Here is a 56,299-nt window from a genome sequence, read left to right as displayed (position 1 = left end):
CCCAAAACGCTCACATCCATCGACAGCACATTGCCACCCTGCGCGCTGATCACCTCGGCGATATAGTGCAGCTCCTCATCCTTGGTGTCATAGGTTCCCGCGACCAGTATCGTTTTCATGTCATCCCTCACAACTGCATCCATGCGGTCTTGAGATCTACGAATTTGTCGAGCGCGTGCAGGGACTTGTCATGACCGTTGCCCGACTGACCGACACCTCCCAGAGGCACGGTATTGTCCGCCCCGCCATAGGTGTTCACATGCACGACACCTGCGTGGATGCCCGCGACCATGCGGTGCGCGCGGCTGAGGTCCGAGGTCCAGACACCCGAGGCCAGCCCAAAATCGGTGGCGTTGGCAAGGCGCAGCGCCTCGTCCTCGGTCTCGAACCGGGTGACTGACAGAACCGGGCCAAAAACCTCGCGCTGGAACAGCACCGCGTCCGGCTGCACATGGGTCACGATGGTGGGCGCCATGTAAGTGCCGCCCGTGTCACCCAATATGCGTTGCCCCCCGGTGATGATCTGACCGCCCTCGGCCTGCGCCATATCCAAGAATGACAGGTTGCGGGTCAGTTGTGCCTCGGAATTGACCGCACCGATCTGGCTGTTCAGGTCCAGCGGGTCACCCACGCGCAGCGCCTCGGCTTCGGCCTTTACCATCGCGACGAATTCATCGTGAACAGAGGCCTCGACCAGCAGGCGCGACCCCGCCACGCAGACCTGTCCGGAATTGCGGAAGATGCCTTGCGCCGAGACCTTCGCCGCCTTGGCCAGATCGGGCGCGTCCGCAAAGACGATGTTGGGGGATTTGCCGCCCAGTTCCAGATAGACCCGTTTCAGGTTCGATTGCGCCGATGCCTCCATCAGCCGCCGCCCGGTCTCACCAGAGCCGGTGAAACTCAGCACATCGACGCCCATTGACCGCGATAGCGCCGCGCCGGTTTCGGCCCCGTTGCCGGTCACGACGTTCAGCACCCCGTCGGGCAGGCCGCAATCTGCGCAAATCTCGGCCAGTCGCAACAGCGATAGCGAGGCGGTCTCAGCAGGTTTCAACACCACCGAATTGCCCATCGCCAGCGCGGGCGCCAGCTTCCATGCGCCAATCATCAACGGAAAATTCCATGGCACGATGGCTGCCACGACCCCGACCGGAACCCGGTGGACCAACCCCAAAACATCCGGCGCGGTGGGCGCGACTTCGCCCGCCACCTTGTCCAGCGCCTCGGCATAGTACCGGAACGTGCCCGCAGCCGAGCCGGGTTCCGCCTTGAACGCCATGTTGAATTCGGTGCCATTGTCGCGCACGCCGAGCACGGTCAATTCCAGCGCCTCAGCCTCGATCCGATCGGCGATCCGGTGCAGTACCTTCTTGCGGGCGGCAGGCGCCATGCCCGACCAGCGCCCATCCGCGAACGCCGCGCGGGCGGAGGTCACCGCGCGCTCGACATCCGATGCCGATGCACCGGAGAGCGTTGTCAGAACAGATCCGTCAATCGGCGAAGTAACTTCGAGTGGCGCGCCCGTACCTTCTTGCCATGATCCTTCAAGAAAGAGTTTCTGCGGCGCCACATCAGCCCGCCGAAGCGTGTCGATGCTGTTTTGGTCTGCCATTCGGCCTCCTTCAGTTCCTTGCGGTCCTTCAGCACACGCAGCATATGGACCAGCAGAACGATGATGATGAGTAGAAACAGGATGAACGCGACGGGGCGGTCGATGAAATCCAGCGGTTCCTTGACCCGTGCCATGCCGGCGCGCAGCTTGACCTCCATGATTCCGCCCAGAACCATGCCGAGGATGATCGGTACCGCAGGCAGGGACAGTCGCTTTAGCACATAGCCGACCACGCCAAAGATCGCGGCGAGGATGCAGTCGATCACCGAATTGCGCAGGGAATAGACCCCCACGAAGCTGAGCGTCAGGATGCAGACGCCCAGGAAACGGTTCGGGATGCGCACGACCTGGATCAGCGATTTGGTCGCCACCAGCAGGAAGGCCAGCACCAGCACATTCAGGATCAAAAGCGCCAAATACAGCGCCACCACGAAATCCATCTGGTTCTGGAACAGCCCCGGCCCCGGCACCACGTTATGCACGTAAAAGACGCTCAGCATCATCGCGGTCAGCGCCTCGCCCGGAATGCCCAGCGCCAGCAATGGCACCATGGCAGCAGCGGGCACGGCGTTGTTGGCGGTTTCTGCCGCGATCAGCCCCTCCGACGAACCATTGCCGAAATCCTGTGGGCGTTTCGAGGTTTTCTGCGCATAGGTGTAGGACATGAACTGCGCGGTGAACTCACCCACGCCGGGGATCATGCCCATGAGCACGCCGAAACTGGCCGAGACACTGGCGACGCGCGGATGCCGCGCCAGTTCGCGCAGGCCTTGAAACATACCGCCCCTGAGCTTGGTGAGGTGGATTTTCTCGTCATCCGAAGTGAGCAGAACAAAGGCTTGAGACAGCGCGAAGAGGCCCAGCACCACCACGATCAGGTTGATGCCGCCCGACAGGAATGTCTGGTCAAAGGTATAACGCGAGGTGTATTTGACCGGCTCAAGCCCGATGGTCTGGAGAAAGATGCCGAAACAGGCCAACGCACCGGCGATCAGCGACTGGCCGCGATGGGCGACCACGACCAGCAGGATGCCCAGAAGTGCAGCAAGGAAAATCTCGCGCGAGCCGAACATGGGCGCGATTTTCGCCAGCACCGGCGCGAACAGGATCAGGCAGAGCACCGAGAAAATGCCGCCGAAGAAGGACGCTGAATAGGCCAGCGACAGGGCGCGGCGCGGTTCTCCGCGCGCGGTCATCGGATAGCCGTCATAGGTGGTCAGCGCGTTGACCGCCGTGCCCGGCGTGTTAATCAGGATGGCAGGAATCGAGCCGCCATACATTGAGCTGCCATAAATTCCCAACAGCACGGTCAGCCCGACGATCGGGTCCATGGAAAAGGTGGCAGGTAGCAGGATTGCGATGGCCACGGCTGGCCCGACGCCGGGAATGGCCCCGATCAACACGCCGCCCACCGACCCTGCCAACAGGGCCAGCGCCACGTCCCAGCGCATCAGGATCTCAATTGCGGATAGGATAAGGTCCATCAGAGATACAGGATAAAGAAGCTGCGCAATGCGCCGGGAAGGTATTCATAGATCGCACCGCCGGGGATTTTGACGCCCAGAAGCGACTTGAACAGGATCACAACGGCAAAGGCAAAAGCGACGCTGATCCACATCATCTGCTTGTCGCGATAGCCCATGCGCCAGGCCAGCGCGGGCACAAAGGCCAGCGTGACCGGCAGATAGCCCAAGATCGGCACCAGCAGCACATAACCCATGAACCAGGCTGTGAATTCCAGCACGGTCAGCCACTTGCGCGCTTCCCACCAGTCATAACGGGTGTTGCGCCACCACGGCAGACGATAGAGGTGCAGGCCCGCAAGACCGACCATTCCCAAGAGACCGACGGCAGGCCAGAACCGGGGTTGCGCGAAAAACTTCGACTTTTCCACCCATTGGGTCTGCGTTGTGATCTGACTGATCAGCAAGACCGACAGGCCGACAAATCCCAGGGCAAAGATCAACTGACCGCGCCGGGGGCCGACGAAACGGCGTTCACGTTCGGATGTCATGAGAGAATGCGCCCCTGCTTGAGGGGCGGGCCAAAGCGACCCGCCCGATAGGGTTACTGGAGGATCTCGCCGATCCGGCCCATAGTATCGATATCATTGGAAATGCGCGTGGTGCTTTCATCGGCACCTTGCCAATAGACCAGAGCACCGGTTTCCGCGGCAACCTTCTGGGCACGCTCGCTGGTGACCGTTTCCTTGGCCACTTCGATGATCTTATCGCGCACGTCCTGCGGCGTGTCCTTGGTCACGAAAAGCCCATTCCAGAGCGCGATATTCAGCCCCTCGTCCAGCTCTCCGATCGCGGGCGCGTCGGGCACCAACGGGATACGTTCGTCTGTGATCGCGGTCAGGACCTTGACGCTATCCAGACAGGGCAGGATCAGTTGCAGCGTCGTGTTAATCACATCGGCGTCGCCAGAGGCCAGCGTGTTGCAATCCAGTGCGTCAAAGGCCGCGTCCGAGCCCCATTCGAAACCTGCATTCTTGGCAAAAGCCTTGGTGACCTGCGTCGGCGTCAGAACATCTCCGAAATGGCCCAGCGCCACATCGTTCTCCTTGGCGTAGGCGGCCAGTTCCTCCATCGAGGAATAGGGCGCGTCGCCGCTGGTGGCAATCACGAACGGATATGTCAGGAAAATGCCCAGCGGATCGAATTTCTCGGGCGTGAGCGGCGCGATGTCGATCTGGTGACCCATCACCGGCACGCCGATCACGAAGGACCCAATGGTGTAGCCGTCGGCGGGTGCGGTCGCAACCTCGATGGCACCGGGGAACGGACCACCGCCGCCGCCAGGCTTGTTCACCACCGCAGCGGCGACGCCATATTTTTCCTGAAAATCCTCGGCGATCATGCGAGTCAGCACGTCCTCCAGATCACCCGGAGGCCACGGAACGATGAAATTGACCGGCTTTTCCGGGTACTCGGCCAGCGCCGCCCCTGCTGTCAGGGCGAGGGTCGCCACCGCGCCTGCGATCTTGGTCTTGAAAGTCATAGTTACCTCCGGGTCCTGTTGAGACATTGTCGGTTCATTATTCGAACCATTGGTTTGAAATTAGATTGACAGGCCACCCCCTCCTCTGTCAACACTTTCTACAACGGCGCGGGTTGAACACCCTTGCCAAAGAATGGAACCGGATCGTCAAAGGGTAAATCCCGGAAATGGGCACAGTCTCTAAGGCACTGTCACTGCTGAGTTTATTTGATCATGTTCGATTGGAAATCGGCCTGAGTGACATCACGCGCCTGTCCGGGATGAACAAAGCGACCGTCTTTCGGCTGATGAGCGAATTGCAGGCTCAGGGATTCGTCGAACAGATCGGCAATGACCGCGCCTACCGTCTGGGACCCGAAGTTCTGCGCCTCGCCGCCCTGCGCGAGGCAACCGTGCCGTTGCTGTCAGTGTCGCAGGATATCTTGCGGCAACTTTGCGAAAGCACGGGCGAGACCGCGCATATGTCGATCGTGCAGGGCCACCAGCTAAACACGCTCACCCATGCATACAGCCCACAGCACGGCACCCGCGTCACCATGGAGGACGCAGAGGTCCTGTCCTTTCACGGCACCGGATCCGGGCTGGCGTTCTTGAGCTTTGCCGAGGATAGTTTTGTGGAGGGGATCCTCGCAGAGCCGCTTGCGGTGCACACGCCCCAAACGCAGACTGACCCAAAAAAACTGAGGGCCGCACTGGCGCAGGCGCGCGTCTTGGGCATTGCTGAATCCATTGGCGGGTTTGAGGCAGATGTGCATTCCCACGCCGCCCCGATTTTTGGCCCCGACCAGCGACCCATCGGTGCGCTCGCCGTGGCCGCGCCGATGTCGCGCATGACCACCCAGTTGAAAACCAGAATACGTCGCGAACTGAAAGCCGCCGCGCTTGATCTGACCCAACGGATCGGAGGGTTCTGCCCGCCCGAGTACCCACAGCATCAAGCCGCTTGAACCCCCGGGAGGCCCCCAAATGAAAGACAGCAACTTCCTCAAGGAAATGAACGCCCGCTCAGTCTGGCATCCGATGGCGCATCCGGCCGATTGTCAGGCCAACCCGCCCACCATCGTCACCGGCGCCTCGGGCGTGCGGATCAAGGATATTGACGGGCATGAGGTCGTGGATGCGGTTGGCGGGTTGTGGAACGTCAATCTCGGGTTCTCCTGCGACCCGATCAAAGCCGCGATAACCGCGCAAATGGAGCGTCTGCCCTACTACTCGATCTTCCGCGGCACGACCAATGAAACGGTGATCCAGCTCGCCGAGGAACTGCGCGCTTTCTTTGAACCCGACGGGCTGAGCCGCGCCTTCTATACCTCGGGTGGCTCCGACAGCGTGGAAACCGCTTTGCGGCTGGCGCGGCAATACCACCGGGTCCGGGGCGAGGCCGGTCGCACCAAGTTCCTGAGCCTGAAAAAGGGCTATCACGGCACTCATTTCGGCGGTGCCTCAGTGAATGGAAACGCAAATTTCCGCTCCGCCTATGAGCCCCTTCTGGCCGGGTGCCACCACATTCCCGCCCCCTACACCTATCGCAACCCTTTCGACGAGACCGACCCCGAGCGGCTGGCACAACTGTGCCTCTCTATGCTGGAGGACGAGATTGCCATGCAGGGCGCGGGCAGTATCGCCGCTTTCATCATGGAGCCGATTCTGGGCGCGGGCGGGGTCATCCCGCCGCATGAAAGCTTCATGCCGGGCGTGCGCGAGATTTGTACACGGCACGGCATCCTGCTGATCGCGGATGAGGTCATCACCGCCTTCGGCCGTACCGGCAGTTGGAGCGGGTCCCGCCATTGGGGCGTGCAGCCTGACCTGATGTGCACCGCCAAGGCGATCACCAATGGCTACTTCCCCTTTGGTGCGGTGATGATCGCCGAGCATGTGGCGCAGGTCTTTGAACAGGACGAGACCGGCATTGCGAATATCGGGCACGGCTACACCTATTCCGGCCACCCGGTTGGGGCCGCCGCAGCGCTGGCCTGCCTGGAAGAGACGATCCGTCTGGACGTGCCGACCAATGCGGCGGCGCGCGGGGCGCAGCTCTTCAAGGGCTTGCAGGCGCTACAGGGGAAGTACGAGTTGATCGGCGATGTGCGCGGTGGGCATGGATTGATGTGCGCGCTGGAGCTGGTCTCGGACCGCGCGACCAAAACACCCATCGACAAGGCAACCATCGGCAAAATCCAGGAGGGTGCCTATCAGGCGGGTGCGATGGTGCGCATGTCGGGCGCGAACCTGATCATGTCACCGCCGCTGGTGCTAACCGAGGCGGATGTGGACACAATCCTGACCGCGCTGGATGCGGGATTTGCAAGCGTGTCCTGACGCGTAAAGCGTTTCCAGAAACGACAGGGGCGCCTAACGCCGTCTGAAATCGTAGATTTCGACGTGTTCGGCGGCTTTTGTTATCTTTTTTCTGGGACGCGCCTAGACAAAATAGACATAGAAATCCCGCAAAGCGTCGCCCTCAAGATCGCGGGTTTTGCGGACTTCTTTCTGTTTCATGTAGACGTGATTGGCGATCAGCTCCGGCCCCACCGCCTGCGCCAGCGCAGTATCCTGTTCCAGATCAGCCACAGCCCCCCTCAAATCGATGGCGGTGCCTTCTTTAGCATCCGTGTGGTCAAACCCGTCACCGGTCTCCATCGGCGGCAATTGATGGCCGTTCTCCGCCCCCAGCCGTGCCGCATGCAGCACCGCGGCCACGGCGGTGTAGGGGTTGGCCGAGGCATCCGCCATCCGGTGTTCCAGCCGTGCCTTCGCCCCGCCTTCGGAACTGATCCGCGTGGTCACGTTGCGATGATCGCCGCCCCAGTTCTGCCAGAAGCCTGAAAGCGAGCCGGGTTGCAGCCGCAGATAGGAATTGGCGGTCGGCGCGATCAGCCCCGCCAGCCCCTTGTGATGATGCAACAACCCGCTCAGGCAGCCGCGCGCCAGATCGTTCATGTGATCCGGCCCACCGCGCGGCCCGGAGGACAGTGCGTTGCCACCCGCTTCGTCGGTGAAGGAGAAGTTGATATGCATCCCCGATCCACCGCCCTCGGCAATCGGTTTCGGCATGAAGGTCAGAACGATCCCGTATTCCAGTGCAATCTCGCGCGCCATCAGGCGGAAGAGCACGATATCGTCCACCGCCTTGACCGCATCGTCAAAGGTCAGCGTGTATTCGAACTGTGGGCTGTCAAACTCGGCGGTGATCATGTCGAGCGAAAAGCCCATATCATCCGCCATCGCCCAGATCCGGTCGTTGAACCGCAGCGGGTCGGAATAGGGCCCGGTGCCATAGACCACCCCACCCGGCGCATCATACGGCCCCAGCCGTCCGGAATCATCGGCCTGCAGCGCAAAAGCCTCCAACTCGATCCCGACCTTGGGGGTCAGCCCCTTGGCCTGCCACGCCGCGACCGATCGTTTGAGCGCCCCGCGCGGGCAGAGCGGCAGCAGGTCACCCTCGTCATCATAAAGATCGCCCAGAACGATCTTTGTATCGGCGTGCCAACTGTCGCGGATATCGTCATGCAGCCATTTCAGTTCCATATCCGGCAGGCCCGCCTTGACTTTCGACCCAGGTGCATCCAGCAGGTCCTTGTCGTAATGCGTCCCGAAGACCGACAGGCAGAACCGCGTGCTGCTATCGGCAATCTTGGAATTGGGCAGGTATTTGCCCCGCATGATGCTCAGATGATCGCAGAACAGCGCGCGCAATCGGGTCTTCATGGTCCGGTTTCCTCCCTCTCGGTCCACGCACAGCTTAGGCCAGAGTGACCGTCACCGGCAGTTCCTTTATGCCGCCCACAAAATTTGAGCGCAGAAATCTGTGCGGCCCGGCCGGTTCGATGGCGCTGATACGCTTTGCCAGTTCCTGAAACAGCACCCGCACTTCAAGCCGCGCCAGCCACATACCCAGGCAGACATGCGGGCCGCCCTGACCGAAGCTCAGATGCCCCTTCGGGTTGCGGGTCAGATCGACGCGGAACGGATCATCGAACACTGACCCATCGCGATTGGCTGAGATCCACCAGTACAGCACCTTGTCGCCCTCGCGGATCGTCTTGCCGTGCATTTCGACATCCTGGGTGGCCGTGCGGCGGAAATAGAGCGCAGGCGTGGCCCAGCGGACAATCTCATCCGGCGCGGTGTCCCAGATATCGCCACCGGCCTGCATCTGGGCCAGCAACTCCGGCTGGTGACACATGGCCTGAATGCCGCCCGCGATGGAATAGCGCGTGGTGTCATTGCCCGCTGCCACCACGAGGCAGAAGAAATTGCGGAACTCGGTATCGGAGATGACCGAACCGTCCTTGGCTGGTTGCAGAATCATGTGCAGCACGCCCGACGTGTCGCCGGATTTGTCTTTCGAGGCCATCAACTCCTTTGCATAGGCATAAAGTTCGGCCCCGGCGGGCGAGTTGAAAGGCATCATGCGGAACTCATCGGTTTCCAGCTTGTCCATCACATGGGCCGTGAAATCGGGGTCGGTATTGGCGATCAGCGCATCACCCTTTTCCACCAGCCAGGGTAGGTCTTCGTCCGGTAGGCCAACGATCCGGCCCAACATCCGCATCGGCAATTGGCGGGCGATCTCCTTGGTGGCATCGAATGTTTCCCGCTGCAGCACGTCATCAAGGATCTCGACACAGATCTGGCGGATTTCCTCTTCGTACTGCGCCATCGTGGTGCGCGAAAACGCCTTGAGCAGCTTCATGCGGCTCTTGCTGTGTTCGGGCGGGTCGGTTTCCTGAAAAGTGCGGCGGGCGAGGTATTCCTCGTAGCTCTGATCTTCCATCCGTATGCCGCGCGCCGAGGAAAACACCGCAGCGTTCTTGTTCATTTCACAGATATCGGCATGCCGGGTCACCGACCAGAAATCCTGCCCGTCGGCATATTCGGTCCAGTGCAGGGGATCGTCCCGCCGCAACCGTGCGAAGGTGTTGTGCGGGGGGCCGTTCACAAAGGCGTCGTGGCTGGTCAGATCGGCATATCCGTCATCACCTGGTGTCCAGACTGTCATCACCCTCTTCCAAAATCTGTTAACATGTGTATATTATTGAATGCTATAAATATGTAAATGAAAAACTTGGCTGGCAAATCATGCATTTGGCAATTCTGATGACCAACACCGATGAAAGCGCCTTTGCGCAGCTTCATCCGAAGGATGGTGAAAAATTTACCGCTCTCATCCATCTTGTCCGGCCGGATTGGACCACCGAAGTGTTTGCCGTGAAGGACGGTATCTTCCCTGACGACCTGTCAGGATTCGATGGCGCGATGATCACCGGCAGCCCTTCCTCGGTCCTGAACGATGCGGGTTGGACACGGCGCCTTCTGGACCTGATCCGCGCGATGAATGAGCAAGAGATGCCGATCTTTGGCGCATGCTACGGTCATCAGGCCATCGCCATGGCGCTTGGCGGGGCGCTGGGCGACAATCCGGTGGGCTGGGTGCATGGCCTCACCACCAACGAGATCATTGCAAAGGAAAGCTGGATGGGCCACCTGCCCGACCGCATTCACCTCTATGCCAGCCACAAGGAACAGGTGACCAAGTTGCCCGAAGGCGCGCGTAATCTCGCGATCTCGGCGCAATGCCGGACGGCGGGTTTTGCGATCGGAAACCATATCTTTACCACTCAGCACCACCCCGAGATGGAACCGGGTTTCGTGACCGCCCTGACCGAGGAGATGGCCCCGGTACTGGGTGACGCGATATTGGCGCAGGCGCGATCCTCCCTGACCCGCGCAGCGGACCAGCAAGACTATGCGGAGAGCGTCGCGCAGTTTTTCGAACAAGCTCGCGCTGGTTGTTCCTGATCAAGCCCGTTCGAAGGGCTTTGCCCGCGCTCAGCCCAGAGCGGCCAGCAAGTCCATCACCGTGACCTGATCGAATTGCACATGGCCCGTCATGCGCTCTTCGGCCTCATCGCGCTTATGATCCAGGATCAGCGTGGCGATCTCGCGATGCTCTCGTGCTGACGTTCCGATAGAGCCGGGATAGCGGTAGCGCGCACGATAATAGGCCAGCAATTTACGCGCATGGGTCTTGACCAGTTCGACCAGATAGGGGTTGCCTGCGCCCAACGCGACCAGTTCGTGAAAGCGCAGGTTCAGGCGGTAGTAGCCATAGGGGTCGTCGTCGCCCTTGTTGCGCGCATGGGTTTCGCAGGCGGAAACCACCGCCTCCAGTTCCGCCGCCTGAGCTGCCGACATGCGCCGTGCCGCCAGGCCCGCCGCCTGCCCTTCCAGCCTTGCATGCACTTCGAGAATGGCCAGAAACTCCTCAAGCGTGGGCTTGAACAACACTGCGCCCTTGCGCGGCAGGCGGCGAATCAGACCCACGGTTTCCAGCTGGATGAATGCCTCACGCACTGGCGTTCGTGATACGTCGTGGCGCGCCATCAGCGCCGCCTCTTCCAGAACATCACCGGGATCGAGCCGCCCGGCATCGATATCCGCCAGCACCGCGTTCAGCACCTGTTCGGTTTGGCCCGCCATTCGTCCCCGCGTCTTCTGCCACGCCAGCCTAGGCGGATGAGAGGATTTCCGCAATCCGCCAACTCAGGGCTGGACCGCGCGGCAAGCCCTTGATTAGGTTGGCCGGAGGCAGGGTTTCGCAGGCACCCATCGCAGCGGTTCATTCCAATGAACTCCGGGAGACCAGCAATGTGTGATATATGCGTGATGGACGCAGTAAAGGACCGGATGCTCTCGCGCCGTTCCTTCTTCAAGGGCGGTGCGGCGGTAGCGGCGGGCGCGGCTTTGGCAACGGGTGCCACAACACCGTCGCTGGCCATGGGGCATGAAACCGTCGTCGACATGACCCATATCTACGACGCGGATTTCCCGACTTACTTCGGCGCACCGGGCATTTCGACCGAGCAACCGTTCAAGTTCGCCGATAATGGCTTCAACCTGTTCAACTTGACCGTCAATGAACATACCGGCACCCATATCGACGCACCGCTGCACTTTTCAGCCGATGGACAGGCGGTGGATGAAATCCCGGTCGAAAATCTTGTTGCGCCGCTCTGCGTCGTCGATATCGCCGCGCGGGCAGCCGAGGATGCCGACGCGCAGGTTACGCCCGATGATCTGAAGGCCTGGATCGACGCGAATGGCCCGATCCCGCCGGGGGCTTGCATCGCGATGCATTCGGGCTGGGCCGGAAAGACCGGCGGCGAGGGCTACCGCAATGTGGATGGTGAGAAAAAGATGCACTTCCCCGGCTTCCATGTGGAAGCAGCACAGATGCTGGTTGAGGATGGCAATGCCGGAGCGATAGCGGTCGACACGCTGTCTCTGGATCACGGGCCGTCGGCGGATTTTGCCACGCACTACGCCTGGCTGCCCACTAACCGCTATGGAATCGAGAATCTCGCCGGGCTGGAAAACGTCCCCGCCAGCGGTGCCACGCTAATCGTGGGCGCGCCCACCCATCGAGGCGGCTCGGGCGGACCCGCGCGGATCCTGGCGCTGGTCTGAGATGGCAACCGTCACTCTGCTCTCGGATGAAGAGGTCAGCGCTGATGCGCTGGCCGTCTTCGACGATATCCGTGCTACGCGCGGGACCGAATACATCAACAACTTCTGGCGCGCCTTAGCCCATGACCCGGTCATGCTGCGTGCCACATGGGACCGTCTGAAACATGTGATGGCCCCCGGCATGCTGGACCCTTTGGTAAAGGAAATGATCTATGTCGCGGTTTCAACGGCTAACGGCTGCGAATACTGCGTGCATTCACACACCGCAGCCGCCAGCGCCAAAGGCATGAGCCCCCAGATGCACACTGAATTGCTGGCAGTTATTGGCATGGCCGCACAAACCAACGCGCTTGCAACCGCGTTGCAGGTTCCGGTCGATCCTGCCTTCGATCCAAACTCCTGAGAGGGGCTCACGCCGCGAGACTTGCACTTGCTGCAAGGCGGGCATTCCGGAACGGTCCTTTTCCCCTTTGCAGTTGCAGCATAAATCTGCAGCAACTGCAAAAGAGGAGTCTGCGTCGACATGGCTCAGTCCGTTACACATTCGAATGGCCTCGTGCTCGCCAGCAAGGCAGTCGCCGAGTTTTTCAGCGGCATCTTCGAAGCCCTTATCCGGATCGGCGAAGCGAATTCGCGCGTGCGCCGGATCGAGGCGCTTTTTGCGATGAGCGACGCTGAACTCAAGGCGCGCGGCATCCGCCGGGAAAACATCATCCGCGAAGTGATGAACGATTTCATCTGAAGCGCTCAGACGATCGCTTCCGCGGCCTTCACATAGGCCGTCTCGGTCAGGGCGAAATCCTCTTCCGTAAGTGCAAGTGACGGATAGGTCTTGCCTGCTGACTTGAACACACCGTTCTGCAGCAGCACGGCGTTGAAACGTGCTGCCATCGTTGTGTCTGAGTGGAAGACATCGCGATAATCCCGCACATCTGCGCTGGTGAACACGATCTCGAACAGAGTGGGGTCACCCACGATCCTGTAGGAGACACCCTGCGCGTCCAGCGCCGCGGAGGCCATCTGCATCAGGCGCTCACCATTTTCGCGCAGCCGGTCATATTGCCCGTCGCGGCGTAGGATCTCCATCGTCTTGAGGCCTGCAACCGCCGCAACCGGGTTGCCCGAGAGCGTTCCAAGCTGCATCAGCCATTTGTCCTCTCCGACGGAGGATTTGTCGAAATGTGCCATGATATCGGCCCGGCCCGCGATGGCCGCCAGCGGAAAGCCCCCGCCAATCACCTTGCCCAGCGTGGCAAGATCAGGCGTGACGCCATAGAGCTCCTGCGCACCGCCATAAGAGAAGCGGAACCCGGTGACCACCTCGTCATAGATCAGCACGATGCCATGCCGGTCGGCCTCGTCGCGCAGCAGTTGCAGGAATCCCGGTTCCGGCGGGATGATCCGCTGCAAGGGTTCCACGATGATCGCGGCCACCTGATCGCCATGTTCGGCCAACAGCGAGCGGATGTAATCGGGATCGTTGAACGGCGCGATCAGCATCTCGGAGCGCACGCTGTCGGGGATGCCGGCACTGTCGGGCACCGCTTGCGGAAAATTCACCAGTTTCGACGGTGCGAGGCTCATCTGCGCCTCGGCGCACATCCCGTGATAGCCACCTTCGAACTTGATGATCTTGTCCCGGCCCGTGAAGGCGCGGGCCAGCCGGATCGCATACATATCCGCCTCACCGCCGGAGGAAACATAGCGCAGTTGCTCAGCGCAGGGCACGGCATTGCAGATCTCTTCAGCCAGTTCGACGGCGCGGGCGTTATTTGCGAAAAAGGTCATGCCCCTGGGCAGTTGTTCGGCCACCGCCTCCAGCACCTCGGAGTGACCATGGCCCAGCAGCATCGGGCCGGAACCGATCAGATAGTCCACATATTCGCGCCCGTCTTCGTCCCAGACCCGGCTGCCCTTGCCGTCTCGGATAAAGACCGACGGGTCGAAATTTCCAAGACCCCCGCCCGGCAGCACGGATTTCGCGCGGTCGATCCAGTCGGCCTGGCTGAGGATATTGAGCATGATGACCTCCTAATCCAGCATCATATCGGGCGGGCCCAGCGCGTCGCGATCCGGGGCCACGCCCAGGCCAACGCCCGTGGGCGGCGCGATCCGGCCATTGTGGCGGACAGGCCCGGCAGGGGCCAGCCGTGGCGAGACATAGCCCGACAGATCACAGACATTTAGCACACGGTCGGGCGCACTCGCAGCGCCCAGATGCAGCAGGGCAGCGGTGGTGATATCAGAGCCCCAAGTGTCTTCGATGCACATGCGCGCGCCCAGATGTTTACACAGGTCGCGCGCCCGCCGCGTTGCAGAGAGCCCGCCGAATTTCGAGAGTTTAAGTGCGGCGACATCCATGCAGCCTTTGGCATGTCCCTCCAGCAGGCTGGCGGTGTCATAGGCACTTTCGTCCAGCTTCATCGGCAGGCCCGTCGCCGTGCGCACCCGAGCGCAATCGTCGATGGTGGCGCAGGGTTGTTCCAGCATCACATCGAGGTCGCGCACGACGCGCCCGACGCGAGTAGCCTCAAGCGAGGTGGCCCCGCAATTCCAGTCGCCATAGACCAGCGGCCCCGGCCCGACCGCCTCGCGCACCATGCGCAGCCTAGCGACATCGGCCTGCCAGTCGGCTTCGGCGCCCAACTTTACCTGGAACTGGGTGATCCCCTGATCCAGTGCGTCAAGCGCGATCCGGGCCATCTCTTCCGGGGCGGTGCAGGTGATCGAATGATAGAGTGGCATCGTCTCGGCCTGCCGCCCGCCCAGTAATGCATGAAGCGGTAAACCCGCCGCCTGCCCGGTCAGATCCCAGAGCGCGATATCAAGGGCGGATTTGGCATAGTCATGCCCCTGCAAGCGACGCTCCAGCCGGGCCATGACGGCCTCGGGTCCAACCGGGTCCGCCCCCAGAAGGACCGGGGCCAGTTCTTGCACCACGGGTGCGACACCCCTGGCGTAGGCGGGCAGGTAATGTGGGATCGGACAGACTTCGCCCCAGCCGGTCAGGCCAATGTCGGTATCAAGGGCCAGCACAACGGTTTCGACGGTAGCACAGCTTTTTCCTGCCGCCATGGTGTAGGTCACATGCGCGGTGAGCGGCACGTGCCAGAGCGATATGCCGGTGATCTTCATTTTCTGCGCCGGCAGGGTTTGCGCCGCGCTGCGCGCGCACGCCGATCAGGGGGGCCAGCCGCACTCTTGGCCTGCGGGCAAATGAAACGGCGGATCATTGCGGGGCCTCGTAAGTTGCGACTGCGGGACCGAGGGCGCTTTCGTCCGGGGTGACGCCGAGGCCCGGGGTTTCGGACAGGTGCAGGTGACCGTCGATGTTGCGCGGGCCGCGCCCGCCAGCGATGTCGGTGGTGATCATGTCCTGACAGGCCCAGACCGCGTGGCAGGCGTGGTCGGGGACGGTGGCGGCGAGATGTAGCGCCTCGGTATCAGCCAACACGCTGCCACCGGTGGCCATCACGAACATGTCGATGCCATGGACCAGGGCGATATCACGCATTCGGGCGGCCTTGGTCAGTCCGCCGACGCGGTTGAGCTTGATGCCAAAAACCTCGGCCAGCCCGTCGCGGGCAATGCGAGCGGCATCCTGCAGGGTTACGAGGCTTTCGTCGACGCTGACCGGGGCGGAATGCAGCGGGCGCAGCGCGGCGATGTCATCAAGCGTCTCGCAGGGCTGTTCGAACATCACGCGCAGGTCTTGCGTCGCCTGCATGACGCGCAGGGCCTGTTGCCGGGTCCAGCCGCGGTTCACATCATAGAGGATGATCTCATTTGGTCCGCGTTGTGCCTCGACATCACGGATGCGGGCAATGTCGCGCTCCACATTGCCGCCTATTTTCACCGAATGGGCGACATAGCCACGCTGGCGGTAGCGATCGATGACCGCGCGGGTCTCTTCGATGGTCTTTGCCCCGACCGAAGACGCTATGGCGCGCGGAGTCCGGGACCCGCCACCCATCAGATCAGCGATCGGCAGCCCCGCCGCCTGCCCAGCAATGTCCCAACAGGCCATGTCGATGGGAGACTTGGCATAGAGATGACCCGGCAGCGCCTGATCCATTGCGCGTTCGACATCAAGCAGCTTGCGCGGGTCGAGGCCGAGGACAAAGCGGGCCATGGTTTCGATCCCGGCGCGGATGCCGGGGCCGTGCGCGGGCACATAGGTGTGACCCCAGGGCGTACCCTCGCCCCAGCCGACCAGCCCGGCATCGGTTTCGATCCTGACCAGCGTCGCGTCGAGGCACTCGAATTTCAACCGCCCGCCGGACAGCCAATAGGGATGCTCCAGCGGCAGATCGACCTGATAAACCGTGATCCGGGTGATCTTCATTTCAACTCGACCTCGACAAAAGACATCCGACTGTCGCCTGCGTTGATGACATTGTGCTCGACGCCCTCCTCGCGGCGATAGGCGGTGCCGGCAGGAACGGTGACCTCGGTCGAGCCACCATCGGGCAGGTCGAGCCGCATGTGGCAGTCAGTAATGGCGGTGATGACGTAATCCATCACGTGGCGATGCCAGCCGGTTTCGGCACCGGGGGCGAAGTCGAACCGGGTCACCCGCACCCGCGCGTCGTCGATCATCAGGGTCGCATTTGCCTGTTCCGTCATTGGGTAAACTCCTCCACCGGGTCGCCAAGGCTTTCGAAATCCGGCACCACACCAAGGCCCGGCGCGTCGGGCGCATAGAGCTTACCCTGCCGCGCCACAGCCCCGCCCACGCCGGTGGACCGGGTATTGTAGTTCATCAGATCAGTGGTGTTTTGCAGGTAGTCGGGCGGCGTCGTTGCCGCGAAATGGGACAGTGCCGCCGTGGCAATCTCGCCGCCCCAGCTATCCTCGGCCACAACAGGGATGCGGTTTTCGACCAGAAAGTCGCGCACCCGGCGCGCCTTGCTGAGCCCGCCAAGGTTGGAAATTTTTAGACAGACCAATTCCGCTGCGCGATCGGCCACGATGCGCTGCGCCATATGCATGCCGGTGACGCATTCATCCAGCTTCATCGGCAGATCGATCCGGGCGCGCAGCTGCAGGCATTCCTCGTAGCTGCGGCAGGGCTGTTCAATGATGTAATCCAGATCGCGCGTTGCCCGCGCCACACGCAGCGCATCATCGACGCGCCAGCCCTGGTTGGCGTCGGCCATGGCGGTTTCACCCGGTTGCAGCAGCGGCACAGTGAACCGGATACGCTCGATATCCGCAGTCCAGTCGCTGCCGACCTTGATCTGAAACTGGCAGAAGCCCTGGTCACGATACCGATCTATCTCAGCTACGGTTTCCTCGGTGCCCATTTGCGGTGCGACGCGGTACATTGGCGCCCCGTCGGTCAGCCTGCCGCCCCAGACCGCATGAAGCGGCGCGTTCAGGGATTGTGCCAACAGGTCCCAACAGGCCGCATCGAGGGGCGACTTGGCATAACCATGCCCCTGCACGAGGTTATCCATGATCTGTTCGATGCGGGCCACATTGCGCGGATCTTCGCCCAGCAGCTGCGGGGCCGCCAGCCGCGCCAGCGCGGGCACGCCTGCGGAATGGGCCACCATGTAGTTCTCACCACAAGGCGTGAATTCGCCACATCCCACCAGACCCGCATCCGTATCGATCACAACGACCGAAGCCGTGGCCGTTTCGATGACGTTCCCCGCGCCCCAGGCATAGGCTCCGTCCACATAAGGAAGGCCGGTCTGGAAGATGCGGATGCGGGTGATCTTCATGCCGCATCCATGTGTGGCAGGCCTGCCATTCCCTCTCCGCGCCACAGGATCAGGGTTAGGATCGGCTGATCGGTGGTGTCCATCGCATGGCTTTGCCAGCTGCCGTGAAATCGGGTCTGACCGGAGCCTATATCGGCCGTGCACCCTTCGACCTTGAACAGCGCGCTGCCCGCCAGCGTCAGATATAGTTCTTCGGCCTCGTGGCTGTGCCAGCCATAATTCAATCCCGCGCCCCAGTAGGCGATATAGCCACGCAGTTGCGCCGAGTGGAAATGCCCTGAAGGACCGAACAACTCGTAATACCCGTAGCGATTGAGGAAATCGGCACCGACTTCTTCCTCAGTATAGGCGAGTTGCCAGCTTGCCAGATGCACGGTTGCCCGAACCGCGCTCACTAGCGCGCGGGTCTCTGCGGTGCCCGGCTGATCGAAATCCGCAATCAGATCCGTCGCCGGGATCGGACATGGCTGCAAACCCGTCGGGACCAGATCGTCGGGCCACGGCGCGTACGCCGACAGGTCGGGATTGGTTCGATGCAGCGCGCGGGCCGCTGCAAGTACGTCATCAAGTGTTGTCACGGGATCACCACGATGTTGCCGGTATGAGACTTGTCGATGAAGGCCTGCTGGGCCTCCTTCAACTCGGCTAACGGATAGGTGGCGGCTAAGGCTGGTCTGATTTGCCCTTTTTCTATGTATTTCACGACATCGAAAAAGTTCTGCGGTGTGTTCACGGTGGAGCCGGTGAAGGTCAGGTCGCGCAAATAGAAGGTCCGTAAATCAAACTCGACCATCGGCCCGGCGATCGCGCCCGAGCAGGTATACCGCCCGCCGCGCGCCAGCAAGTCGATCAGCCTGGGCCACATCGCTCCGCCCACGACATCCGCAACGACGGTGATTTTTTCGCCCTTCAGCGCCGATCTCAGGTTCTCCGGGCTGCGTGGCAGAATCCGATCCGGGCCAAGCTCCGCGACGTCCTCGTGCTTGGCCTCGGAGGCCAAGGCAATCACTCGCGCACCGCGCAGTTTGGAGAGTTGGATCAGCGCACCGCCAACACCCCCCGAGGCGCCGGGGATCAGCACCGTGTCGCCCTCGCCGACCTGCGCGCGGTCCAGCATCCCTTCGGCGGTCACGTAAGAGCAGCTGAATGTGGCCAGTTCCGCGTCGCTCAGATCAGACTCGATGGAGGCGATGCCACGCATATCCGCCGTGGTATACTCCGCGAAACCGCCATCACATTCCGAGCCGAAATACCCCGCCTTCTCGCGGTTCATCGGGTCGCCCCAGTCGCGCAGCCAACCTGCAACAACAACCCGTTTGCCGATCAGGCTTGTATCCACGCCGTCACCCACGGCCACAACCGTGCCGACGGCATCCGCGCCCTGAATACGCGGAAAGGTCAACGGCGCACCGCCCCAGGTGCTGTCCTCGTCATCGACCTCCGAATAGGCCCCGCCGGTTGTGGCCTCATCGACCGCTTTGGAATACCAACCCGTCCGCGTGTTCACATCGGTATTGTTCAGCCCGCAGGCCCCGACCCTGATCAGAACCTCCATCGGGCCGGGTTGCGGCACTGGCCAGTCCTCGTGCCATTCGTAATTGTCCAGATCACCATGACCGGTCAGAACCATGGCCTTCATCGTTGCGGGGATAGTCATTCTGCGGCCTCCATGGCGATATCGGTGCGGGGTAAGCGGCTCTGCGGGTCATAGACAGGTTCGCCCAAAACGCGGCCATTACGTGGCCTGCCCGCGATCACAACCTCAAGTTCCGTCCCCGGCACGTTGACCTGCGGTCGGACATAGGCAAAAGCGAGGATCTTGCCGATCGTATGACCGAAAGCGACCGAGGCGATGGAGCCCACGACCTCGCCATCCAGCAGCACGGCCTCTCCGCCATGGCCGTCGACGATCCCGTCCGGTTCGATCTCAAGATAAGCGCAGATCCAGCGCAGGTCGGGGTCCAAAGTTGTGTCTTTGCCCAGATAGTCCTTGTCAGTGCGCGCAAAACGCAGCACATCAGCCTCGGCCAGCGTGACCTCGTTGGTCAATTCCCCTGCCCCCTTAAAGCCCTTTTCCATCCGCAAGGCGTTCATGGCAAAGGACCCGTAATCGGCGATCCCATACGGCTCACCCGCCGCCCAGAGCGCATCATAAACCGCCAGAGCGTTGTCGCGGGGGATGTGCAACTCCCAGCCGAGTTCCCCGGCATAGGACATGCGAAACGCCCAGAGCTTGTGCCCGGCAACCTTGATCTCCTGCGCGGTCAGCCATTTGAATCCGGCATTACTCAGGTCAGCATCGGTGCAGGCAGACAGAACTTCGCGCGCTTTGGGACCATTCAGGCTCAGCGCCGCCCAGTCGTTGGACCGCAGGATGATGTCGGCCTCTTCATCCTTGTGATGCTGATTCAGGTGGTCCAGCAGGCGCTGTTCAAAAAAGGCTGCGCAAACTAGGTAGTATCGCCCCTCGCTCAGCTTCACGATTGTGGTTTCCAACTCGATCCGGCCCCGGCGGTTCAGCATGTGGGTCAGGGCGATACCACCGGGTTTTTGCGGCAAGCGGTTCGCAACCAGCCGCTCCAGCAGCGCCTCGGCCCCCAGTCCGGTCACCTCGATCTTTGTAAAGGCCGAGATATCCATGATCCCCGCCCGTTCGCGCACTGCCCTGCTTTCGGCTCCGACCATGTCGTGCACAACGTTGCGGCGGAAGGAATAATGATCGCGCTGCGCAACCCCCTCTTTGGCAAACCAGCGCGGGCGTTCGTGGCCATAGACCTCTTCGTAAACGGCGCCCTTCTGCTTCAGCCGATCGTAAAGCGGCGAAGGCTTGATAGGGCGGCCGTCCAACCGGTTGAAATGCGGGAAGGGAATTTCATGGCGCAGCTTGTAATCTTCATGCGCCTTGGTGACCTGCCAGTCCTTGGTGGCATAGGCCCCGAAGCGGCGCGGATCGTAGTCGCGCATTGAGATGTCCGCCGCGCCATGCACCATCCAGCGCGCCAGTTCGCGGGTCAGCCCCGGCCCCCAGCCAATGCCGATCTGGGTGCCGCAGCAGCACCAGTAATTGCGAACCCCCGGAGCCGGCCCGATCAGCGGATTGCCATCCGGTGGATGCGAGATCGCCCCGTGCACATCACGAGAAATCCCCAGATCGGCAAATATCGGCATCCGGTTCAGGCTTTCTTCAAGCCAGGGCATGACCCGATCATAATCCGCGTCGAACAACCAGTTTTCATAGTCCCACGGGCAGTGGTCGTGCCAGACCGAGTTTGGGTTCTCTTTCTCATAGATCCCGATAAGCCCGCGCTTTTGCTCCATCCGGATATAGCCCGAGACCTTGCGATCATCGCGGATCACTGGCAGTTCAGTATCAAGATCGGCAAATTCCGGCACCGGATCGGTGACGAAGTAGTGATGCGTCATCGATGTCATCGGCAGTTGCAGCCCCGACCATTCGCCCATCTGCCGCGCATAGGTACCGCCCGCATTCACCACGTGTTCGCAGCGGATGTTGCCCTGTTCGGTCTCGACCACCCATTCGCCACTCTCGGCCTGCATGATGTTGGTCGCCCGGCATTGACGGATGATCTTTGCCCCCAACTGGCGAGCCCCTGCGGCCATCGCCATGGTGACGCCCGAGGGGTCCACATGCCCGTCATCGGGTGTGTGCAACGCACCCAGAACGCCGTCGAGATTATAGAACGGGTGCAATTCGGCCACGCGGTCTGACCCGACCAACTCGATATTGAAGCCCAGCGCACGACCCACCGAAAGCGTATGGCGCAGCCAGTCCATCTCATCTTGCGTATAGGCCAGCCGGAACGAGCCGCAGCCATGCCAGGTCACCGCCTGACCGGTCTCGGCCTCCAGCGCGCCAGAATAGAGACCGATATTGTAGTCCACGCATTTGCCCAACCCAAAGGAACTGGTCGAATGGGTGATCTGCCCCGCCGCGTGCCAAGTGCTGCCGCTGGTCAGCTCTGCCTTTTCCAGCAGAATGACATTGTGCCAGCCTTCATGCGCCAAGTGATAGGCCAAGCCCACACCCATCACACCTCCGCCAACAATGACCACATGAGCGTGCGAGGGCAGCGTAGTCCCGGACATGATTTTTCCTCTTCCCGAGTCGCGTTTCTGCTCGACAGGCTATTCTTACATATGTACCATCGTCAATCATGAATGACACAAATGTATCATCACCAGTCCTGGAACGTCTTACCGACGAGTGGGACGCGCTCACCCCGGAAGCGCAAAAAGCCGCGCGCTATGTGCTGGAGAACCCCACTGAGGTGGGCGTTTCGACCGTGCGCGAGATTGCCGAGGCCGCCAAGGTCAAGCCCAACACGCTGGTCCGGATGGCGCGGCAGGTCGGCTTTGACGGCTACGAGGATTTCCGCGCGCCCTTCCGCGAGGCTATCCGAAACAACACCGCGTCCTTCCCGGATCGCGCCCGCTGGCTGCAGGACATCGGAAAATCCGGCGAACTCGGCGGGCTCTATGCCGACATGATCGGCGCCGCCCTGCGCAATATCGAAGAGACATTTGCCGGGATAGATGCTGCCAGCCTGCAGGCGGCGGCGCAGAGGATCTGGACCTCGCGGCAGGTGTTCACGCTGGGCGTCGGCGTCAACAATGCAAACGCCCGCAACTTCACCTATCTCGCCTCAACCGGCATGAAGCAGTTTCACGCGATTCCCCGACCCGGCTCGACCCCGGTCGACGATCTGGCCTGGGCCGATGATCAGGACGTGCTGATCGCGATGACCTGCAAACCCTACCGCACCGAGGTGATCGAGGCGGTGAAACTGGCCCGTGAACAGGGGCTGACCGTGATCGCTCTGTCGGACAGCCCGGCCAGCCCGATCATCCTGAGCGCCGATCACGGTTTTGTCGTGGCCGCCGACACACCGCAATTCTTCCCCTCGTCGGTCTCGACCATCGCAGTGTTGGAAACGCTCCTGTCCTTTGTGATCGCGGTCAGCAGCGACGAGATCGTCGACCGGGTCGAACGCTTTCACAAGCGCCGCCATCTTCTTGGCATCTACGCGGAGGAGCCGGAATGACTGCCCCCCTGACGCGCTCGCTCGAAGCCCGCTATTACACCGATCCCGAGATTTATGAACGCGAACTGGCGGGGTTGATGTCGCAGACCTGGCAATTCGCAGGCCATGTCAGCCAGGTCCGCGAGACGGGCGACTATTTCACCTTCGAGATCGCCGGGCAAAACCTATTCTGCATCCGGGGCCGCGATAGTGAGATCCGCACCTTCTACAACGTCTGTCAGCACCGCGCCCATGAGATGGTGACAGGATCGGGCAATGCTCGCGTCGTCGTCTGCCCCTACCATTCCTGGGCCTACGAGTTGACGGGTGCCCTGCGCGCGGGACCGAACATCAAGTCGGTCCCCGGTTTCGACCGCAGTGCGATCTGCCTGACCCCGGTCCGGACCGAGCTGTTCAACGGCTTCATCTTCGTCAATCTCGACGACGACGCCGCACCGATGGACGACTGGTACCCGGGCGTCCGCGAAGAACTGCGCGCCTATGTGCCCCAGATTGACGGGCTGGAGCCGCTGGACTGGGTCGAAGTGCCTGAAAACTGCAACTGGAAGGTTAGCGTCGAGAACTACTCGGAATGTTATCACTGCGCGATCAACCACCCGACCTTTTCCACCGGTGTCGTCAAACCCGACACTTATGACATCCAGCCGCTTGAGCGCGGTTATGCCCTGCGCCATACGACCGAGTGCCAGAGCCTCGACGCGATGTCCTACCCGATTGATCCAAGCGCCAATGACCACGCGGGCGACTACCGCAGTTGGTTCCTGTGGCCGATGTTCTCTTTCCAGGTCTATCCGGGAAATGTGCTGAACACCTATCATTGGCGTGCGCGCGGCGTCGATCACTGCACCGTCTGGCGCGGCTGGTACACCGAGGCTGGATCGGACAGCGAGGTGATCCGGCAACTGGCCATGCAGGACCGCGATACCACGGTCGAAGAGGATATCAGACTGGTCGAGTCGGTCCATCGCGGGTTGAAATCGCGCGGCTACCGCCCCGGCCCGCTGGTGCTGGACCCCAATTGCGGCGTGATGTCGGAACATTCCATCGCTACGCTACAGAAATGGATGCGCGAGGCGGTCGACCGCTGAGCATACAAATTTCTTGCAAGAAATTTGCCAAGAAAACTCGAATTTTCTTGGGCCGGAAACCGATGGAAGGGACAAAATATGACCGAGATCTTTGACGAAGACCTTTTCCTGAAGGGCTTGGAGCAGCGCAAGGGAACCCTTGGTGCCGATTATGTGGAGAACAATCTGGCCCAGGCCGACGACTTCACCCGCCCCTTTCAGGAAGCGATGACCGCCTGGTGCTGGGGCTTCGGCTGGGGCGACGATGTGATCGAGCCCAAGACTCGGTCGATGATGAATCTCGCCATGATCGGAGCGCTAGGTAAAATGCATGAATGGGAGATTCACTGCCGAGGCGCGCTCAACAATGGTGTGACCAAGGAAGAGGTTCGCGCGATTATCCATGTGATCGGCATCTATTGCGGCGTCCCGCAGTCGCTGGAGTGTTTTCGCGTTGCCCGCAAGGTTCTGGAAGAGGCCGGTCAGCTTTGAACGCAGCCGCCTAGCGTTGCCGGCGGTCGGTGCAACAAAACAGATTGGTGAGACATGCGATACCATCATCTCTATTCCGACGACCAAGGCGAAAGCCGCTGGCAGGAGGTCGGGATCCACCTGACCGAGCGCGTCTTTGCTCCGCCAGCGCAGGGCATACTGGTCTCGGAGCCGGAGGCCGCGCACAGCGTTGTCTTTCTCCGTCTTCCGGCGGGCTGGGACGAGCCCGCCCACACCTCGCCCATTCGGCAGTTGCTGATCTGTTTGAAGGGGCGCGTCTGTGTGACCGCCAGCGACGGGGACACCCGCGAAATCGCCCAGGGCGATATCTGGCGCATGGAGGATCTGACCGGCAAGGGCCACCATACCAGGGTGATCGGAACCGAGGATTTTGAGGCTGCCATCGTTCAGTTTGCCTGATCTGATACGGGATTGACTCGCCAAGACACGTTACAAAATTCGCCCGGGAAACCAAATCGTGTTACAATTTACTTGCCGCGAATCGCGTTGCGCTTTATTCCCCGACCAACCGGTCACTTATTGACTTCGATCAGCAGGAGACCGGAACAGGGCGTTCCGGGCCAGCGCGGACGCGGATGTGAGAGAGGAGGTCGACAATGTATGCACAGATGGTGAAATCCACCGGTCAGGGCGTGACACCCCGCGATAAAATGACCCCCGAAGAACGCGCGTTTCAGGAGCGCATCGACCGGGGCGACAAGATCGAGCCGAAAGACTGGATGCCCGATGGCTATCGTCAGACCCTGATCCGCCAGATCGGCCAGCACGCCCATTCCGAGATCGTCGGCCAGCTGCCCGAGGGCAACTGGATCACCCGCGCGCCGACGCTGGAACGCAAGGCGATCCTGCTGGCCAAGGTGCAGGATGAAGCGGGCCATGGGCTATATCTGTACTGCGCGGCGGAAACGCTGGGCGTCAGCCGTGACGAGCTGACCGAAATGCTGCTGGACGGGCGTATGAAATACAGCTCGATCTTCAACTACCCGACGCTGAACTGGGCCGATATCGGCGCGGTGGGCTGGCTGGTGGATGGCGCGGCAATCATGAACCAGGTGCCACTGCAACGCACCTCTTACGGACCCTATGCCCGCGCCATGGTCCGGATCTGCAAGGAAGAGAGCTTTCATCAGCGGCAGGGTTATGATGCGATCCGCAAGATGGCCGAAGGTACGCCGGAACAGCGCCGAATGGCCCAGGATGCGCTGAACCGGTTCTGGTACCCGTCACTGATGATGTTCGGGCCATCGGACAAGGACTCGATCCATTCGGCGCAGTCGATGGCGTGGAGGATCAAGATCAACACCAATGACGAGCTGCGCCAGAAATTCGTCGACCAGACCGTGCCACAGGCCGAGTATCTGGGGCTGACGGTTCCCGACCCCGATCTGTCATGGAATGAGGCACGCGGGCATTACGATTTCAGCGAACCGGACTGGTCCGAGTTCTTTGAGGTCATCAAGGGCAATGGCCCTTGCAATAGCGATCGGATGGCTGCCCGGAACAAGGCCTGGGATGACGGCAAATGGGCGCGAGACGGGCTGCTGGCCCATGGTGAAAAGAAAAGAAAGCGCAGCAAAGCCCGGCAGGTGGCAGCAGAATGAGCATGATGCGCACCATGCCGGTTCTGCAGGTCCGCGATGTGGTGACCTCGGCAGCCTTCTACGAAAGGCTCGGGTTCTTCCATCATGGCTTCTGGGGCGATCCGCCGTGTTTTTGCATCGTGCAGCGCGACGGGATCAGCATCGCACTGGATGGCGGTGAAAAACCTGTCCCGACCAATCAATGGTGGGCTGTTTATGTCTATGTCGAGAATGTCTCGGCCCTGCATGCGGAGTTCAGTGCGCTTGCTTTGCTGGAGATGACCGAGATCCGGTGCGACAATCCCTATGGCTGCGATGATTTCGACATCATCGACCCCGACGGGCACCGCATCGCCTTTGGGCAGGACATGGAACCGGGCGCGAGGCCCGGTCTTGCCACCACAAAACACGACGAAAAGGAGGACGCGAGATGATACACGAATGGCCCCTCTGGGAAATTTTCATCCGCGGTCAGCACGGGCTGAGCCACCGTCACGTGGGCAGCCTGCATGCGCCCGATGCCGAAATGGCGATCAAGAATGCCCGCGACGTCTATACCCGCCGCAATGAGGGGGTCTCGATCTGGGTGGTCGAGGCGAACAACATCGCGGCCTCTTCGCCCGGCGACAAAGGTCCCCTCTACGAGCCCTCGGAATCGAAAGTGTACCGCCACCCGACCTTCTTTGACATTCCCGACGATGTGGGGGCGATGTGATGACCGCCCCGATCGCAAATGACGCGGCGCTGCTGCAATTCCTGCTGCGCATGGGGGACAACACGCTGATCCTCGGGCATCGGGTCAGCGAATGGTGCGGCCATGCGCCCGTGCTTGAGGAAGACATTGCGCTGGCCAACACCGCGCTGGACCTGATCGGGCAGACGCAGATGTGGCTGGGGCTGGCGGCAGAGGTTCAGGGTGAGGGCAAGACTGGCGACGACCTGGCCTTTCGGCGCGATGTCTGGGATTTTAGGAACGTGCTGCTGGTCGAGATGCCGAATGGCGATTTCGGACAGACCCTGATGCGCCAGTTCCTGTTCGATGCCTGGCACTCTATCATGCTAGGCCGGTTGCAGAGCTCGTCGAACGCGCGTGTCGCGGCGATCGCCGAAAAGGCGGGCAAGGAGGTGACCTATCACCTGGAACGCTCTGGCGACACGGTGGTCGGGCTTGGCGACGGCACCGAGGAAAGCCATGGCCGGATGCAGACCGCGCTGGATTATCTCTGGCCCTATGTGGGCGAAATGTTTGCCAGCGACGCTGTTGATGCGGCGATGTTCGATGCGGACATCGCGCCCGACCCCGCCAGCCTGCACAGCGAGTATGACCAGCTGACCGGACGCATCCTGACAGAGGCCACGTTGACCGTTCCCGACACCCGCTTTGCCCACAAGGGCGGGCGCGACGGGCGCATGCATACCGAACATCTGGGCCACCTTCTGAGCCAAATGCAATGGCTGCCCCGCGCCTATCCGGACGCAGTTTGGTAGGCCCATGGAACAGCCCGCCACAGATCAGATCTGGGATTGGCTGGATGCCGTACCCGACCCCGAAATCCCCGTAATCTCGGTAGTGGATCTGGGCATTGTGCGTGATGTGGCCTGGACAGGCGAGACGCTGACCGTAACGGTGACGCCCACCTATTCGGGCTGTCCCGCGACCTCGGTGATCGCGATGGATATCGAAACCGCGCTGCGGGATCGCGGGGTGCAGCAGCTGGAGTTGAAGACACAGATTGCGCCCGCCTGGACCACCGACTGGCTCAGTCAGAAAGGCAGGGAGAAGTTGATGGAATACGGCATCGCGCCGCCGCAGCCTGCGGGCGGTCCGAGCAACTGCCCGCGTTGCGGCAGCGCATCGGTCGAGAGGGTCAGCCAGTTTGGCTCGACCCCCTGCAAGGCCCATTGGCGCTGCACCGATTGTCTGGAACCTTTCGACTATTTCAAGTGCATCTGAGCCCGATGCAAAAAGGAGAGTGCGGATGGCACAGTTTCACGATCTGGAAGTGACCGACATCCAAAAGACCATCCGTGATGCGGTGATCGTCACGCTGAAACCCGCCGACGGATCAGGCGAGACCTTCGGATTCACTCAGGGCCAGTACCTGACCTTTCGCCGCGATTTTGAGGGCGAAGAGCTGCGCCGCTCCTACTCGATTTGCACGGGACTGGATGACGGCGTGTTGCAGGTTGGAATCAAGCGGGTCGAGGGTGGCGCGTTTTCCACCTTTGCCAACGAAGAGCTGCAGGTGGGCGAGACGCTTCAGGCGATGCCGCCAATGGGCAGCTTTCACACCCTCCTCGATGGCGATCAACAAAAGCACTATCTGGGATTCGCGGGCGGCTCCGGCGTCACACCGGTCCTGTCGATCCTCAAGACGACACTGGCACGGGAGCCGAAATCGCGCTTCACACTGGTTTATGCGAACAGGGGCGTAAGCTCGATCATGTTCCGCGAAGAGCTTGAGGATCTCAAGAACCTGCATATGGGCCGGTTGAACGTGATCCACATCCTTGAGAGCGATACGCAGGAGATCGACCTATTCACCGGGCTGGTGACGCAGGAAAAATGCGCCGACCTGTTCCGCAACTGGATCGATATCGAAGATGTGGACACCACCTTCATCTGTGGCCCCGAGCCGATGATGTTGGGGATCGCCGCGGCATTGCGGGCGCATGGGATGGAGGATGCCCAGATTAAGTTCGAACTGTTTGCCAGTGCCCAACCCGGCCGAATGAAACAAAAGGTCGCGGCGGGACAGACCTCCAGCAGCGCCAACCAGGCCAGCACCGCAATCACGCTGGACGGCGCGACGCAGACCATCACGATGGGCAAGGATGTCTCGATCCTCGACGCCGCACTGGAAAACGCGATGGATGCGCCCTTTGCCTGCAAGGCCGGGGTCTGCTCGACCTGCCGCTGTCGGGTCACCGAAGGCGAGGTCGATATGATCGCCAATCATGCGCTTGAGGATTATGAGGTTGAACAGGGCTATGTCCTGTCTTGCCAGTCCTATCCGCTCACCGACCGCGTTGCGGTCGATTACGACCAGTAAGGAGACGCGCATGTCCGAGGAAATGACACTAGACACCTATCTGGCCGCGGGCGGCATTCTGAGCAACCCCACCAACGTACCGCCCCGTTACCGGGCCGAACTGATGAAGCTGATGGCGACATTCGTGGACAGCGAGTTGGCCGGGGCGGCGGGCTTTGCCGATGTCCTAAATGAGGCGCCGGGCATCAAGGAACGCATCGCTGCTGCCCGGATCGTGCTGGAGAAAAGCGCAAATGCCGATCGCGTGCTGGGGATCATGAGCGAGTTCGGCGTCGATGCCGACCGCTACGCCACCCACCACCCCTGGACCGCGCGGCTGGACCGCGATGCCGATATCGGCGCGTCCCGGGGCGACCACGACATGCGGCTTGCGGTGTTCAACTACCCGCTGCAGGGCTGGACCGATGCGGTGGTGATGAACCTGCTGATGGGCCGTGCGGTGGCGGTGCAATTGGCAGAGTTTTCGCTTGTTTCCTATCAGCCGCTGGCCGAGGCCTTCCGCACCATCGCACCGATTGAGGCACATCACGCTGAGCTGGCCGAAGAGGGCCTGCGCAAGCTGTTGGAAACCGGCGACAAGGAGGCCCTGCAAAGCTCTGTCGACTATTGGTGGCCACGCGTCGCGCAAAGTTTCGGGACCGGTCAATCGCAACGTTTCGAGACATTGCACGCTTTTGGTCTGCGCCGGACTCGCAACGCCGATTTGCGCGCACGATGGCAGGCCGAGACGTCGGATAAGCTGACGGATCTTGGGTTGCGCAAGCCCTGAGCCGCAAGGCACCAAGGCTCTTGCAAACGCCTTGCAAGCGATTTCGAAATTGCTTGTCCGCACCAGGATCCTGATTCTACAGGCCCCGGATGCCGCCCAGTGTCAGATCGGCCACCAGCGCCGCATAATCCTCGCGCGCGCCGGAGCCGGCGCCGCTATTCCACATGTAATACCAATTTAGCATACCGAAGACCGACATGGTCGCCGCGCGCAGGCGGTCGTCGTCCCCATCGAACGCGTCGGGGGCTGCCGTGCGCAGCGCGTCACTCATGAACCGGACCATATCGCGCTGATAGAGGCGCATCTGGCGCTGCTGCTCTTCCGACAGCGCCGACATTGACCCGATCTGCACCTGATGCTCGTCATCCGACCCCTGATAGGCCAGCAATATCTCGGCCACGATCCGGCGCAGCCGCTCTTCGGGGTCGAGCCCGTCCAGATCGATCCCTGTCACCCGGTCCCGCAATGCGCAGAGATAGCTGTCGAGAATGTCGAACAGGATCGCATCCTTGCTGTCATAATAATGATAGATATTGGCCTTCGATATCCCGCATTCCCGCGCCAGGATCGACATCGAGGCGCGGTCATAACCATCGCGCGCGAACACGCGGGCCGCCGATTTAAGGATCTGGTTGCGTTTCTGGTCGTGGTCTTTTGCGATTGTACGGGCCAAGCCGTCACCCCTTGTTCCGGTTATCGACAACCCGCCGGGCCTTGCCCTGCGAGCGTTCCACGTCGCCGGGATCACCCACGATGATCTCGGTCGAGACACCAACCACATCCTTGATCCGCTTGCCCAGCATCCGCACCGCCGCTGTGCGGCTCAACTCGTCAGCCGCGTCCGGCAGCGCCTCGACATGCACCCGCATCGCATCCATGCGGCCTGCCGTATAAAGCTCGATCTGGTAATAGGGTGCCAGCCCGCCAGTGGCCATCACCTGTTCCTCAACCTGGCTGGGGAACACGTTCACCCCGCGCAGAATGATCATGTCATCGCTCCGCCCGGTGATCTTTTCCATCCGCCGCATCGATCGCGCCGTCCCGGGCAAGAGCCGCGTCAGGTCGCGGGTGCGGTATCGCACCATCGGCAACCCCTCCTTGGTGAGCGTGGTGAAGACCAGTTCGCCCATCTCGCCATCGGGCAGCACCGCACCGGTTTCGGGGTCGATGATCTCAGGGTAGAAATGATCCTCCCAAATATGCAGCCCGTCCTTGGTTTCCACGCATTCATTGGCCACACCCGGTCCCATGATCTCGCTCAGCCCGTAGATATCGACAGCGTGCATATCGAAGGCAGCTTCGACCTCGGACCGCATGGCATTGGTCCAGGGTTCGGCCCCGAAGATACCGGCCGAAAGCGAGCAGTCGCGCGGGTCCAGCCCCTGCTTATGGAACTGCTCCAGAATGTTGAGCATATATGACGGCGTCACCATGATGGTGTCGGGCCGGAAATCCTCGATCAGGGTGACCTGCCGTTCGGTCATACCGCCCGATATCGGGATCACGGTACATCCCAACCGCTCGGCCCCGTAATGCGCGCCCAACCCGCCGGTAAATAGGCCATAGCCATAGGCCACATGCACCAGATCGCCGGGCCGGGTGCCGCTGGCCCGCATCGACCGCGCCACAAGATCGGCCCAGTTGTCGATGTCACGCTTGGTATAGCCCACCACTGTCGGTTTGCCTGTGGTGCCGGATGACGCATGGATGCGGAGGATTTGATCGCGTGGAACCGCAAACAGGCCAAACGGGTAATTGTCGCGCAGGTCGGATTTGATCGTGAAGGGGAACTTCGCCAGATCGCTCAGGCTGTGCAGATCGCCCGGATGCACCCCCGCGTCGTCAAAACGCTGCCGGTACATTGCCACATTTTTATAGGCATGGTGCAGCGACCATTTCAGTCGCTGCAACTGCTGTGCCCGAATCTCGTCGATCGAGGCGATCTCGATCGGGTTAAGCGTACCACGGTCGGGGGTCAGATCCTTCATGGCGTCCTCCTCGTCTCAGTCTTCGTCAAAGAGCGTGCCGCCGATCGCTCGCGAACAGCCGCGAAACTCAGCAATCGTCTGGCCGCTCTGATTGGCGATGGTTACATCGTATAGGCCGCTGCGCCCGGTCAGGCTGACCTCACGCGCCTCGGCGCGCAAACGATCGCCCAGCCGCCCCGGCGTGACAAAGGTGATCGCGTTTGTCTGGGCGACGGTGGAGCGGTTGCGGCTGTTGCAGGCAAAGGCAAAGGCGCTGTCGGCCAGCATGAAGGTGACTCCGCCATGGCAGATGCCGTGTCCGTTGCAATGGTGCTGGGCGATGGTCAGCTCCAGCACCGCGCGGGCCTCGTCGACCTCGACAAGCTCCATTCCAGCCCATTTCGAGGCCATATCTGTGGCCCACATGGCGGCGGCAGCTTTGGCGGCGCGTTCGGCAGGCGTCATGGTCAGCGCCCCTTGAAGACCGGTGCGCGCTTTTGCAGAAAGGCAGACACGCCCTCGGCATAATCGGCGCTCTCGCCGCAGGTCTTCATCGCGTCGGCCTCCAACTCCAGTTGATCCGTCAGGCTGTTGGTGGCGGCAGCTTGAATGGCCTGCTTGGTCAATCCGAGGCCCAGCGTCGGCCCCTGCGCCAGACGGGTGGTCAACACCCGCGCCTCGTCCATCAACGCCTCATCCGGCAGCGCCTTCCAGATCAGCCCCCAGTCTTCGGCCTGCCGAGCCGAAAGCGGTTCGGCGGTAAGCGCCAGGCCCTTGGCTCGCGCCTCGCCCAACAGGCGTGGCAGGTGCCAGCTGCCGCCGGTATCCGGGATCAGCCCGACCTTGGCGAAAGACTGGATGAACCGCGCGCCGTCGCCTGCCAGAACAATATCGCAAGCCAGCGCCAGATTGGCCCCGGCCCCCGCCGCGACCCCGTTGACGGCGCAGACGACCGGAAACTCCAGCGACCGGATCAGCCGTATGAGCGGCGCATAGAATGTCCGGACCGTGTGACCCAGATCGGGCGGGCCATCCATCTTTGCAGGATCGCGGTCGCCCAAATCCTGCCCCGCACAGAATCCGCGCCCCGCACCGGTCAGCAGGATCGCCCGCGCGCCGTCTTGCCGCGCATGTTCGAACGCGGCGCGCAGGGCAAGATGCATCTCTTCGGTAAAGCTGTTCAGCCTGTCCGGGCGGTTCAGGGTAAGCTCCACCCAGTCGCCGTGATCATGCGCAAGAATCGTGTCCGACATACTCCGCCCGCTTTGCGATAATTTCGACAAATTTCTTGCATAAACCGAACGGTTGGTCAATAAATTCATCAACTATACCGAGGCCGCAGGTTTCGCAGGATCGAGGAGAGCCTGCATTGATGGTTACAAAATGAACCATTACCGCGGTATCAAGCGACCGCTTTTCTGAGGGAGGATACGAAATGGTCAAATTCACCAAACTGACGACGCTGCTTGCCGGAGCGGCCGTTGCCCTGTCCGGCACGGTGGCGCTGGCCGCCGACTATACGCTGACAATCTCAAGCTGGGCACCGCCCACCCACGGCATAAACGCCAAGATGTGGCCCAAATTTGTCGAGATGGTCGAAGAGGCCACCGACGGCCAAGTCACTGCCGAGCTGAAGCTGGGCATCGCCCCGCCCCCCGCTCAGATGGACCTGATCATGGATGGCGCGGCGGATGCCTCGATCATCTTCCACGGCTATCAGCCGGGCCGCTTCGTCACCACGAAGTTGATCGAGCTGCCGGGCTATGAGGGGTCGGCCGAGGCGGCCTCGGTCGCCTATTGGCGGGCTTATGACGCGTTCCTGCGTGATGCGGATGAACATCGCGGTGTGAAGGTGATCGCCTTGCACACCCACGGCCCCGCGCAATTGCATTCCAACGCGTCGGTCACATCGCTGGATGACATTTCGGGCATGAAAGTGCGCATCCCCGGCGGCGTGGGCGGTGATGTCGGCTCGGCGCTGGGGGCGACCGGCATTCAGGTTCCCGCCCCGAAGGTCTATGAAACGCTGGCCTCGAAGGCGGCGGATGGCGTTGTGATGCCTCTGGAATCCCGCAAGGGCTTCAAGCTGACCGAGGTGGCGCAGAACGTTTATGAAATGCCCGGCGGGCTTTACCGTGGCTCATTTGCCTTCATCATGAACGAAGACAGCTTTGCCGACCTGCCCGAAGACCTGCAGAAAAAGCTGGACGATCAGGTCTTTGGCGAACCGCTGAGCCGTGAGATCGGCAAGATCTGGGATGAGATCGACGCCGAGGGCCGCGCCGCCACCGAAGCGGCGGACGGGAATGCGATCAACGAGGCATCAAACGACGATCAGTCCAAATTCGCAACCATCGCCGAAGAGGTTCGCGACAAGGTGTTGGCTGAGATTTCTGAGGCCGGCGTGGACGCCAATGCCGCCTACGAACAGATCAAATCGGACCTTTCGGGAAGCTAAGTGATATGCGATCCGGCGGGTCCTCCCGCCGGGTCCACCCCTGTATCAAGGTCCTTGCATGACATTCCTTATCAAACTGGCGCGCAGGTTGAGCATCATCCCCGTCGTGACGGCCTGTGCCGCGCTATTCCTTCTGATGGTGATGACCTTTTGCGACGTGATCCTGCGGTCGGCCTTCAACGCACCGATCGAGGCCGCGACCGAGCTCACCCGCATCCTGATGGCCATTCTGGTCTTTTCGGTGCTGCCCATTGTTTCGGTCACCAATGGCCATATCGCCGTTGATCTGACAGATGGAATTTTTCACCGCTTCCGGCTCAGCCGGGCCCGGGATGCAGTGATCTATCTGGCAAGCGGCACCATGCTCATCTGGCCGGTGCAGCGGGTCTGGATCCTGGCCGAGCGGGCGCGCGGTTATGGAGATGTCACCGAATACCTCTCGATCCCGGTCTATCTGATCGGCTGGTTCATCACCGCGGCAACCGCACTCACTGCCATTGCGATGGTGTGCGTCGGGCTGATGCATGTCTTCTGCCCTGCCCTGCTCAGGAGTACTGCCCAATGACGGCGGCACTGATCGGATTTGCGCTGGTTCTTGCGCTGGTGCTGGTCCGTCTGCCTATCGTCTTTGCGATGGGTCTGGTCGGAACGCTGGGCTTTGCCTATGAGCGCGGCGGCTCGATCTTTTCCGAACGCGGGCTCAAGGCCGCCATGTCGATGGTCGGGCGGCAAATCACCGACACGGCGCAGGATTATGGCCTGTCAGTCGTGCCGCTTTTCATCCTGATGGGATTGTTCGTGAACAAGGGCGGCATGGCGCGCGAGCTTTATGCGGTCTCAAACGCGTTTCTGGGTCATATGCGCGGCGGTATCGCCATGGCCACCGTGGCCGCCTGCGGCGGGTTTTCTGCCATCTGCGGATCGTCTCTTGCTACGGCGGCCACTATGTCCAAGGTCGCCATGCCGGAAATGCGCCGCTATGGCTACTCCGACGAGCTAAGCACCGCCTCGATCGCAGCGGGCGGTACACTGGGCATCCTGATCCCACCATCGGTTATTCTGGTGATCTACGGGCTGCTCACCGAGACCTCGATCGGCAAGCTCTTCATGGCGGGAATTTTTCCCGGTCTGCTGGGCATCCTCTTCTACCTCTTCGCGGTGCGCTGGACCGTCTGGCGCAACCCCGCCTCGGGTCCTGCGGGTGAGCGCGCGGGATGGGCAGAACGGTTGCGCGCGCTCGGGTCGGTCTGGGCGGTTCTGCTGCTTTTCTTTCTGGTGATCGGCGGGCTCTACGGGGCCTTCGATTTCGAACCGCTGAACCTGACCTTTTCCCCAACTGAGGCAGCGGGCATGGGCGCGGCGGGCGCATTTCTGATTGCTCTGTTCCGGGGTGGGCTGACAGTATCCTCCACCTTCGAAGTCCTGAAAGAGACCTGCTTTACCGCCGCCGCGCTGTTCTCGGTGTTGATCGGTGCGCAGATATTCTCGAACTTCATCAACCTCGCCGGTCTACCCGAAGCGCTGATTGCCATGGTAACCGCCTATGACGTGTCGCCTTTTGTGGTGATTCTGATGATCCTGGGCATCTACATCATTCTGGGCTGTGTCTTTGAATCGCTGTCAATGCTGCTCTTGACAGTGCCGATCTTCTTCCCGCTGGTCACATCGCTGGGCTATGACCCGATCTGGTTTGGGATCGTCGTGGTCGTGGTGACCGAGATCTCGCTGATCACCCCGCCCGTGGGCCTCAACGTGTTCATCCTAAAAGGCGTGGTGGGCGATGTGTCGACCGGCACGATCTTTCGCGGCGTCACACCGTTCTGGGTCGCCGATATCTTCAGGCTGGCGCTGATCGTGCTGGTGCCGGTGATCGTTCTCTATCTGCCGCAGCAGATGGGCGCGCTGGGGCACTAGGGCAGGTAAGCCACCTGGCCAAGGCGTTTCGAACAGAATCAAAGGGAATTGCCATGACACTTAAGCAAGTCTCCAGCTACGCCGCCGGAACCTGGATCAAGCCGGGCAAAGGCGCGAGTCGCATTGACTCGGCCATTACCGGGCAGCCTCTTGCGGAGGCCGGCAATGACACGCTGGATGTGCAGGCCATGCTGGCTTATGCGCGTGATATCGGCGGCCCTGCGTTGCGGGCGTTGAGCTTCCACGACCGCGCGCGGATGCTGAAAGCACTGGCGCAGGCGCTGAGTGACCACAAGCAGGCGCTGTATGAGCTTAGCTTCGACACCGGCGCCACACGGAAGGATCACCAGTTCGACATCGATGGCGGCATCGGCACGATGTTCGTCTTTGCCTCCAAGGGGCGGCGCGAGTTGCCGGACGGGCAGGTCTATCTGGATGGCGAAGTCGAGCAGCTTTCCCGCAACGGCACCTTTCTGGGCCAGCATATCTGCACTCCGCTGCAGGGTGTCGCCATCCATATCAACGCCTATAACTTCCCGGTCTGGGGTATGCTGGAAAAGCTCGCGCCGACCCTGCTGGCGGGCGTGCCTGCCATTGTCAAACCGGCCACCTCCAGCTGCTATGTCACGGAACAGGCGGTGCGCGTTATGCTGGATAGTGGCATCCTGCCCGATGGTGCCCTGCAACTGGTCTCGGGAGGTCTGGGCGACATGCTCGACCATCTCGGCGCGCAGGATGTGGTCAGTTTCACCGGCTCGGCCACAACCGCGCTGCACTTGCGCCAGATCCCGGCGATCGTGCGGAACGCGGTGCGTTTCGTAGCAGAACAGGACAGCCTGAACGCCTCGATCCTTGGCCCCGATGCGGTGCCGGGCAGCCCGGAATTCGACCTCTTCATCACAGAGGCCCATCGCGAGATGACCACTAAGGCCGGCCAGAAATGCACCGCCATCCGCCGCATCCTTGCGCCCGAGCCCCTTACCCAGGCGGTGATCGAGGCCCTGTCCGCGCGCCTTGCGTCCACCACCATCGGTGATCCCCGGCTCGAGGCGACGGATATGGGCGCGCTGATTTCCACCGCGCAAAAGGCGGATGTACTGGCCAAGGCCGATCTCATTGGGCAGGAGGCGGACCGGGTCTTCGGCGACCCGCATGAGCACACAGGCGCCTTTCTGTCGCCCCTGCTGTTCCATTGCCCCGACCCTGATCGCGCCCAACACGTTCACGATACCGAGGCCTTTGGCCCCGTCTCGACGATCATGGGCTATCGCGATCTCGATCACGTGGTGGCATTGGCCAATCGCGGTGGTGGCTCGCTGGTCACTTCGCTCATTACTAATGATCCTGAGGTGGCAACCCATGTAGTGCAGGGCTGCGCCGCCTGGAACGGGCGCATCTATATCAACAACCGCCAGTCGATGCAGGACAGCACCGGCCATGGTGCGCCGCTGCCGCATATGGTGCATGGCGGGCCAGGCCGCGCGGGCGGCGGCGAAGAATTGGGCGGCGTGCGCGGCGTGAAACACTATATGCAACGCACCGCCATTCAGGCATCGCCCGAAATTCTGTCGGCTATCGGAAAGACCTGGGTGCCCGGCGCGCCCGAGGTCACGGGCCCGGCCCATCCCTTCACCCGCCACTTCGACGACCTCGACATCGGCGAGACGCTGCACACGGCTTCGCGCGAGGTCACGCTGGAGGACATCGAGCACTTCGCGCAATTCACCGGTGACACATTCTACGCCCATATGGACGACGCGGCGGCAAAGCGAAACCCGTTCTTCCCGGGCCGTGTCGCCCATGGCTATCTGCTGCTGAGCTTCGCGGCCGGCCTTTTCGTGCAGCCCGATGAAGGCCCGGTACTGGCCAATACCGGCCTCGACAACCTGCGCTTCATGCAGCCGGTCAGCGCGGGTGACAGCATCAAAGTGCGCCTGAGTGTAAAAAAGAAGACCCGCCGCAACGCGGACTATGGCGAAGTGCGCTGGCACGTCACCCTTTCCAACCAAAAGGACGAAACCGTCGCCGAATACGAGCTGCTGACCATGAACGCCTGCTAGCTATTATATTGCTCAGGCCGCCTGAAAACGGATCAAATTCGCATGGCGCTTGAGGTGCGCAGATCCTAGACTGCTGGAATGACGAAATCCGACCTCTGGTTTGACAGCGCCGTCGCCCGCCTCGCCGACCCTCAGGCTTTCAAGGTGTGGTCGGTGATCGTGTCGCTATTCGGCGATCTGGCGCAAAAGAAGGGCGACCGTGTCTCGGGCGCGGCGCTCACCGCCATATTGCAGCCGATGGGGCTGAAGCCCGAAGCGATCCGCGTCGCATTGCACCGGCTACGCAAAGATGGTTGGATCGACAGTGACCGGATTGGGCGCGGATCGGTGCATTTCCTGACCGAGTATGGCCGCGCCCAGTCCGCCGCCGTGACCCCGCGCATCTATGATGAAAATCCCGCGCCCGTGCCGGAATGGCACCTGCTGATCGCCGAGGATGGCCGCGCTGCGGACACGCTCAACACGTTGCTGCTGACCGAAGACTATATCGCGCTGGGACGCCACGCCGCGCTTGGCCCCGGCCCCCTGCCCGACGACTGCGAGGACCTGATCGGGTTCACTGCAACGGCCCATTCCATTCCCCCTTGGCTCAAATCGCGGCTCTTTCCCGAAGACCTGTCGCAAGCCAGCGCCTCGCTGCGCGATGCCGCGCACGCGGTCAGTGCCGACAGGCCCGGCGCAGAGACCCTGAGTTCAATTCAGATCGCCACGCTGCGCACGCTGGTGATCCATCGCTGGCGCCGGGTGGCCCTGCGGCATCCGGTATTGCCCTCGGTGTTCCAACCCGGCAATTGGCCCGAACAGGCCTGCCGGAACGAGGTGTTCCGCCTGCTCGACGCCTTGCCGCTGCCGAGTATTGCCGAGATCAACAAAAGCAACTGAGGCCAACGGCCAGTAGACAAGCGCCCGCATCACGATAGGTTTGGAACACCCTCTTTCGATTGGACACCCACCCCATGATGACCCTGCTCTGGACCCTGCTTGCTATCGTGCTGCTATTGGGCGCGGCACATCTTTGGACGCGGGCCATCGCCCGCGCGGCCGAGGCCACCGTTCCCATGCCCGGAACGCGGCTGGACCTGCCCGGCGGCGCAATTCACTATGTCGAGGCGGGGTCGCGCGACGATCCGACCCTGGTGCTGATCCACGGCCTTTCCGGCAATTTGCAACATTTCACCTATGCCATGATGGAGGATTTGGCCCGCGATCATCACGTGATAGCGCTGGACCGCCCCGGATGCGGCTATTCCACCCCGTTCAACGCCACCGACAAGGGGCTTGCGGCGCAGGCCAGGGTGATCGGGACATTTCTTGACCGCCTTGGCGTACAGAACCCGGTTCTGGTGGGCCACTCGCTTGGCGGGGCGCTAGCGTTGGCAATGGCACTGGACCGGCCCGACAAAACTACCGGCATGGCGCTGCTCTGCCCCTTGACACACCCGGTCGGTTCAGTGCCCGAAGTGTTCAAACCGCTCGAGATCACCGGCCCCCGCCTACGCAGTTTTCTGGCGCAAACTCTCTACGCCCCAATGGTCAAGGTGCTCCGCCGTCGAAATCTGCGCCTCGTCTTCGCGCCCGAACCCGCGCCGGAAGATTTCATGACCCGCGGCGGTGGTATGCTAGCCTTGTGCCCTGGCACCTTTCTGGGGGCCTGCACCGACCTGCAGGCCTCGGCAAGCAGTATCGAGGCGCAGGTCGCACGCTATGGCACGCTAACGGTTCCCGGCGCGGTTCTGAATGCCTCCAGTGACGAAATCCTCGACCCAGCCACCCAGGGCCGCCTGATGACGCAATTCGGCCTGAGCTACGAAGAGTTGAACAATCGCGGCCACATGATTCCGGTCACCGCCCCGAAGGATAGCGCCGATTTCGTCCGCCGAACGGCTGCCAGATGCCGGGCAGACGGCGCGACCTCGACCGGTACATGAGCCCGCCCTACGCGGGTAAAAAAACACATCAAACGGCCACACTTCTCTCTTGACCCTCTCCTGCGCCTCGCTTACATCGCCTCTCACCGTGGCGGAGTAGCTCAGTTGGTTAGAGCAGCGGAATCATAATCCGCGTGTCGGGGGTTCAAGTCCCTCCTCCGCTACCAAAATACCGCATGAAATGCCTTAAAACAAAGGGCCTTTCAAAGGTGACCGGGACTAGAGCCCCATATAGACCCCCACATATTCCGCGTATGAATGGTATTCAAGGTTCGTCATTGCGCTGTTGGTGATCTGACTTGCCTCCGAGATTGCTATTTCGTTGAGGAAACCAGAGCTACGCGGCAAATTGGACCAAGAACGCCCAAATTTGAGAAACCAAAAATGAGAATTGAGTGGGAACATCCGGCGTGCATCACCTGCCTAGGCTCGAAAGAACTGAGCCTTGAGCATGTGATACCAGATAGCCTTGGAGGCATCCTCACCTCCCGCTTTCTTTGCCGCGAATGCAACAGCCTATTTGGCTCCACGTTCGAAGCTGCGGCTCGCCTCGCGCCAGAACTCCGCAAGGCCGCTTCGGGGCTAGGGCCGGACCTCACCCAGTTGAAGGAAAAGCTCGAGCGCGGCGCTGAGTACCAAAGTCAATTTGGCGACCTGACTTCTAGGGCTAAGGTACGAAAAGACGGCAATACAGGTGTGCTTAGTCTGAAGGACGGTTCTATTGTGGTGCCGGAAGAAGACACACTAACTCAGATAAGGTCACGCATCCAAAAGAGAGGTGGCACGGCATCACAAGTTGAAGAGGCGATATCACGCTGGAGAGATGCTCCCGTTGGGCAGGATGTCGAATTGGTCGAAGGCTTGCATGTCAAGAAGTGGGAAGATCATCCCTCGAGCCCAACATATTCCGAACCCCCACTAAGCCCGCTCGTTCCTTTGAAGACAGCCTATGAATTTGCGGCGCTTCTCATAGGCGGCAAGATTTATGACCAAGCCTTCGATCCGCTTCGTACCGTCCTACTGGATCAGGATGAGGAATTGGCGGAAGAGATGGTGGAATACATGAGGGCCGACAAACCAGACGCCTTTCATGGGATTGCCTTTGATGGGAACATTGGAGGTGCACGGTTTCAAATTCGCCTGTTTGGCCTCTTGGCCTACCGCGTCAGCTTTCCCAGCATTGGCATTAAACTACCGCCAGTAGTTTATACTCATCGGCTTGATACCGGAGAAGATTGGTTCCTTTCTCCGGATGAACCTAGTTAAAACTGGACGAGAAGAAAATTCTTCGAGTGGAAACACAGAGAAGGGTCGAAAGTGCATTTCGGATTTCTAGTCAAACCGGGCAAGGCTCAACCGGCAGCAACCTTCTTGGAGGATTTCGTCAGCGACGTGCGCGGCAACCTCGGCAAGGCGCTGGACTGGCAGAGGGGCGTCGAGGTCGGCCAGCATGTGCTTTACGTTGACGTTGAAGCTGGCGCTCTTAGAGGGCGGCACGAGGACACAGGTGTCGAAACGTTCACCCATGACTGCGTACTGGCCGCTGGTGAGGTGCTGGAGCCCTACGACGAGGGGTTTGTGCGAGTGGCGTTCAGCAATGGAAACGACGACCTGATACCAGCCGTGACAATCCTAGGCGTCGTGGACGAGGGCATGCCCATGGATCACGAGAAGGCGCTGACCGAGTTGAAAAACGAACCGGATTGGATCATCGTGGACCACTGCCTCTGCTGGAGGGCATCGTGATGCAATGAAGGCTGCGTCGCTGATGACTAGTCGTAATTCAATGAACTATGCGAGTTGGCGTGTGCCCTTGCACGTTGGGTAAATATGAGACTTACATCACGAGCAAAGATGCTGTCGATTAGACTTGACGACAAATATCTAAGCCGTTTGATGACTGGTTTCCAAAATCTATTCTGAAGCTTGTGGTTCCGCTAATTCCAAGTAGGGCAAAGCCCCCACAATCTGTCCAAAATTCTTGCAGAACTTTACTCGATCTAAGTCAACCTTGTAGTCGATTTCCTCTGGAGAATTATCTCCAAATCGCACTGTGGAAGAAACGATTTGGCCTAAGAAGTCTACAGGTTTCCCTGCCTGAATTTGTTCTTTCGCAGCGACAGCGTCGACTGCATTCACGACTTCAGTATTGAGATCAAGGTTCATCGAAAAGAACTTGTCACCCTCCACGACATCGTAAGTCTCGTCAGGCTCTGTCCCTACGACACGTACTCGTGTGAACTCGTTGTCCAGCATGAAACTCCCGGCGAGTTTTGTGTAGAACAGTCTTCCCAGTCCAATCTTGTTGTCTTGTGGTGCCTCTTGTGCTTTCACGAGAGCCCATTCTGAAGGCGCAACCAATATCGAATGCGATGCCGACTTAACAGTTGCTTTCGCCTTTCGACTAAATACAACCATCGAATTGACAACAGAGATTTCGCAGTTTTCGCAGCTGAGATTTCCGACGAGACTGTTCCGTATTTTCAATTCTACTTTAGACTGCAGGGAAATCTTCGCCTCGACCAAATTCGAGAGATTTATGGTCAAGTTTTCCGGAACACTTTCTGCCAAGTCTAGTGCATGGAGCGCGCCAATCACAACAGAAGGGTTTTCGTCTTCAAGCAAAATTTCCAAAGAACGTATAACCCCTTCACCGATGTTCTGGGAACCCGCAAGGTCGGCTATTGCTCGCACTGAAGAAGGGTTCGGTGAGCGAAAAACGGAGTTTACCAATGTAGCATTCGCTGTGCATTCGTTTGGTGAATTCAGACCCAACTTTCCCGGGTTAAAAAGACTTAAGGTGTTTTTTCCAAGGAATATGCTCAGTATAGTTTCGTATTCTGCAATTGGTTGTTGGTCGATGGTCGAGAGATTTGCACGGAATTCATTCAGCAATGTAGATGCCAGCAATCTCTGACGAAGCTGCGATACCAATGACAAGCTGGAAAGGTCATTCTGGATATCAAACCTTTTGTTCTGTTCCCTCAATTGATTGGTCTGCTCCTCAAGTAGCAAAGTTTGCTTGCCGAAGAGCTTTGTCTGCTCTTCGAAAAGTGTGCTCTGGTTCTGCAGAACAGTAGTTTGCTCTTTTATCCTACTGTTTTGTTCAAATAGCAGCGCTGTTCCCGCGAAACCTGCGTAGGCAAGTAAGAGCGCAATGCATGTGCCAATGATCCAACGATAGAAGTTTGTGAAGCTGTACCAACCGGCAACTTTCTTCGCAGCTTCTTTGACTTTCTCTTTTGCTGCACCTTGGTCTCCAGCAATCACTTGCTCTGCAGCGTCTGACAAGTCACCGAAACCTTCTTCAAACTCTGCAGACTTGAGCTTGAAAAACTCGAGAATTTTCTTTCGAAACGCCAATCCGACTACCAGCGCTAGGACAAGGGCAGCTAAAGCTCCAAGCCCCGCCGACACGGCGTCCATGGCACCATCTGCAGCCATCCCGTAGCTACCCAGCAGAACTGGCGGAATAATGATTGCGGCTACGACAAAACCAATCCAAAAGCCTCGGTCCATAATCACATAACCTTTAAAAAATATTGTTTCGAAGTAACTGGCGGGTTTCGTCGTTGCTTCAAGTGAAATCTACCTAATTAGTTATATTTTCCCCTACCGACGATCACTTGGCAACCCAAATCTATTGCCCTTGGGAGCGGCGTGCTCCGGATTTAGAGGGGTCCTACGGGAGCTAATCCCATAGGATCAATACGTATTCTGCAAACGAAACCAGCATCCAGAGCGTCAGGCAATCCCGCCTGACCACCAACCCGTTTCCACGGGTGGTCGCCGGTAGATCAATCGATCTGACGGGATGCGCATCAATCGATGAAAAGGAGAAAACCATGACAGACCTGAACAAGGCGCTCGGCTGGAGCGACCCGATCCCTTGGGGTGAAGCCCGCCTAGCCGACGCTATTCCGGACGATATCAAGACTGGCATGTGGGTGCGTTCGGACATGATTTTCAGACCATCCATGGCGCTGTGGCTAACGGAGCCGGGCTACCCGCCTGCCTATTGCCCGGACCAAATGTGGCAAGTGATCGATGGCGAAAGCTTCCGGCGAGAAGTCGAAGAACCGAAGGCGACCCATGCGGTTGCAAGCTGGTATCGCATCTTGGCCGGTGAACTGCCCGAAGAGGTGGCACAGGTGGCCGAAGAGCCCATCGACGAGGAAGCATTGCTTCAGGCGCTGATAGACGCCCAAAGAGAAGGAGAAGCGGCATGAGCATGCATATGGCCGGTACCGGCGAAGAAGGCTGCATAGACCCGGCACAGGCGGAGCAAGACGCCGTTCTTGAAGAGCAGCAACGCAGGCGTGATGACCTCGCTGCCATCCGAGAAATCCACCGGGTCGCGGAGGCCTACAACAAGGCGGTCTACGCCGTGGGCGGCATTGATATCGACGAAGACCCGCGTGCTGTGAGTGAGCGCCAATGGCGCGTGACATTGCGGCTGGCGGCGGCATTCATTCAGAGCGGTGGTCGCATGTCAGCGGCTCAGGTGCGCCATGAGTGGGCGATAGAGATGGCGCGCGAGGACGCCCTGAACTACCTGCCGCCCGAACTGTTGACCGTTTACGAGGACCTACCCGTTGCCAAGCAATTGGAGGAGCAGGCCGGGTTACAGGCAATGCGTGCCGCGACGTTGCCACGTCCAACTATTGACGACCACGCCCAATTGACGGGTGTCGAACTGTTGCATCGCGTCCACGTTCACGACGATCAGATCGCTGCAGTAGAATTGGCGCGACGACGTGCGTTGAGGAAACTGAGAAACATAAGTACTGATTAGAGACCGGCACGCGGATTTGTCCGCGTGTCGCAAAATTTGGAAAAGTACCTGTTTGCATCATGGATAAAAAAGAGAAACTTGAACTCAGCGAAATTGATATTTGCGACCTGTTCATAACGCCCAGTATCAAGGGCGCGGGTTGGGACCACCTTACACAAATCAGACGCGAAGTGACGCTGACACCGGGGCCGGTTGTTGTGCGGGGCAACATGTCGGCGCGAAACAAGAAGAAAAAGAAGTTCGCGGATTACGTCCTGTCTTGGCGCAAGGGCCTGCCGCTCGCGGTCGTTGAAGCCAAAGATAACAAGCACATGGTAAGCCAAGGGATGCAGCAGGCACTGTCCTATGCAGAAATACTGGATGTGCCCAGCGCATTCAGTTCCAACGGTGATGCCTTCGCCACGCACAACAAGACGGCTGTACCGCCCGAGTTGATCGAAGACGAAGTTGGGCTTTATGCCTTTCCCAATCCTGACCTCCTTTGGGCTCGTTATAAGAAATACCGTGGCATCTCAGACGATGAAGGATCGCTGGTTGAGCAACCCTACTATTCTGATGGCAGCGGGAAAGAGCCTCGATACTATCAGGTCGAGGCCATCAACCGGACAGTGGAAACTATTTCCAAGGGCTCGGACCGCGCTCTGCTCGTTATGGCGACCGGTACGGGCAAGACCTACACCACGTTCCAGATTATCTGGCGTCTGTGGAAAGCAGGGAAAGCCAAACGCATTCTGTTTCTGGCTGACCGGAACATTCTGGTCGATCAGACACTGGTCAACGATTTCAAGCCATTTGGCAGCGTCATGACCAAGATCAAGAACCGCAAGATCGATCCCGCCTACGAGGTCCATCTGGGGCTCTATCAGGCGCTCACAGGGCCAGACGAGGCAGATAAGGCGTTCAAGACCGTATCGCGCGACTTCTTTGATCTCGTGGTCATAGACGAGTGTCACAGGGGCAGCGCAGCCGATGACGCAGCATGGCGCGAAATACTGGACTACTACTCCAGTGCGATCCATCTGGGTCTGACGGCAACGCCCAAAGAGACGGGCGATGTATCCACCAACAGATATTTTGGGGATGCCGTCTACACCTACAGCCTAAAACAAGGGATCGAAGACGGGTTTCTTGCACCCTACAAAGTCATCCGCATCGACATCGACCGCGACGTGGAGGGTTGGAGCCCCGAGCCGGGCATGGTCGATGACCTAGGGCAAGAGATTGAAGACCGCGTCTACAACCAGAAAGACATGGATCGTATCCTTGTTTTGAACCAGCGGACGAAGCTGGTGGCCAATCGAGTGATAGAATTCCTCAACGCGACGGACCCATTCGCCAAGACTATCGTTTTCTGCGAGGACATCGATCACGCTGAAAGAATGCGAGTAGCGCTGGTGAACGCAGCGGGACAGAGGGCTATCGAAAACCCGAAATACATCACGCGGATTACAGGCGACAGCAAAGAGGGCAAGGAACAGTTAGACCCTTTCATCGACCCAGAAAGCAGGTTCCCAGTCATCGTAACCACCTCCGAACTGCTTTCGACGGGCGTTGATGCAAAAACCTGCAAGCTGATCGTGCTGGATAAATCGATTGCCTCTATGACGATGTTCAAGCAGATCATTGGGCGTGGCACCCGGATCGACGAGGAACACAACAAGATGTTCTTCACCATCATGGACTTCAAAAAGGCGACTGAGTTGTTTCGTGATCCCGCATTTGATGGTGATCCCGTTGTAATCATCGATGGCGACGACTGGACACCTGACGGTGGGGGTGGCGATGGTCCAGACGGTGGCGGCGAAGACGATGATGACGACTTCGAAGGTGGCGATGATACTGGCGGTCAATCCAAGTACAAGCTCGGCTCTGTCAGCGCCACAATCGTAAACGAACGCATCAGCTACATTGGACCCGATGGCCATTTGGTCACAGAGGCTTACCGAGACTTTGCGAAGAAACAGATTGTCGAGGAATACCGTTCTCTGGATGAGTTTATCCGGGGCTGGAACGAAGCCGACAAGAAGCGGGCAATCATAGAAGAACTGGCCGAGCGCGGTGTGCTGCTGGATCATCTAGAGGAGGAAGTGGGCAAGGATGTCAGCGAACTTGACCTGATCCTTCATGTTGCCTTCGATCAACCGCCTCTGACGCGCGCAGAGCGCGCCAACAACGTCAAGAAGCGGAATTACTTCGCAAAGTACAGCGATACCGCAAAGGCTGTTCTGGAGGCCCTACTGGACAAGTACGCGGATGGTGGTGTTGAAACGATTGAGGATAACCGGGTGCTGAAGCTCGAACCCTTTGACAAGATCGGCACCCCCATCCAAATAGCGAAAGCGTTTGGTGGAAAATCAAACTACGAACAGGCCGTTCGTGAGTTAGAAAACGAAATATTCAAACAGGCCGAGGCGGGATGAGCATCAATAATACTCTCAAGACGATCCGAAACATAATGCGCAAAGACACGGGCGTGGATGGGGACGCTCAGAGAATAGGGCAGCTATGTTGGATATTTTTCCTGAAAATCCTTGATGACCAAGATCAGGAACTTGAGTTTACCAAGGACGGCTTCGTATCCCCCGTTCCGAAAGAGCTACGATGGGGCAGTTGGGCGGCAGACCCAGAGGGCATTACCGGCGACAGGTTATTGAAGTTCGTGAATGGCACGCTATTCCCTGATCTTCGAGACCTACCAGTTGAAGCTGGCCCAAGGGCGGTTGTTGTCCGCGAGGTTTTCGAGGACGCAAATAACTTCATGAAATCGGGGCAGTTGCTGCGTCAGGTCATCAACGTTGTGAACACTGTCGACTTCAACGATATGGCCGAGAAGCGCCATTTCGGCGAAGCCTATGAAGGCTTGTTGAAGGAACTGCAGTCCGCTGGGGACGCCGGAGAGTTTTATACCCCTCGCGCTGTGACGCAGTTCATGGTGGATCGGATAGACCCAAAGCCAAATGAAACAATCATGGACCCTGCCTGCGGCACAGGAGGCTTTCTAACCTGCGCCATGCGGTACATGCGTAAGCACCACGTGAAAACCACGGAAGATGAAATCACGATTCAGGGCAACTTGCGGGCGGTGGAGAAAAAGCCGCTGCCGCACATGCTCTGCACAACAAACATGTTACTCAATGGCGTTGAAGCACCAGCGTTCGTCAAGCACGACAACACGCTGTCGAAACCCTACCGCGATTGGACCTCGAAAGATGCCGTGGATGTCATCCTCACCAATCCTCCATTTGGCGGGAAAGAAGAAGATGGCATCGAGCAGAACTTTCCCCAGAATTTTCGTACCCGTGAAACCGCTGATCTGTTCCTCGCTCTGATTGTTCGTCTGCTGAAGCAGGATGGTCGTGCGGCTGTTGTTTTGCCCGATGGCTCGCTTTTTGGTGAGGGCGTTAAAACCCGTCTGAAGGAGCACCTGCTGGAGGAGTGTAACCTGCACACCATCGTTCGCCTGCCAAACTCGGTATTCAAACCCTATGCTAGCATCGGTACCAATCTGCTGTTCTTCGAAAAGGGCAAGCCAACGGAAGAGGTTTGGTACTGGGAGCACAAAGTACCATCGGACAGGAAAGCCTATTCTATGACCAAGCCCATTGAGCTTGGTCACTTGGGCGACTGCGTTGCATGGTGGGGTGGTGAAACGCGAGTCGGTCGTGAAGCAGGGCCAAAGGCGTGGAAAGCCACAATCGATGAGATCAAGGAGCGCGGCTTCAACCTCGATATCAAGAACCCGCACAGCGAAGAAGAAGATCTTGGCGACCCTGCAGTATTGGCCGCTGATCTACAGCAAGCAGAAGCAGAAGTTCTGGCCTTGCGTGATCAGCTAAAGTCGATCCTATCGGAGGCTTTGCTGCGATGAACGCCGCCCTACTGCTTCAACACTACGATCAGATCAGCGATGCGGCGGACTCGGTGGATAGGCTACGCCGTTTCATTTTGGATTTAGCAGTTCGGGGAAGACTAACGGCGCAAATAACCGCAGATGACGAAGTAGATGATCTTTTGAACGACATTGCCAAACATAAGAGCGTCACGGAACGATCAAGAAGACGAATTTCGGCAAACGCGCCGGAAAGGCTGTCCCAGGAAGATCAGCCTTACCCAATTCCCCTAACATGGGCTTGGGTGAGATTTGGAGACATTGTTGTATCTAGAGACAGTGAACGGGTGCCAGTTTCAAAAGCTGATCGCGAAAAACGCGAAAAGACCTATGACTACTATGGCGCGTCAGGAGTTATCGACAGGATCGATGACTATTTGTTTGAAAAACCTCTTTTGCTAATTGGTGAAGATGGCGCCAACCTTGTATTGCGGTCTAAGCCGATAGCGTTCATCGCGAGAGGTAAGTACTGGGTTAACAACCATGCTCACGTTCTTGATGGGATTTCAGAGGGTTTTTTGCGTTTCCTTGAAATTTCGATAAATGCGACGGATCTGACCCCATTTGTCACGGGCACGGCGCAGCCGAAAATGAACCAAGCGAAGATGAATAGCATTCCAGTCGCTTTACCACCCCTCGCCGAACAGCATCGCATCGTCGCCAAGGTCGATGAATTGTTGGCTTTATGCGACCAGTTGGAGGAAGCACGTAACAGCCGCGAAGCCACCCGAGACAAGCTGACCGCTGCCAGTCTTACCCGGCTGACTGATGCCAGAAGCATCGTCGAAGAGTTCCGAGATAGCGCACGTTTTGCACTAGGTGCATTGCCGTCGATTACCCATCGACAGGATCAGATCAAAGGGATCAGGCAGGCAATTTTCGATTTGGCCGTTAGAGGGAAGTTAGTAGAACAATACCCGAATGATGAACCTGCCTCAGCTTTGCTGGAAAGAGTTTCTGAAGAAGTCGAACGGCTCAACTCGGGCGGGCGCAAAGCAAAGAGCAAAGCGACTAATCAGAATTCCGAAGAGTTTCCCTTTGATTTACCCAGAGGTTGGGCGTGGACTACTTTTCCCAAAGTCGGAAAATTTGGAAGAGGTAAGTCGAAACATCGACCACGAAATGATCCCAAGCTCTTTTCGGATGGTATTTATCCGATGGTACAAACGGGTGATGTGGCTCGATCACAAGGGCGGGTAAACACTTTCTCGGCAAAGTACAACGATTGTGGGCTTCAGCAGAGCATGGTTTGGCCTAGTGGCACTCTATGCATAACCATTGCGGCCAACATTGCTGACAGCGGAATACTTCAATTTGATGCATGTTTTCCTGATAGCGTAGTCGGCCTCGTTCCGGCATCTGAATTCGAAAGCGCAGTCTACTTTGAGTTCTTTGTACGGACTGCGAAATCCAACCTTTTGGAGTTTGCTCCAGCGACAGCGCAAAAGAACATCAATCTCGGGATTTTGGAAGCCGTAAAAATACCCCTACCACCTCTCGCCGAACAAAAGCGCATCGTCGCCAAGGTCGATGAACTGATGGGCATCTGCGACCAGCTAGAAGCCAGTCTCAGCGCCGCTGAGACGAAACGAGCCAGATTGCTTGAGGCAACCCTTCGCGAAGCTCTTGAGCCCGCTCAGGGCGCGCTGAAGGCCGCTGAGTGATCGAGCCACCTTGCATAGACAAGGTGCCCAGTCAGAGGGATGCTGACAAGCAACATCGAAGTGGCTACTTATGCGTACTGATTTCGTTGTAGATGGCGTCGAAATCCGGGTCATCTATATCGGCGGGTCGTCGCGTTGTCGGGAAGGGCGTTTGATCTGAGCGCATCATTGCGACCAGCGCGCCAATAGTACCCGCCACTTGAGGTAGATCGGTCAAACTCTGACCGACCGTGTTGAGAACACTGTCGAGTTGCTGACGAACACGGCCCGTCAAAGCCAGCCCCTTTGATACCCCCCAGCTTGCCGGGTTTTCAAAGTCGTCCCTTGGCTCGTTCAACAAGCCGCATACATCGTCAACAGAAAAGCCCAACGGCTGTTGGGGCTCGCCTGTGTGAACCCAAAGGTCATTGTCGTGTGCCGCATTGGCCACATTCTCTTGACCGATGAAGCACCGAAACCGCCTTGCGCTGGGGTGAATTATCTCCCGCAATCTCTTCGCAATATCGTTTCGGGTGCTGATCGCGCCCGACGGCTCGCTTGGCCCGATGGCAACATGCTGACCTTTCATTGCTTTCCAAACCATCTTGTTGAGGTCGGCGATCTCCTCCATCGCCTTAGCTTTTCCGGTGACCTCTGCCTCTCGCAAATGCGTCAGGGCGAACATTTCGCGGGTGTCTCGCTCAAAACTGTCCAACATGCCGGGTTCAGACGTCCTCACAGGACGCTCCATAGCAACTAGCTGGCCACCGGCGAGAACAAGAATATCGTGCCGCCAAGTCCAGAATGTTCCGTTGACTGGTATCTGCGGAACCTTGGGAACCCATTGCCCGCTAACTTTGGTCACTTGGTTCATACCGGAACCTCCGCTGTTGTTGTTAGCCGATCTGGCCAACGGTCGCGCATCCGCGCGATGTTGGCCTTTGTCCAAATCGTATCCGAACCGGGCTATGGCTTGCTGCCCTTGCCGATGACCAGCAAGAAAGCCGCCAGTGGTCAGAAGATTAACCACAAAGTTCGCTAGCGTATCTGTGAGCCGCTGACCCTGCGCCGCCTGACTGCTAAAGTTCAGCGCCCTTTCGGCACTCTGGCCGCGCTGCTGGGTTAGGAAACAGGCGATTTCTTCCGCGATACCGCTTTCCCGCAATGCCTGCGCGACCGGGCCTTCACCAGTCAGCATCTGCACAATGTGCTTGCTGGCCCTCACAGGCTCGCCTGACGCGGCAGTCTGGGCAACGTTGGACTGGCCTCCATGGCGATATCTTCATTCACCATCTGACGCCTTGCGGGTACGGCCGTTTTCCGAAACCCAGGCCCTCAACTGGAACCCGCTGGAATGCCGGTTAACCTCGTCAAAGATGCGCTGCCTCAAGGCATTCGGCGAGCGCATCGCTGCAAGAGACCCCGACCGTCAAACCGCCGAAATCCACATCCGCATCGCACTCATGAACCGCTCCATTGCGCTCGGCACCGCCGAGGTCGTCAGCGTAGCATAACATCAATGGGGGCAGGGAAAGTCACGTCTCAAACGTGAATTGCGCAACAACCCCCACCGACGATATAAGCCGCAGCCCAACGCCTTCCAAACTCTCGACATGGATTGATGAAGGCTCTCGGTCGGCTTTGTTGCACAAATCTGGTGAAGGCGGTGTTTCCCTTTCCCCGGGCAGATTTATCCTACGGCCTCAGTGACAGGTATGCCAAGAGCGGTATAGCGATTGAGAACGGCGATGCGGACCTGGATTTCCGCGACCTACCGATCAAAGTCCCTTGCTATCAGTGATTGGCCAAGGAGGTCGATGCAGTTCATCTTGTTCTCGACACGGCTCCGGCGTTGGTATCCACTCCATCGTCGCCATAGGACGCGACCCAGGTATCGCGATGCGTCTACTGCCTCGTTGCGGGAGACGGCCCGGGCTTGATGGTTCCCTGGGCCTGGCGTTCTTACGTGGTGGGATGATGGCATGGGCATTGCGCTCGACAATCGCGTCGTGGCAATTGCGGGTGACATAGGCCCCGTCGGCGGCGACTGATCTGATATCTTTGTCTGGTGGGATCTGGACAAGCAAATCCGGCAACATGGGCGCGTCACTAATAATGCTGGTGGTGACCTCGACAGCCCCAACCTCCTGTGTTTCCCCATTGATCCCTAGATGTATCTTGTGCCAAACGCGCCGCTTGGGGCCAGCAAGCTTGCGGGCGCTCCACCCGCATTCGCCTTCGACCTTGATTCCGGTACTGTCGATGGGGAGGTTCAGCGGGGGTGCCGCCACGATATGACGGGCTCACGTTCAGTGTCTTCTGGCGGCGGCACAAGGTGCTGAAGTCGGGCACGGCCCAGTTCAGACCGGCCAGCCGCAAAAGGCTAACTATGAAGCCGGTCGTCTTCCGCAATGGCATACCGATCTGGACCTTCAATGTCAGGCACGTCCGGATCGCGGCATCGCTGAACTAACACTGGCGTCCACGCTTGCCTTGGCGGTGGCACCTAGTCCACCTCAGGATCAAACCAGACCGACAGCGATCCGCGCTGCTTCAGCGCTGTGTTGTACGAAGGCCAGTTCTTGGTCTTGTACTTCGTCCGGGCCCAACTGCTCATGACCCCGGCTACCACGCTGGATTCAAACAGTGACTCCCCGACGGGATTTGTGCAACAAAGCCGGCTTGATCATGATTATGCGGGGTCCAGCAACCTCAGGTGATGGAGAATTCCACCTCCGCGTCGGCGACATAGGAGTTGCCGGGACCCACGGGATCTGTGGTCGTGAACCAGCGCCTCTCAAAATTCAGGCGCAGGCGCCAGTTGCCGTTTGGCAGGGCGCCGGGCCTTGGGGGCAATAGAAGGATTTTCGTCTTTTCGGCGTTCTGGATCACCCGCAGCGCGGTTTCGTGCCATTCGACGCGCGAGCGCCCCAGCCAGTCGATGATCCGGCCCAAACGGTCAAAGCGAATCTGGGTGCCTATGAGCGACGCCCGCTCGCTTGACGAGAGCATGGGCGGCTTGAAACGTCTGGTTTTTCCGGTGAGCTCATCGGTTACTACAAGTGCTTTGCGCTCGAAGGTCAGAAGGAAAGTGCCCCGCTTGGACGCCGCCGGGGGCGCGAGTTGTAGGGGTTTGACCTTCTCAAAGAGTTTGCGGCTGAAAGCGCCGGGACGCCGGGCGGCGATGGTCGGAAGCGCGCGCCCGATGGAACGCCGCCGGAAAGCCCCAAATCCCGGAATGCGGAACCGGCGCGGTGGCTCGATCACCGGCGGACGGAATAGCGACGGACGGTCAAAGATCAAGGAAATCGCGTCGCGCAAGCGGCGCCCTAGATCAAAGTCGATAGGCGTGCGGATCACTACGCGGCGTTCGAGCGTCAGGGAAATCTCTTCCACGAAATCCATTGGCTCGGGCGACTCCAGCAGGATCCAGCGATCCGAACCGTTTGTCGCGATGTCCATGTGCAGGCGGTCCGTCGTTTCGCGCAAGGGCTGGGCAAGCCCGGCGGCGGCGGCGTTGAATACGCGTTCACGCTCTGCGTCGTCCGTGTCCAACGTCATGGCCGCGTCGATCTCGCCCGATAGGCGTGGCATCAACACAGAGAGGCTTTCGGCGCCTGAACCGATGGCGATGGCGCCCGCGCCGGTCATCGATCCGATGTGATCCTCAAAGGTCTCATAGGCGCTGGTGCGGAAATCGAAGCCGACCATTTCGATGCCGCGCACGGACAGCGCCCGCAAGGCGGCATCGCGCGCGCCGATCTCGCAAAGGCCACCAGAGCGGTCGCCGCGATCAAGGCTCAGCGACTCTCCGCCCGCGCGCGCACGGATCCGGTCCGCGAAGGTATCGATCTGCAGCGTCAGGGATTCGGCGAGGTTCGAAAGCGCGACAGTTCCAAGCGCCGCGCCGCCGTCGGCGGGCCGGGCTTCCAGCGTGCCGCTGTTTCCAGCACCGCGTGAAAGGAAGAAGCGCAGGCCCCCGCCCTCGTTCCCACTGTCGAGCAGCACGGCGGCGCTGATCTGATCACCGGTGTCGAGATCGGCGGTCAGTTCGAGGTGCAGATATTCCCAATCGGCTTCTCCGAACCTTCCCGTAGCTTCGCCGGTGGCCTCAAGGTTGCCCTCGGAGACCGCCCAAGTTCCGCTGGTGGCCAGAAATGCGCCAATGTCGGCCGTCTCAAAGGGGTTGCGGTCAACAAGCGGGCTGCCTTCAAGGCGCATCGAAGCACGATAGCCCGTGCGCGACTGCCAGAGCGGACGCCCACGTGCATCGAAAGGATCAACGCCAAGACGCGGGCGGGTTTCATTCCAGGGCTCTTCGGGCGTGCACGTCCCGGTCCCTGTCTCGCTCAGGTCACGCAGGCGCAGTTTCAGGTCGTCGGTCGTCAGTGCGAACACCGGCCCTTTCATCACCACGGCGAGGCGCAAGACATCGCTTGCGCGCCGATCCAGGAACCATTCGCGCCCTTCAAAACTGCTTTTGGCGGTCTGCTGGCCTGTGTTGGCCTCAAACGCGCTTGCGACGGTCATTGTGACCGGCAGGCGATAACCGAACTCATCCGATCCCGGCAGGCCCGGTCCTAAGACTTTCAGGTCCGAAGACAACACCAGATGGACACTTTCGCTGCGATACAAAAGCCCCCGCCCGCCTGCGCGTGCGTCCTTGACGTGGGGCTGCAATTCCATGCCCGGCTCAGGTGTTTCGTTCAGACCCGGCGGGCCTGAGGTCTGGAAGCGCACATGCTCGGTCACCGTTTTGTCTGCCCAGTCGGTTTCCGAATGGCGCACGCCGATCTGGGTGGTGATCGCAACCTCGTATTCGTGGCGCGGGAGGAGCGGTGTGACCTCCCCGTTGCCATCGCTGTCGTTGCGGTCGCAGCGGTCGGCATCTGCCTCGGCCTGGACGTGATCGTCCCAAGTGATGCATTCGATCCAATCCAGCACAAAGGCATGATGGATCAGAAGCATTTCAAGTTCGTCCTCCTGATCGTCGAAGTCGGGCGACAGATAGACCGAAAGACTGCGGAAAGGCTGACCCGGCGACAGACGCAGGGTGGAGAACCCGCCCCCGCCAGAGATCGAGTTTACCTGGAACGACACCGGATCGCCTTCGGCGTCCTGGACCAAGACCACCAAGGTCATTTTGCGCCCCTCAGAGGCGAAGTTGAGCGCCGCCTCAAACAGATCCTCTTCCGAGGTCAGTGAAATGACGGGAGATGTGCCAAGCGCGAAGCTTGCGACTTGGGGGCAATCGGCGCCCGGGTGGGTTGGCGCGATGACCGCATGCGCCCCGCCCCGAACACGGATCGGCGCCGGTCCGTCGCGCTCGACCCACTCCATGGCTCGCGCCACGCCAAGGGGCTTAGCACCAAGACGTTCTTCGCAAAAATCGAAGCGCGCGACATCGGGTTCGGCGCGCACACAGCAGGGGAAGGCGGGGTTTTCTTCCAGGATTTCGGCATCGGCTAGCGGGTTCGAATAACCGACCGTGAAGGGGGTAGAGCCGTTCAAAATCAATTTTTTGGGCGCCGTCTTTCCACCTGTCCGCGTGTCCAAATCCCAGGCCCAGCGGAACTTACGCGTATCCGCGGCAGAGGTGATTGTCTCAACGGTTTCCCAGGCCCCGCCTGTGATCGGGCGGCGACGCAACTCCAGCCTCGTCAGGTGGTAGCGCGACGTCAGCTTGACGTCGTCATCGCCAGTGCTTTGCTTGCCCAGATCAGGATCAATCTCTCCGATCCCCAAGCGATCCGCGACCATGGCGGAGAAGCGGATTT

Annotated in this window: 53 protein-coding genes, 1 tRNA gene and 2 pseudogenes (2 of these 56 cut by a window edge); 32 read left to right on the top strand and 24 right to left on the bottom strand. The window is 59.7% G+C overall.

Annotation, left to right across the window (positions count from 1 at the left end; genetic code table 11):
* The 5 genes in view from AB1E33_RS16280 to AB1E33_RS16260 are tightly spaced (at most 53 nt apart) and all read right to left on the bottom strand, a layout consistent with a single transcriptional unit that may run on beyond the window.
* Nucleotides 1-119: the beginning of a Tm-1-like ATP-binding domain-containing protein gene (locus AB1E33_RS16280; protein ID WP_372578328.1), read on the bottom strand. Its footprint begins 1,111 nt before the window's first position; 119 of the gene's 1,230 nt are visible here — the first part of the coding sequence; it begins with the start codon at nt 117-119; its stop codon lies beyond the left edge, outside the window.
* A gap of 8 nt (nt 120-127) precedes the next feature.
* The gene (locus AB1E33_RS16275) at nt 128-1,570 is read right to left on the bottom strand and encodes an aldehyde dehydrogenase (RefSeq protein WP_372578437.1); all 1,443 of its coding nucleotides are present in this window, start codon (nt 1,568-1,570) and stop codon (nt 128-130) included.
* The gene (locus AB1E33_RS16270) at nt 1,477-3,096 is read right to left on the bottom strand and encodes a tripartite tricarboxylate transporter permease (protein WP_372578327.1); all 1,620 of its coding nucleotides are present in this window, start codon (nt 3,094-3,096) and stop codon (nt 1,477-1,479) included. Before AB1E33_RS16270 ends, AB1E33_RS16275 begins: the two co-directional genes overlap by 94 nt.
* Nucleotides 3,096-3,626, bottom strand: a complete 531-nt coding sequence (locus AB1E33_RS16265; RefSeq protein ID WP_372578326.1) for a tripartite tricarboxylate transporter TctB family protein — start codon at nt 3,624-3,626, stop codon at nt 3,096-3,098. Before AB1E33_RS16265 ends, AB1E33_RS16270 begins: the two co-directional genes overlap by 1 nt.
* A gap of 53 nt (nt 3,627-3,679) precedes the next feature.
* Nucleotides 3,680-4,618 carry a tripartite tricarboxylate transporter substrate binding protein gene (locus AB1E33_RS16260; RefSeq protein WP_372578325.1) on the bottom strand — a complete coding sequence of 313 codons (939 nt, stop codon included), beginning with the start codon at nt 4,616-4,618 and terminating at the stop codon, nt 3,680-3,682.
* Nucleotides 4,619-4,785: 167 nt separating this feature from the next.
* Between AB1E33_RS16260 and AB1E33_RS16255 the strand changes: the two genes are divergently transcribed.
* Together AB1E33_RS16255 and AB1E33_RS16250 are read left to right on the top strand one after the other, a co-directional pair.
* Nucleotides 4,786-5,565 (top strand): IclR family transcriptional regulator, encoded by a 780-nt coding sequence (locus AB1E33_RS16255; protein WP_372578324.1) that lies wholly within the window; start codon nt 4,786-4,788, stop codon nt 5,563-5,565.
* Nucleotides 5,566-5,584: 19 nt separating this feature from the next.
* Nucleotides 5,585-6,940, top strand: a complete 1,356-nt coding sequence (locus AB1E33_RS16250) for an aspartate aminotransferase family protein (RefSeq protein ID WP_372578323.1) — start codon at nt 5,585-5,587, stop codon at nt 6,938-6,940.
* Nucleotides 6,941-7,042: 102 nt separating this feature from the next.
* Here AB1E33_RS16250 and AB1E33_RS16245 read toward each other — a convergent pair whose 3' ends face one another.
* Together AB1E33_RS16245 and AB1E33_RS16240 are read right to left on the bottom strand one after the other, a co-directional pair.
* Nucleotides 7,043-8,332 carry a type I glutamate--ammonia ligase gene (locus AB1E33_RS16245; protein WP_372578322.1) on the bottom strand — a complete coding sequence of 430 codons (1,290 nt, stop codon included), beginning with the start codon at nt 8,330-8,332 and terminating at the stop codon, nt 7,043-7,045.
* A 34-nt stretch (nt 8,333-8,366) separates the two neighbouring features.
* On the bottom strand, nt 8,367-9,626 hold the full coding sequence (locus AB1E33_RS16240; RefSeq protein ID WP_372578321.1) for a cytochrome P450: 1,260 nt from the start codon (nt 9,624-9,626) through the stop codon (nt 8,367-8,369).
* A gap of 98 nt (nt 9,627-9,724) precedes the next feature.
* Between AB1E33_RS16240 and AB1E33_RS16235 the strand changes: the two genes are divergently transcribed.
* Complete coding sequence (locus tag AB1E33_RS16235; protein ID WP_372578320.1) at nt 9,725-10,426, top strand: type 1 glutamine amidotransferase; 702 nt, start codon at nt 9,725-9,727, stop codon at nt 10,424-10,426.
* Between the two features lie 30 nt (nt 10,427-10,456).
* Here the strand turns inward: AB1E33_RS16235 and AB1E33_RS16230 are convergent, their stop codons facing one another.
* Nucleotides 10,457-11,107, bottom strand: coding sequence for a GntR family transcriptional regulator (locus tag AB1E33_RS16230; RefSeq protein ID WP_372578319.1), 651 nt, complete (start codon nt 11,105-11,107; stop codon nt 10,457-10,459).
* A 168-nt stretch (nt 11,108-11,275) separates the two neighbouring features.
* Between AB1E33_RS16230 and AB1E33_RS16225 the strand changes: the two genes are divergently transcribed.
* The 3 genes from AB1E33_RS16225 to AB1E33_RS16215 all read left to right on the top strand — a co-directional run bounded on the left by AB1E33_RS16225 (nt 11,276) and on the right by AB1E33_RS16215 (nt 12,836).
* Nucleotides 11,276-12,094: a cyclase family protein gene (locus AB1E33_RS16225; protein WP_372578318.1), complete on the top strand. Its 819-nt coding sequence runs from the start codon at nt 11,276-11,278 to the stop codon at nt 12,092-12,094.
* Between the two features lies 1 nt (nt 12,095).
* Nucleotides 12,096-12,497 carry a carboxymuconolactone decarboxylase family protein gene (locus AB1E33_RS16220; RefSeq protein WP_372578317.1) on the top strand — a complete coding sequence of 134 codons (402 nt, stop codon included), beginning with the start codon at nt 12,096-12,098 and terminating at the stop codon, nt 12,495-12,497.
* A 120-nt stretch (nt 12,498-12,617) separates the two neighbouring features.
* Nucleotides 12,618-12,836 (top strand): DUF1127 domain-containing protein, encoded by a 219-nt coding sequence (locus tag AB1E33_RS16215; RefSeq protein ID WP_372578316.1) that lies wholly within the window; start codon nt 12,618-12,620, stop codon nt 12,834-12,836.
* A 5-nt stretch (nt 12,837-12,841) separates the two neighbouring features.
* Here the strand turns inward: AB1E33_RS16215 and AB1E33_RS16210 are convergent, their stop codons facing one another.
* The 8 genes from AB1E33_RS16210 to AB1E33_RS16175 all read right to left on the bottom strand — a co-directional run bounded on the left by AB1E33_RS16210 (nt 12,842) and on the right by AB1E33_RS16175 (nt 21,930).
* Nucleotides 12,842-14,116, bottom strand: coding sequence for an aspartate aminotransferase family protein (locus AB1E33_RS16210; protein WP_372578315.1), 1,275 nt, complete (start codon nt 14,114-14,116; stop codon nt 12,842-12,844).
* 9 nt (nt 14,117-14,125) lie between these two features.
* Nucleotides 14,126-15,229: a mandelate racemase/muconate lactonizing enzyme family protein gene (locus AB1E33_RS16205; RefSeq protein WP_372578314.1), complete on the bottom strand. Its 1,104-nt coding sequence runs from the start codon at nt 15,227-15,229 to the stop codon at nt 14,126-14,128.
* A 94-nt stretch (nt 15,230-15,323) separates the two neighbouring features.
* Nucleotides 15,324-16,439 (bottom strand): mandelate racemase/muconate lactonizing enzyme family protein, encoded by a 1,116-nt coding sequence (locus AB1E33_RS16200; protein ID WP_372578313.1) that lies wholly within the window; start codon nt 16,437-16,439, stop codon nt 15,324-15,326.
* Nucleotides 16,436-16,720 (bottom strand): cupin domain-containing protein, encoded by a 285-nt coding sequence (locus tag AB1E33_RS16195; protein ID WP_372578312.1) that lies wholly within the window; start codon nt 16,718-16,720, stop codon nt 16,436-16,438. The genes AB1E33_RS16200 and AB1E33_RS16195 overlap by 4 nt, the downstream gene beginning before the upstream one ends.
* Entirely contained in the window at nt 16,717-17,823 is a 1,107-nt protein-coding gene (locus tag AB1E33_RS16190; RefSeq protein ID WP_372578311.1) for a mandelate racemase/muconate lactonizing enzyme family protein, read from the bottom strand. Before AB1E33_RS16190 ends, AB1E33_RS16195 begins: the two co-directional genes overlap by 4 nt.
* Nucleotides 17,820-18,401 carry a dimethylsulfonioproprionate lyase family protein gene (locus AB1E33_RS16185; RefSeq protein ID WP_372578310.1) on the bottom strand — a complete coding sequence of 194 codons (582 nt, stop codon included), beginning with the start codon at nt 18,399-18,401 and terminating at the stop codon, nt 17,820-17,822. Before AB1E33_RS16185 ends, AB1E33_RS16190 begins: the two co-directional genes overlap by 4 nt.
* Nucleotides 18,398-19,480 carry an alcohol dehydrogenase family protein gene (locus tag AB1E33_RS16180; RefSeq protein ID WP_372578309.1) on the bottom strand — a complete coding sequence of 361 codons (1,083 nt, stop codon included), beginning with the start codon at nt 19,478-19,480 and terminating at the stop codon, nt 18,398-18,400. Before AB1E33_RS16180 ends, AB1E33_RS16185 begins: the two co-directional genes overlap by 4 nt.
* A complete protein-coding gene (locus AB1E33_RS16175) occupies nt 19,477-21,930 on the bottom strand; it encodes an FAD-dependent oxidoreductase (RefSeq protein WP_372578308.1) in 2,454 nt (817 codons plus the stop codon). The genes AB1E33_RS16180 and AB1E33_RS16175 overlap by 4 nt, the downstream gene beginning before the upstream one ends.
* A 68-nt stretch (nt 21,931-21,998) precedes the next feature.
* Between AB1E33_RS16175 and AB1E33_RS16170 the strand changes: the two genes are divergently transcribed.
* The 11 genes from AB1E33_RS16170 to AB1E33_RS16120 all read left to right on the top strand — a co-directional run bounded on the left by AB1E33_RS16170 (nt 21,999) and on the right by AB1E33_RS16120 (nt 29,868).
* Nucleotides 21,999-22,886 (top strand): MurR/RpiR family transcriptional regulator, encoded by an 888-nt coding sequence (locus AB1E33_RS16170; RefSeq protein WP_372578307.1) that lies wholly within the window; start codon nt 21,999-22,001, stop codon nt 22,884-22,886.
* A complete protein-coding gene (locus AB1E33_RS16165) occupies nt 22,883-23,974 on the top strand; it encodes an aromatic ring-hydroxylating oxygenase subunit alpha (RefSeq protein WP_372578306.1) in 1,092 nt (363 codons plus the stop codon). Before AB1E33_RS16170 ends, AB1E33_RS16165 begins: the two co-directional genes overlap by 4 nt.
* Nucleotides 23,975-24,052: 78 nt before the next feature.
* Nucleotides 24,053-24,445 (top strand): carboxymuconolactone decarboxylase family protein, encoded by a 393-nt coding sequence (locus AB1E33_RS16160; protein WP_372578305.1) that lies wholly within the window; start codon nt 24,053-24,055, stop codon nt 24,443-24,445.
* A 54-nt stretch (nt 24,446-24,499) separates the two neighbouring features.
* Nucleotides 24,500-24,865 carry a cupin domain-containing protein gene (locus tag AB1E33_RS16155; RefSeq protein ID WP_372578304.1) on the top strand — a complete coding sequence of 122 codons (366 nt, stop codon included), beginning with the start codon at nt 24,500-24,502 and terminating at the stop codon, nt 24,863-24,865.
* Nucleotides 24,866-25,062: 197 nt separating this feature from the next.
* Nucleotides 25,063-26,067, top strand: a complete 1,005-nt coding sequence (gene paaA, locus AB1E33_RS16150) for a 1,2-phenylacetyl-CoA epoxidase subunit PaaA (RefSeq protein WP_372578303.1) — start codon at nt 25,063-25,065, stop codon at nt 26,065-26,067.
* On the top strand, nt 26,064-26,480 hold the full coding sequence (locus tag AB1E33_RS16145) for a glyoxalase superfamily protein (RefSeq protein WP_372578302.1): 417 nt from the start codon (nt 26,064-26,066) through the stop codon (nt 26,478-26,480). Before paaA ends, AB1E33_RS16145 begins: the two co-directional genes overlap by 4 nt.
* Nucleotides 26,477-26,761: a 1,2-phenylacetyl-CoA epoxidase subunit PaaB gene (paaB, locus tag AB1E33_RS16140; protein WP_372578301.1), complete on the top strand. Its 285-nt coding sequence runs from the start codon at nt 26,477-26,479 to the stop codon at nt 26,759-26,761. The genes AB1E33_RS16145 and paaB overlap by 4 nt, the downstream gene beginning before the upstream one ends.
* A complete protein-coding gene (gene paaC, locus AB1E33_RS16135; protein ID WP_372578300.1) occupies nt 26,761-27,534 on the top strand; it encodes a 1,2-phenylacetyl-CoA epoxidase subunit PaaC in 774 nt (257 codons plus the stop codon). Before paaB ends, paaC begins: the two co-directional genes overlap by 1 nt.
* 4 nt (nt 27,535-27,538) lie before the next feature.
* Nucleotides 27,539-28,000, top strand: a complete 462-nt coding sequence (gene paaD, locus AB1E33_RS16130; protein ID WP_372578299.1) for a 1,2-phenylacetyl-CoA epoxidase subunit PaaD — start codon at nt 27,539-27,541, stop codon at nt 27,998-28,000.
* Nucleotides 28,001-28,025: 25 nt separating this feature from the next.
* A complete protein-coding gene (locus AB1E33_RS16125; RefSeq protein WP_372578298.1) occupies nt 28,026-29,099 on the top strand; it encodes a 2Fe-2S iron-sulfur cluster-binding protein in 1,074 nt (357 codons plus the stop codon).
* Between the two features lie 10 nt (nt 29,100-29,109).
* Nucleotides 29,110-29,868: a Phenylacetic acid catabolic protein gene (locus AB1E33_RS16120; RefSeq protein ID WP_372578297.1), complete on the top strand. Its 759-nt coding sequence runs from the start codon at nt 29,110-29,112 to the stop codon at nt 29,866-29,868.
* Between the two features lie 76 nt (nt 29,869-29,944).
* On the opposite strand, the gene AB1E33_RS16115 is transcribed toward AB1E33_RS16120, so the two are convergent.
* From AB1E33_RS16115 to paaG, 4 genes are read right to left on the bottom strand one after another with little or no spacing between them, the layout of a single operon-like run.
* Entirely contained in the window at nt 29,945-30,541 is a 597-nt protein-coding gene (locus AB1E33_RS16115; RefSeq protein ID WP_372578296.1) for a TetR/AcrR family transcriptional regulator, read from the bottom strand.
* Nucleotides 30,542-30,545: 4 nt separating this feature from the next.
* Nucleotides 30,546-31,856 (bottom strand): phenylacetate--CoA ligase PaaK, encoded by a 1,311-nt coding sequence (paaK, locus tag AB1E33_RS16110; protein ID WP_372578295.1) that lies wholly within the window; start codon nt 31,854-31,856, stop codon nt 30,546-30,548.
* A 15-nt stretch (nt 31,857-31,871) separates the two neighbouring features.
* The gene (gene paaI, locus AB1E33_RS16105) at nt 31,872-32,300 is read right to left on the bottom strand and encodes a hydroxyphenylacetyl-CoA thioesterase PaaI (protein ID WP_372578294.1); all 429 of its coding nucleotides are present in this window, start codon (nt 32,298-32,300) and stop codon (nt 31,872-31,874) included.
* Between the two features lie 2 nt (nt 32,301-32,302).
* Nucleotides 32,303-33,088: a 2-(1,2-epoxy-1,2-dihydrophenyl)acetyl-CoA isomerase PaaG gene (gene paaG, locus AB1E33_RS16100; RefSeq protein WP_372578293.1), complete on the bottom strand. Its 786-nt coding sequence runs from the start codon at nt 33,086-33,088 to the stop codon at nt 32,303-32,305.
* 182 nt (nt 33,089-33,270) lie between these two features.
* Between paaG and AB1E33_RS16095 the strand changes: the two genes are divergently transcribed.
* The 9 genes from AB1E33_RS16095 (at nt 33,271) to AB1E33_RS16055 (ending at nt 41,941) form a co-directional block, all read left to right on the top strand.
* Nucleotides 33,271-34,293 (top strand): TRAP transporter substrate-binding protein, encoded by a 1,023-nt coding sequence (locus AB1E33_RS16095; protein WP_372578292.1) that lies wholly within the window; start codon nt 33,271-33,273, stop codon nt 34,291-34,293.
* A 58-nt stretch (nt 34,294-34,351) separates the two neighbouring features.
* Nucleotides 34,352-34,858, top strand: a complete 507-nt coding sequence (locus AB1E33_RS16090; RefSeq protein ID WP_372578291.1) for a TRAP transporter small permease — start codon at nt 34,352-34,354, stop codon at nt 34,856-34,858.
* Complete coding sequence (locus AB1E33_RS16085; protein WP_372578290.1) at nt 34,855-36,207, top strand: TRAP transporter large permease; 1,353 nt, start codon at nt 34,855-34,857, stop codon at nt 36,205-36,207. The genes AB1E33_RS16090 and AB1E33_RS16085 overlap by 4 nt, the downstream gene beginning before the upstream one ends.
* Before the next feature lie 53 nt (nt 36,208-36,260).
* Nucleotides 36,261-38,267: a phenylacetic acid degradation bifunctional protein PaaZ gene (gene paaZ, locus AB1E33_RS16080; protein ID WP_372578289.1), complete on the top strand. Its 2,007-nt coding sequence runs from the start codon at nt 36,261-36,263 to the stop codon at nt 38,265-38,267.
* 78 nt (nt 38,268-38,345) lie between these two features.
* Entirely contained in the window at nt 38,346-39,149 is an 804-nt protein-coding gene (locus AB1E33_RS16075) for a PaaX family transcriptional regulator C-terminal domain-containing protein (RefSeq protein WP_372578288.1), read from the top strand.
* Between the two features lie 74 nt (nt 39,150-39,223).
* Nucleotides 39,224-40,195 (top strand): alpha/beta fold hydrolase, encoded by a 972-nt coding sequence (locus tag AB1E33_RS16070; RefSeq protein WP_372578287.1) that lies wholly within the window; start codon nt 39,224-39,226, stop codon nt 40,193-40,195.
* Nucleotides 40,196-40,285: 90 nt separating this feature from the next.
* Nucleotides 40,286-40,362 (top strand) — tRNA-Met (locus AB1E33_RS16065).
* A gap of 217 nt (nt 40,363-40,579) precedes the next feature.
* Nucleotides 40,580-41,461, top strand: coding sequence for an HNH endonuclease (locus tag AB1E33_RS16060; protein ID WP_372578286.1), 882 nt, complete (start codon nt 40,580-40,582; stop codon nt 41,459-41,461).
* A gap of 51 nt (nt 41,462-41,512) precedes the next feature.
* Nucleotides 41,513-41,941: a hypothetical protein gene (locus AB1E33_RS16055; protein WP_372578285.1), complete on the top strand. Its 429-nt coding sequence runs from the start codon at nt 41,513-41,515 to the stop codon at nt 41,939-41,941.
* Nucleotides 41,942-42,109: 168 nt separating this feature from the next.
* On the opposite strand, the gene AB1E33_RS16050 is transcribed toward AB1E33_RS16055, so the two are convergent.
* On the bottom strand, nt 42,110-43,714 hold the full coding sequence (locus AB1E33_RS16050; RefSeq protein ID WP_372578284.1) for a hypothetical protein: 1,605 nt from the start codon (nt 43,712-43,714) through the stop codon (nt 42,110-42,112).
* A 326-nt stretch (nt 43,715-44,040) separates the two neighbouring features.
* Between AB1E33_RS16050 and AB1E33_RS16045 the strand changes: the two genes are divergently transcribed.
* The 5 genes from AB1E33_RS16045 to AB1E33_RS16025 are packed head-to-tail and all read left to right on the top strand — an operon-like array spanning nt 44,041 to nt 50,543.
* On the top strand, nt 44,041-44,424 hold the full coding sequence (locus AB1E33_RS16045) for a hypothetical protein (protein ID WP_372578283.1): 384 nt from the start codon (nt 44,041-44,043) through the stop codon (nt 44,422-44,424).
* Entirely contained in the window at nt 44,421-44,990 is a 570-nt protein-coding gene (locus AB1E33_RS16040; RefSeq protein ID WP_372578282.1) for a hypothetical protein, read from the top strand. The genes AB1E33_RS16045 and AB1E33_RS16040 overlap by 4 nt, the downstream gene beginning before the upstream one ends.
* 59 nt (nt 44,991-45,049) lie before the next feature.
* Nucleotides 45,050-47,410 carry an EcoAI/FtnUII family type I restriction enzme subunit R gene (gene hsdR, locus AB1E33_RS16035; RefSeq protein WP_372578281.1) on the top strand — a complete coding sequence of 787 codons (2,361 nt, stop codon included), beginning with the start codon at nt 45,050-45,052 and terminating at the stop codon, nt 47,408-47,410.
* A complete protein-coding gene (locus AB1E33_RS16030) occupies nt 47,407-48,858 on the top strand; it encodes a class I SAM-dependent DNA methyltransferase (RefSeq protein WP_372578280.1) in 1,452 nt (483 codons plus the stop codon). The genes hsdR and AB1E33_RS16030 overlap by 4 nt, the downstream gene beginning before the upstream one ends.
* A complete protein-coding gene (locus AB1E33_RS16025) occupies nt 48,855-50,543 on the top strand; it encodes a restriction endonuclease subunit S (RefSeq protein WP_372578279.1) in 1,689 nt (562 codons plus the stop codon). Before AB1E33_RS16030 ends, AB1E33_RS16025 begins: the two co-directional genes overlap by 4 nt.
* A 64-nt stretch (nt 50,544-50,607) precedes the next feature.
* Here AB1E33_RS16025 and AB1E33_RS16020 read toward each other — a convergent pair whose 3' ends face one another.
* A complete protein-coding gene (locus AB1E33_RS16020) occupies nt 50,608-51,396 on the bottom strand; it encodes a hypothetical protein (protein ID WP_372578278.1) in 789 nt (262 codons plus the stop codon).
* Nucleotides 51,397-51,892: 496 nt separating this feature from the next.
* On the opposite strand from AB1E33_RS16020, the pseudogene AB1E33_RS16015 reads away from it, so the two are divergent.
* Nucleotides 51,893-52,036: pseudogene (locus AB1E33_RS16015) on the top strand (IS5/IS1182 family transposase); the annotation flags it as partial.
* Nucleotides 52,037-52,212: 176 nt separating this feature from the next.
* Here the strand turns inward: AB1E33_RS16015 and AB1E33_RS16010 are convergent.
* Together AB1E33_RS16010 and AB1E33_RS16005 are read right to left on the bottom strand one after the other, a co-directional pair.
* A pseudogene (locus AB1E33_RS16010) lies at nt 52,213-53,139 on the bottom strand (IS5 family transposase).
* Between the two features lie 95 nt (nt 53,140-53,234).
* A protein-coding gene (locus tag AB1E33_RS16005; protein WP_372578277.1) for a hypothetical protein crosses the window boundary here: on the bottom strand, nt 53,235-56,299 show its 3' portion. It continues 2,965 nt past the right edge of the window; only the last 3,065 of its 6,030 coding nucleotides appear in the window; its start codon lies beyond the right edge, outside the window — the gene reads right to left on this strand; the stop codon is at nt 53,235-53,237.

This window comes from Ruegeria hyattellae, from assembly GCF_041537925.1.
In the GTDB taxonomy this organism is placed as follows: Bacteria; Pseudomonadota; Alphaproteobacteria; order Rhodobacterales; family Rhodobacteraceae; genus Ruegeria_C.
The sequence above is the reverse complement of the archived record's forward strand: the minus strand, read 5'-3'. Positions and strand labels throughout refer to the sequence as shown.

Bases quoted from the DNA above. Each gene is read 5' to 3' on its own strand.
- hsdR (WP_372578281.1), top strand. From the start codon at position 45,050: ATGGATAAAAAAGAGAAACTTGAACTCAGCGAAATTGATATTTGCGAC.
- AB1E33_RS16085 (WP_372578290.1), top strand. From the start codon at position 34,855: ATGACGGCGGCACTGATCGGATTTGCGCTGGTTCTTGCGCTGGTGCTG.
- AB1E33_RS16060 (WP_372578286.1), top strand. From the start codon at position 40,580: ATGAGAATTGAGTGGGAACATCCGGCGTGCATCACCTGCCTAGGCTCG.
- AB1E33_RS16230 (WP_372578319.1), bottom strand. From the start codon at position 11,107: ATGGCGGGCCAAACCGAACAGGTGCTGAACGCGGTGCTGGCGGATATC.
- AB1E33_RS16095 (WP_372578292.1), top strand. From the start codon at position 33,271: ATGGTCAAATTCACCAAACTGACGACGCTGCTTGCCGGAGCGGCCGTT.
- AB1E33_RS16050 (WP_372578284.1), bottom strand. From the start codon at position 43,714: ATGGACCGAGGCTTTTGGATTGGTTTTGTCGTAGCCGCAATCATTATT.
- AB1E33_RS16070 (WP_372578287.1), top strand. From the start codon at position 39,224: ATGATGACCCTGCTCTGGACCCTGCTTGCTATCGTGCTGCTATTGGGC.
- AB1E33_RS16025 (WP_372578279.1), top strand. From the start codon at position 48,855: ATGAACGCCGCCCTACTGCTTCAACACTACGATCAGATCAGCGATGCG.
- AB1E33_RS16255 (WP_372578324.1), top strand. From the start codon at position 4,786: ATGGGCACAGTCTCTAAGGCACTGTCACTGCTGAGTTTATTTGATCAT.
- AB1E33_RS16235 (WP_372578320.1), top strand. From the start codon at position 9,725: ATGACCAACACCGATGAAAGCGCCTTTGCGCAGCTTCATCCGAAGGAT.
- AB1E33_RS16165 (WP_372578306.1), top strand. From the start codon at position 22,883: ATGACTGCCCCCCTGACGCGCTCGCTCGAAGCCCGCTATTACACCGAT.
- AB1E33_RS16205 (WP_372578314.1), bottom strand. From the start codon at position 15,229: ATGAAGATCACCGGCATATCGCTCTGGCACGTGCCGCTCACCGCGCAT.
- AB1E33_RS16020 (WP_372578278.1), bottom strand. From the start codon at position 51,396: ATGAACCAAGTGACCAAAGTTAGCGGGCAATGGGTTCCCAAGGTTCCG.
- AB1E33_RS16125 (WP_372578298.1), top strand. From the start codon at position 28,026: ATGGCACAGTTTCACGATCTGGAAGTGACCGACATCCAAAAGACCATC.
- AB1E33_RS16170 (WP_372578307.1), top strand. From the start codon at position 21,999: ATGAATGACACAAATGTATCATCACCAGTCCTGGAACGTCTTACCGAC.
- AB1E33_RS16155 (WP_372578304.1), top strand. From the start codon at position 24,500: ATGCGATACCATCATCTCTATTCCGACGACCAAGGCGAAAGCCGCTGG.
- AB1E33_RS16145 (WP_372578302.1), top strand. From the start codon at position 26,064: ATGAGCATGATGCGCACCATGCCGGTTCTGCAGGTCCGCGATGTGGTG.
- AB1E33_RS16245 (WP_372578322.1), bottom strand. From the start codon at position 8,332: ATGAAGACCCGATTGCGCGCGCTGTTCTGCGATCATCTGAGCATCATG.
- AB1E33_RS16220 (WP_372578317.1), top strand. From the start codon at position 12,096: ATGGCAACCGTCACTCTGCTCTCGGATGAAGAGGTCAGCGCTGATGCG.
- AB1E33_RS16240 (WP_372578321.1), bottom strand. From the start codon at position 9,626: ATGACAGTCTGGACACCAGGTGATGACGGATATGCCGATCTGACCAGC.
- AB1E33_RS16180 (WP_372578309.1), bottom strand. From the start codon at position 19,480: ATGACTATCCCCGCAACGATGAAGGCCATGGTTCTGACCGGTCATGGT.
- paaI (WP_372578294.1), bottom strand. From the start codon at position 32,300: ATGACGCCTGCCGAACGCGCCGCCAAAGCTGCCGCCGCCATGTGGGCC.
- AB1E33_RS16030 (WP_372578280.1), top strand. From the start codon at position 47,407: ATGAGCATCAATAATACTCTCAAGACGATCCGAAACATAATGCGCAAA.
- AB1E33_RS16175 (WP_372578308.1), bottom strand. From the start codon at position 21,930: ATGTCCGGGACTACGCTGCCCTCGCACGCTCATGTGGTCATTGTTGGC.
- AB1E33_RS16075 (WP_372578288.1), top strand. From the start codon at position 38,346: ATGACGAAATCCGACCTCTGGTTTGACAGCGCCGTCGCCCGCCTCGCC.
- AB1E33_RS16265 (WP_372578326.1), bottom strand. From the start codon at position 3,626: ATGACATCCGAACGTGAACGCCGTTTCGTCGGCCCCCGGCGCGGTCAG.
- paaA (WP_372578303.1), top strand. From the start codon at position 25,063: ATGTATGCACAGATGGTGAAATCCACCGGTCAGGGCGTGACACCCCGC.
- AB1E33_RS16215 (WP_372578316.1), top strand. From the start codon at position 12,618: ATGGCTCAGTCCGTTACACATTCGAATGGCCTCGTGCTCGCCAGCAAG.
- AB1E33_RS16090 (WP_372578291.1), top strand. From the start codon at position 34,352: ATGACATTCCTTATCAAACTGGCGCGCAGGTTGAGCATCATCCCCGTC.
- paaC (WP_372578300.1), top strand. From the start codon at position 26,761: ATGACCGCCCCGATCGCAAATGACGCGGCGCTGCTGCAATTCCTGCTG.
- AB1E33_RS16160 (WP_372578305.1), top strand. From the start codon at position 24,053: ATGACCGAGATCTTTGACGAAGACCTTTTCCTGAAGGGCTTGGAGCAG.
- paaB (WP_372578301.1), top strand. From the start codon at position 26,477: ATGATACACGAATGGCCCCTCTGGGAAATTTTCATCCGCGGTCAGCAC.
- paaZ (WP_372578289.1), top strand. From the start codon at position 36,261: ATGACACTTAAGCAAGTCTCCAGCTACGCCGCCGGAACCTGGATCAAG.
- AB1E33_RS16210 (WP_372578315.1), bottom strand. From the start codon at position 14,116: ATGCTCAATATCCTCAGCCAGGCCGACTGGATCGACCGCGCGAAATCC.
- AB1E33_RS16195 (WP_372578312.1), bottom strand. From the start codon at position 16,720: ATGACGGAACAGGCAAATGCGACCCTGATGATCGACGACGCGCGGGTG.
- paaD (WP_372578299.1), top strand. From the start codon at position 27,539: ATGGAACAGCCCGCCACAGATCAGATCTGGGATTGGCTGGATGCCGTA.
- AB1E33_RS16270 (WP_372578327.1), bottom strand. From the start codon at position 3,096: ATGGACCTTATCCTATCCGCAATTGAGATCCTGATGCGCTGGGACGTG.
- AB1E33_RS16200 (WP_372578313.1), bottom strand. From the start codon at position 16,439: ATGAAGATCACCCGGATCACGGTTTATCAGGTCGATCTGCCGCTGGAG.
- AB1E33_RS16045 (WP_372578283.1), top strand. From the start codon at position 44,041: ATGACAGACCTGAACAAGGCGCTCGGCTGGAGCGACCCGATCCCTTGG.
- paaK (WP_372578295.1), bottom strand. From the start codon at position 31,856: ATGAAGGATCTGACCCCCGACCGTGGTACGCTTAACCCGATCGAGATC.
- AB1E33_RS16250 (WP_372578323.1), top strand. From the start codon at position 5,585: ATGAAAGACAGCAACTTCCTCAAGGAAATGAACGCCCGCTCAGTCTGG.
- paaG (WP_372578293.1), bottom strand. From the start codon at position 33,088: ATGTCGGACACGATTCTTGCGCATGATCACGGCGACTGGGTGGAGCTT.
- AB1E33_RS16120 (WP_372578297.1), top strand. From the start codon at position 29,110: ATGTCCGAGGAAATGACACTAGACACCTATCTGGCCGCGGGCGGCATT.
- AB1E33_RS16260 (WP_372578325.1), bottom strand. From the start codon at position 4,618: ATGACTTTCAAGACCAAGATCGCAGGCGCGGTGGCGACCCTCGCCCTG.
- AB1E33_RS16225 (WP_372578318.1), top strand. From the start codon at position 11,276: ATGTGTGATATATGCGTGATGGACGCAGTAAAGGACCGGATGCTCTCG.
- AB1E33_RS16190 (WP_372578311.1), bottom strand. From the start codon at position 17,823: ATGAAGATCACCCGCATCCGCATCTTCCAGACCGGCCTTCCTTATGTG.
- AB1E33_RS16040 (WP_372578282.1), top strand. From the start codon at position 44,421: ATGAGCATGCATATGGCCGGTACCGGCGAAGAAGGCTGCATAGACCCG.